Raw genomic sequence first — 56,288 nt, forward strand, 5'->3', positions numbered from 1 at the left:
TGCAGAAGGCCTGCCGGTGCGCATCCTGGCGGTGCTGGCCCCCACGCGGCTGCCCGGCACACTGGCCGCCCTGCCCACGGCACGCGAGCAGGGCATTGACCTGCAATGGACCACCGTGCGCGGCCTCTACATGGCCGCCAGCGTGCGCGATGCCGACGCCCACGCCTGGACGACCGCCCTGCAGGAAGCCCAGGCAGCGCCTGGCTACGCGGCCCTGTGCGCCCGCCATGGGCTGTACCCCTTCGCGCTGAGTGGCACGGCCCTGGACGACTATGTGCAACGCAGCCTGGCCGACTATCGCCGCCTGGCGCAGGATCTGGGGCTGCGGTCCTGGCCGCGTTGATCTGCGCTGCGCACCACCTCCTGAGCGATTGGTCCGCTGACCGTCCCTACGCGGCCAGGGCACCCACTCCTTGTAGTCCGGGCAACCCGGCAGGCCGGTCATCGGCAGGTAGCACTGCTGTGCGGCGCTCGGCCTCGGCGTCTCCCGCTGCGGGCAAGGAAGACTGCGCCACATAGGCCGTCAGGGTGTTGCGCCACTCTTCGTTCGATGCGTCCATGGCGTGTCGCATGCGCGCCAGCAGCCAGCCTGCTGCCCCAACCGTCAAGGCCAGCATAGCCAGAAGCCCATACACCAAGGACGCCGGGAAATGCCCTGCATTCAGCTGTTCCACACGGGCCAGCAATGCGAGCGTGGCCTGATGGTCTTGCTCGGCCTGCGCGCGCATGCGATCCACTTCCACCTGCAAGGCCTGAATGCGCGCGCCGGGGGATCCCGCGCCGTCCGGCGCGTTGACCTCCGCAGCCGAAGCCGCCACCGGCATCAGTGTTGCGCCGTCGGACGGAGCCCCTTCGCCCGAAGCGGGCGGCGTGACCAGCGCCGTCAACGGCTCCATCACCAGCCGGGGCTTGGAAGGTCCAGGCGCAATAGATGCCGCTGCTGGAGCCACCGAGGCGGTGGACGATGCCGACGCCTGTGCGGGGGGCGCTGCTGCGGCCTCAGGCGCCATGCTGGGCGCGGTGCTGGGTGGCTCCTGAGGCGCCGTCTGCGCAGTGCTGGTCGCGGAAGCCACTGCCGCTGTGTCAGCGGACCGGCTGCGCGCAACGGGAGCCCCGGCAGACTTTGCGGCCAGTTTCGTGCCCTTGCGGGCTACCCGGCTGGCGGCCGACGCCTTGCGCGGCCGCGAGGGGCCCATTGCGGTTGCAGAAGAGGCCTCTCCGGCAGCCACCCCGGCCGCCTGCGAGGGGGAGGCATCTGCCAACGGCACCTCCCAGGGAATCGCCACTGGCTTCAGCCCGGCCGCAACGGTGGCGGGCAGATCGGCCAGAAAGGTGTATTCGCGCGTCACCCGGCCCGTGCAATGGACAGAAACCTGGGCAGTCAGCACCGGCTCGTCGGCCAGATGGGAGGACTGCACCCGCAGCACCGGGTTGCGCTCCGGTTCGCCAGGCCGCACGCTCACCTGGACTCGGCCTGCCGGCACGGCCACATCGCCAGACACCAGCCGCGCTTGCGGGCACAAGGCGTCCACCGACATGCCGGGGTCCAGCTGGACTTCAAAGCCCAGGTCGATGGGCTGTCCCAGCCACACCTTGCCTTGCGGCGCGCCCAGGGACAGGGCTTCCGCCGCCTCGGCCAGCAGCCCCAGCAGGGCGACGATCAGGGAGTTACGCAGCATCACAACCACCTCCTGCCATTGCAATTAGTTTCTACAGGAAACTAAACACAACGAAAAGAAATGAATGCGCAGGCCTCAGTGCCAAGCCCCGCAAAGCGCGCAATCTGGTACGCAGGGCATTGATCAGGCGACCGCCCGGGCGGCTATCGCTCCAGCCACCACTGAATCATCACCTTGGCCAGGAACCCCAGAAAACCCACGCCCAGGCCCAGGAAGAGCACGAAGGTGCCAAAGCGTCCGGCCTTCGATTCCCACGCGAGCTGCCCGATGATGAACAGCATGTAGGCGATGAACGCCCCCACCCCGTAGGTGAGGAAGAAGCCCGAGATCTGCGCCTCGGTAAATCCAAAAATCACGATGTCCCTCCAGGCCGGCGCACAGGGGCCGCCGGTACAGCAGGGGCCACCAGGTCACGCTCTGGCAGGCTGGATGCATCCACCAGGTCGCGGTATGCGTGCCAGCTGGCATGCCCCAGCATGGGCATCACAGCGATCAGGCCCAGCAGCAGGGAACCCAGGCCCAGCAAGGTAAAGCCCAGGATGATCGCTGCCCAGAACGCCATCGGCAGCGGGTTGGTGATAACCGCCTGCCAGCCGGTGAGCACCGCCTGCAGCAGCGTGGCGCGGCGGTCCAGCAGCAGCGGCATGGCCACCACGCTGGACGCAAAAATGGGCGCGGCCATCAGGCTGCCCAGCGCCAGCCAGATTTCAAACAACCAGCCGTCACGCGCCATGACCACGTGGCGCAAAAAGTCGAGCGGTGTCTCGATAGGCACGGGCGCCAGCAGCGTGATGAGCGCCGCAGATGTCATGACCCAGCCCGAGGCGGCCAGCGCCAGCAGGGCCCCAAACTGCAGCATGCACCAGTAGTCGCTGCCCCATTTGTTCACGTGGCTGTTCTGCCAATTGAGCCAGGTCTTGAGCACCACGCCCAGGTTTGCGGCTTCGCCACGCTCCAGCGCGCGGCTCAGCGCATACAGACTGGTGGCCAGCACCGGCGCCACCACCAGGAAACCCGACAGAGCCCCCGCCAGCAGCCAGAAGCGGTGGTGGGCCACCGCAAAGATGGCGGCGCCAAACAGTGTGAGTGCCAGGCCATGCGCAAAACTGATCCAGCCCGCCCGTGCCATGTCGCGCCAGGCCAGCACCAGCCAGGTCATGGGCTGCATCATGCCGATGGTGCGGATGGCGGGCAACGGGGGGGGAGTACGGGGCATGGTGGGATGGGTCGCTGAGCGACGATGGAGTGTGACTTGATCGGGCAGCGGCATCAACCGCCGCGCGCCCAAACCTTGACCTGAGGCAAGAAACCGAACCCAACGGAACCGGTCAGTCCAACAGCCGGCACAGCGCGGTAAGGCTGTCCACCGTGGCATGGGGCGGGGTGTCGTCGTGCGGCCAGGGGTGGTTGGCACTGTTGATCCACACCGCCTGCATGCCCGCGTTCAGCGCGCCCTGCGCATCCAGTGTGGCGTCGTCGCCCACGTGCAGCACCTCGTGGGGCAACACATCCACAGCCGTGGCGGCCGCATGGAAGATGCGCACATCGGGTTTGGCGATGCCAAAGTCCGACGCGCTGATGCTGTGGCGAAAGTAGTGGCCGATGCCAATGCGGTGAATATCGGCATTGCCGTTGGACACCGCCACCACCGGGTAGCGCGCTGACAAGAAAGCCAGCGTGTCGTGGGCGTCGTCAAACAGCTCCACCCGCTGGCGCTCGGCAAAGAACAAATCAAACGCCGGTTCGGCCAGGGCGGGCTCGTCACCGGCCTGCGTCAGCGCCAGCCGGATGGACTCGCGCCGCAGCGCGCTCAGGTCGCCCTTCAGGTCAGGGCGCAGGGTCACCATCTGGTTGCGGATGGCGCGCAGCGCCTCGGTGTCCGAGAAGAGTGCCGCTGTGGCAGGCGCGTGGTGGGTCAGCCAGTCCAGCAGCACACTCTCAGCCCGCGTGATGGTGGGCCAGATGGGCCAGAGTGTGTCATCCAGGTCGATAGAGATAGCGCGGATGCGGGAGGTGTCCAGAGAGGGATTTGGCACAGGGCGCACCTGAAGGATGAAGGCGAAAAAAGAGGCCCCGGCGATGCGCCAGGGCGAGGGCAGCAAAGCATACCGCAGGCCCCAGGAATGCCGTGCATCCCTTGCGCAGCGCGTTCAGCCTGCGGATGCCGCGCCCGCAGCCCCCAGCGACGACCCGCGCACCACCAGCAGCCCGGGCAGCAGGCTCTCGCGCGCAGGGCCTTCCAGGCCGTTGATACGCTCCAGCAGGCACTGCGCCGCACGTTGCCCGATGGCATCGGTGGGCTGGGCTACGGCGCTCAGGCCGGGCCGGATCAGCGACGCCCATTCGGGGTCGTCAAAGCCTACGAAACCCAGCTGTTGCCCAAACGTCCACCCCAGGCGCGAGACGGACGCTGCCACCCGCAGCGTGACCACCGAATTGCCCGCCACCACCGCGCAGCGCTCGCCGGGCCGGGCCTGCCGCAGCAGATCGGTGAGTGCCTGGTCCAGCACTTCGTCACCCTGCTCGGCCGCCAGCTCCAGCACCGCGCCGCGCACCGTCGAGCCCTTGGAGGACACCAGCGCACGGAAGGCCTCCGTGCGCTCGATGCGGGAACTCACGCCCAACAAGGGCTGGGTGATGTAAAGCAGGCGCTGCCAGCCTTGCTGCTGCAGGTGGGCACAGGCTTCGCGCATGGCGCCCTGGTTGTCCAGCGAGACGAAGTCTGCCGCCAGCCCGGCGTGGCGCCGGTCCACCAGCACGGCGGGCTTGCCGTGCAAGGTGTTCACATCCGCCTGCCCCTCGCCCTGCCCCAGCGTGTTGAGGATGAAACCATCCACCTGGTAGCTGGCCAGCGCGTCGATGGCCGCGCGCTCGCGCTCGCGGTCGTTGCCCAGGTTGAACAGCATGACCAGGTAGCCTGCATCCTGGCAGGCTTTCTCGGCGCCCCGCAACACGGCCACCGAATAGGGGTTGGTGATGTCGGCCACCACCAGGCCAATGAGCCGCGAGCGGCCATGGCTCAGCGCCTGGGCCATGGGGCTGGGCACATAGGCCAGCTTGGCGATGGCCGCCTCGACCCGCGCTGCAATGTCGGGGCTGAGCAGGCGTTCACGGTGGTTGAAGTAGCGCGACACCGTGGCCTTGGACACACCGGCCTCGGCCGCTACATCGGCGATGGTGGGACGGACGCGCGGCGCGGTGGAGGGTGCGGGTGTCGGCGGGCTCATGCGGGTACTGCGTTGTACACAGCAGCGGGCCGTTCGCCCGCCAGGGCCTGCAGCAGGTTGGTGGTGGCCAGCGCGGCCATGGCATGGCGCGTGTCGTGCGTAGCCGATCCAATGTGCGGCAGCGGGGTAACGCGCGGGTGGGTGCGCAGGGGCGACGCCAGCGGCAGCGGCTCGGTGGCAAACACATCGAGCCCCGCTGCGCGCAGCGGGCCATGGTCCAGCGCGCGCAGCAGGTCTTGTTCCACCACGGTGGCACCCCGGCCGCCGTTGATGAAGATGGCGCCGGGCTTCATGGCCGCAAACAGTTCGGCGTTGACCATGCCCCTTGTGCTGTCCGACAAGGGCAGCATGGCCACCACAAAGTCCGACTGCGCCAGCAACGCAGGCAGCGGCGTGTGGATGGCCTTGCCCTGCAACTCAGGGGCCTGGGTTGCCAGGTCCACCGGGCGGCGGGCGTGGTACATCACGGGCATGCCAAACCCCAGTGCGGCGCGGCGCGCCACGGCCTGACCAATGCGGCCAAATCCGAGCAGGCCCAGCGTCTTGCCATGCACATCGCTGCCAAACAGGTCTTCTCCAATATTCTTCGTCCACCGGCCCTCGCGCACCAGCTGCGACAGCTCCACCAGCCTGCGGCTGGTGGCCATGAGGAGGGCAAACACCGAGTCTGCCACCGTTTCGTCGAGCACTCCGGGGGTGTGGCACAGCATGATGCCGCGCGCCTGCAGCACGTCCAGCGCGTAGTTGTCCACGCCCACCGAAATGCTGGACACCACCTGCAGCAGCGGCGCACGCGCCAACATGGCGGCATCGATGGGAAAGCTGGAGCCGATGAGCCCGTGCGCCTGCGCCAGCGCGGCGTCAAACCGCGCGCGCTCATCGGGCTTGCGCGGGTCGGCCACGGTCACGTCGTGCACGGCGGTCAGCCGCGCGAGCTGGTCGGGCGGCAGCTCGCGAAACACCAGCACCTGTTTGCGCGCTGGGGTTGTGGTGCTGTCTGTTGAAGATGGCGCCAGGCTCACAGACCCGCCTCCTGCAGTTGTGCGCGGGTGGGCAGCCCCTCGGTGTCGCCCAGCACCTGCACGGCACGCGCACCAATCCAGGCGCCACGGCGCACGGCGGCGGGCACGGTCAGGCCTTCCAGCAGGGCGCTGATCACGCCCACGGCAAAGCCGTCGCCCGCGCCCACGGTGTCTACCACCTGGGCCACGGGCACGCCGGGCACGCGGCCGGTGCCAGCCACGTCGCTGTCGTAGTACGCGCCCTCGGGGCCGAGCTTGACGACCACCAGCTTGGCGCCCCGCTCGCGGTAAAAGCGCGCCACACCCTCGGGGGTGGTTTCGCCGGTCAAAAACACGCCCTCTTCCATGCCCGGCAGCACCCAGTCGGCATAGGTCGCCAGGGTGTTGATCCAGTGGCGCATGGTCTCGGGCGACGACCACAGCGTGGGGCGCAGGTTGGGGTCGAACGAGATGGTGCGGCCCGCAGCGCGCATCACCTCCAGCGTGCGGATGGCCGCCTGCAGGCTGGTGTCGGAGATGGCGGCAAACACGCCCGTGGCATGCAGATGGCGCGCGGACCGCAGCCAGGGCTCGTCCACATCGGCGGGCCCCATCTGGCTGGCGGCGGAGCCCTTGCGGTGGTATTCCACCTGCGGGTCGCGGCCATCCATCACGCGCTCCTTGAACTGGAAGCCTGTGCGCTGCGTGGCATCGCACACCACGTGCGAGCAATCAATGCCTTCGCCCTGCATGGCGGCCAGCAGCGCGCGGCCCATCGAATCGGTGCCCAAGCGGCTGGCCCAGCCCACCTTCAGGCCCAGGCGCGCAAGGCCAATGGCCACATTGGTCTCGGCCCCGGCCGTGCGCTTGTGAAAGCCGGTGGCGTTCTCCAGCGGGCCAGGCTCGTTGGCCACCAGCAGCAGCATGGCCTCGCCAAACAGTGCCACGTCAAAGGCCGGGGCGGTCATGCAGCCTCCCGGGCAGCGCGGATAACCGCCACCTGCTCGCGCGTGACGGCCACCAGGTCGTCCCCCACCAGCGGGTATTCAATGGCATGCGGCACATCGGCAGGCAAAGCGCGCAACACGGCGCGCCAGGGCGCCACCGAATCGGCCAGCGGCACCGCCACCCACTTGGCGGGCAGGCGCTGCACGCCTTTGCAGTGCACATAGCGCACATAGGGTGCCAAGGCCTGCGCGGCCTGCAGCGGGCATTCGCCCTGCCAGTGCCAGTTGCCCATGTCAAAGGTCATGCCCAGGTCAAGCCCCGCCTGTGCCTGGGCCGCAAAAAAGGCCTGCATGGCGGCCAGCGTGCCGGCGGTGGCAGTCTGGTCGTTCTCGATCACCAGCTCCACCTGCGGGGCGGCCAACAGCAGGTCCTTGAGGCGGTGCAGCGAGGCATGCGACGAAGGACCAAAGCCACCAATCGACATCTTCAGTCGCGGCGCGCGCAGCACCTGCGCAGCCTGCACGCCACGCGCCAGGGCTGCTTCGTCCAGCGCGCCCTGCGGGGTCCACAGGCCTTCAGGGCTGGAGTACACCGCTGCCCGGCCCGCCAGCGCGGGCAGTTCGGTGGCTGAGTCGCGGAGCAGCTCGCCACGCACCTCCACGCCATCCGCGCCCGCTTGCTGGGCCAGGTCGGTACACCACAGCTGGCCGTGGCGACCGGTTTCGGCCGCGCCGAAGGAGGACAGGGAAATCAATACCTTCATGTGTTTCTTTCAGGCTCCGCCCACCAGGGCGAAGGCCATCAACCGCACGACCTGTCAGGTCTCGATGTGCGTGGGTCTCAATGTGCGTGGTGGGAAGTCAGGATCTGGCCCAGGAACTGCCGCGTCTTCTCGTGCTGCGGCTGTCCGAAGAACTGCTGCGGCGGCGCCTGCTCCAGGATCTTGCCGTCGGCCATGAAGATCACCCGGTCAGCCACGCTGCGGGCAAAGCCCATCTCATGCGTCACGCACAGCATGGTCATGCCGTCTTCGGCCAGGCTGATCATGGTGTCCAGCACTTCCTTGACCATCTCGGGGTCCAGCGCCGAGGTGGGTTCGTCAAACAGCATCACCTTGGGCGCCATGCACAGCGCCCGCGCAATGGCCACGCGCTGCTGCTGCCCGCCCGACAGCTGGCTGGGGTGCTTGTGCGCCTGCTCGGGGATGCGCACGCGGGTCAGGTACTTCATGGCCACTTCTTCGGCCTGGGCCTTGCTCATGCCACGTGATCGCATGGGGGCCAGCGTGCAGTTTTCCAGAATGGTCAGGTGCGGGAACAGGTTGAACTGCTGGAACACCATGCCCACTTCGGCGCGCACGGCGTCCACGTTCTTGCCACCGGCGGTCAGGTCGATGCCATCGACCTCGATACGGCCCTTTTGCACCGTCTCCAGCCGGTTGATGCAGCGAATCAGCGTGGACTTGCCCGAGCCCGATGGCCCGCAGATCACGATGCGCTCGCCGGGCCGCACCGACAGGTTGATGTCGGTGAGCACCTGGAAGCTGTCGTACCACTTGTTGACCCCTTCCATGCGGATGATCGGCGGCGTGCCGGGGGCGGTCGTGACTGCGTCGCTCATCAATGGCTCCTTATCGTTCAGACCGGCTTATTGCAGCTTGGGCAGGTCAGCGCCCAGCCACTTCTGGTACAGCTTGTTCAGCTCGCCATTGGCGGTGTTGCGGGCCACAAAGTCGTTCACTGCCTTGGTCAGCTCGTCCTGGCCGGGGCGCAGGGCAATGCCCATGGCCTGCTGCAGCAGGTTGAACTTGTTCTCGAACGTGTTGGCGGGCACGCGCTTGGCGATCTGCGCGGCCACCGTGACCGAGCAGCCAATCGCATCGACCTGGCCCGAGATCAGCGCCTGCATGGCCGATGCGTCGTCGTCAAAGCGGCGGATCTCGGTGCCCTCGGGCGCCGCCTTGGTCACGGCCACGTCTTGGGTGCTGGCACGGGCCACGCCCACGCGCACGGTCTTCAGGTCGGCAGCGCTCTTGATGTTGGCGCCGGTCTTGCCGTACAGCACGATGGTCGCGGCCGCATAGGGCTGCGAGAACTGCACCTGCTTGGAGCGCTCGGGCGTGATGGCCAGCGAGGCCACCAGCACATCAACCTTGTTGGTCAGCAAAAACGGAATGCGGTTGGGGCCGGTGACGGGCACGATGTTGGCCTTCACGCCCAGGTCCTTGGCCAGCAGCTTGGCCACGTCGGCGTCGTAGCCGTCGGGCTGGTTTTGTGCGTTGGTGGTGCCGTAGGGCGGAAAGTCCACCAGCATGCCGATAGTGATCTCACCCTTCTTCTTGATGTCGGCCACGGACTGTGCCGAGGCCAGCGGCGCAAACGCCGTGAGGGCGGCGCCCAGGCCAAAAGTGGCTATGGCAGCCAAAGCGGCGGTGGCGGTGCGGCGTTGCAAAGAAAAAGTCATCGCATGTCTCCTGGTGGTGGGTGTGAACGAGAACAGAAAGAAAAAAGAAGGTTGCGGCGCGTGGCTCAGCGCGCCAAAGCACGGGCGCGCTTGCGCTCCATGCGTGCGGCCAGCAGCGACAGCGGCCAGCAGATCACGAAGTACAGCGCGGCCACGGTGGTGAACACATGCAGCGGCTGAAACGTGGCGTTGTTGATGATCTGCCCCGCCCGCGTGATCTCGGTGAAGCCGATGATGGCGGCCAGCGACGTGCCCTTGATGATCTGCACCATGTAGCCCACCGTGGGCGGCAGCGCAATCTTGAAAGCCTGGGGCAGCACCACAAACCGCATGCGGGCCACGTACTTGAGGTTCAGCGCCTGGGCGGCTTCCCACTGGCCGCGTGGCACGGCCTCGATACACCCGCGCCAGATCTCGGCCAGAAAGGCCGCGCTGTTCAGCACCAGCGCCACGCCCGCCGCCACCCAGGGGTTGATGTCAAACCCCAGCACCGGCGCACCAAAGAAGATGAGGAACAGTTGCAGCAGCAGCGGCGTGCCTTGGAACACCTGGATGAACACGCGCGCCGCATTGCGTGCCGCAGCGTTCTCTGAGGTGCGCGACAGCGCCACCACCAGCCCCAGCAGCGCACCGCCCACGAAGGCAATGGCCGACAGCGCCAGCGTCCACTGCGCGGCCTGCACGATGAAAAGGAATTCGGAGAGTCCGAAAGTACGCATGATGGCAGTCCTGGCTCAGCGGCGGTCGGGGTAGTTCAAGGCGCGGTCGTAGATCAGCTTGAACAGCGCCGAGAAACTCAACGCCAGCGCCAGGTAGATGGCTGTCACCACGATGTAGATCTCGAAGCTGCGGAAGGTCTGCGACTGCAGGTTGGCCGCCACCGAGGTCAGGTCGTCCGCCGAGATCACCGACACCACGGCCGAGCTGAGCATCAGCAGGATGAACTGGCTGGTGAGCGCCGGGTAGATGGCCTTGAGCGCGGGCTTGAGGATGACAAACCGGAAGATCTCCCACGGCTTGAGGTTGAGCGCCTTGCCCGCCTCGATTTGCCCCTTGGGGATGGACTCGATACCCGCCCGCACGATCTCGGCCGCGTAGGCCCCCAGGTTCACCACCATGGCGGTGAGCGCTGCGGTGTAGGGCGACCAGCGCAGGCCGATGGATGGCAGCGCAAAGAAGAAGAAAAACAGCTGCACCAGAAATGGCGTGTTGCGGATGACCTCGATGTACGCGTTGATCAGAAACCGCAGCCAGCCCGGCCCGCCGGTCTTGCCCCAGGCGCAAAAGATGGCCACCACCAGCCCCAGCAAGGTGGCAGTGAGCGACAGCTGCACGGTGATCCAGGTGCCCTTGAGCAGCAAGGGCCACGCGGCAAACACGGCATCGAACTGGAACTGGTAATTCACGGTGGACAGTCGTTATTCCAAAGTGGCGCCAGTTTATGAAACCGGTTTCATAACCACATCAGGGAATACCCGATGCACCCCAAAAAGGGGCTGAAAACGCATGAAGACGCTGTATCCCGCGCTGATCTCACAGGCGGTGGTTTGCGAGGCGGCAAATAGGCTCCCAGCCCGCACTGGCTCGGCGCGTGGGTGAAAATGCCGCATGCCTTCCTTCCACCCCGAACCCCCTTTCACCCACGGCCAGGCCGACCGCACTGCCGTGCTGCTGTGCAACCTGGGCACGCCCGACGAACCCACGGCCCCGGCCGTGCGCCGGTATCTGGCGCAGTTTCTGGGTGACCACCGCGTGGTGGAGATCCCAAAGCTGCTGTGGATGCCCATCCTGCACGGCATCATCCTGCGCACCCGCCCCGCCAAGTCGGCCGCCAAATACGCCAGCATCTGGACACCCGAGGGCTCGCCCCTGGCGCACTGGACGGCCAAGCAGGCCACACTGCTGCGCGGCTGGCTGGGCGAGGCAGGCCACGCGGTGCTGGTGCGCCACGCCATGCGCTACGGCAACCCGTCCATCGCCAGCCAGCTCGATGCGCTGAAGGCCGAGGGCGCCACGCGCATCCTCATCCTGCCGCTGTACCCGCAATACTCCGCCACCACCACGGCCAGCGTGTTTGACGCCGTCTACACCTGGGCCGCCGCCACCCGCAATGTGCCCGAGCTGCGGTTTGTGAACCACTACCACGACGCCCCCGGCTACATCGACGCCCTGGCCCGCACCATCGAGACGCACTGGAAGCACCACGGCCAGCCCGACCAGCTGGTGATGAGCTTCCACGGTGTGCCCGAGCGCACCCTGCACCTGGGCGACCCCTACCACTGCGAGGCCCGCAAAACCGGCCGCCTGCTGGCCGAGCGCCTGGGCCTGCGCGAGGAGCGCTACCGCATCACCTTCCAGTCGCGCTTTGGCAAGGCCAAGTGGCTGGAGCCCTACACCCAGCCCACCATCGAGGCGCTGGGCAAGGCGGGCACGCGGCGGGTGGACGTGGTGTGCCCCGGCTTCACCAGCGACTGCCTGGAGACGCTGGAAGAAATCAACATGGAAGTGCGCGAGGCGTTCTTGCACGCGGGCGGCCAGGAGTTTCACTACATCCCCTGCTTGAACGACAACCACCACTGGATCACCGCCCTGAGCCGCGTGGCCCAGCAGCACCTGGCGGGCTGGCCCACCGAGGCCCCTACCGCCGCCGCACTGGCCGATGCGCGCAGCCACGCGCTGGCCGGTGGTGCGCCTGCCGGGGTTTGCCCGGTGGCGCACTGATACGCATGCCCATGCCATTGCGCATGCGAACGCAAAAGCGAATGGCACGGAGCGGCCTGCGCGCCCATGGTCACTCACTACATTATTGATAGCGCCCAGGGCATATTGCACTAGCGCATCTGCCCGTTTTGGCTCATATTTTGGTCGCCAGTTGCTGCACGGCTGCCTGCCACGCCCTCCGCACCGCCCTTTCCCACACCCACATCAATGCCCGCTTTTGCCCTTGCCCCCCACCAGTTGCGTCTGACCGTTGACCCCGCCACGCTCGGCTTTGCCAGCACCGCCGAGCTGCAAGACCTGCCCCTGCCCTGGATCGGGCAGGAGCGCGCCCAAGCCGCCGCGCAATTTGGTCTGGCGATGCAGCAGCCGGACTACCACCTGTTTGTGCTGGGCGAAGTGGGCAGCGGGCGGGCGTCGCTGCTGCGCCAGGCCATGCAGGCCGAAGCCGCAAAACGCGCGGTGCCCCCCGACCTGTGCTACCTGCACCACTTTGACCTGCCCGACCGCCCCCGCGCTCTGCGCCTGCCCGCAGGCGAGGGCCGCCTGCTGCGCCAGGGCCTGGCCGACATGGCACGCAGCCTGCAGGCCGACATCCCCAAACGCCTGACCAGCCCCGACTTCAAGGCAGAGGCCGAGCGCATCGAGAAGACCTGGCAAACGCAAGAGAGCGAAGCCTTTGCAACGCTGGACGCTTTTGCCGAGGCCCGCCAGTTCCGCCTGAGCCGCGAGGCCGGGCACATGGTGTTCACCCTCACCGGCCCCAAGGGGCAGCCGCTGACCGAAGGCGAAGCGCGCGCCCTGCCCCGCGAGCGCCGCACCGAGATCGACGCCGCCGAGCAGGAGCTGCGCGCCGAGATCGCCAAGTTTCTCGAAACCACCCGCCCGCTGGAGCGCACGCGCGACGACGCCCTGGCCGCCCTGCGCCGCCAGACCATCAAGCCCCTGGTGGAGCACGCGCTGCACGGCATCCGCCAGGGCCTGCGCAAGCAGATCAAGGACGCCGTCAAGCTCACGCAGTGGCTGGACCAGGTGGAACGCGCCGTGCTGGACCACATCGACCTGTTCGAGCCAGGTGACGCTGAACAAGGCCAGGACGCCGAAGACGACCGCAAGGACGCGCTGGACGACCTGCTGGCCCGCTGCCAGGTGAACGTGGTGGTGGACAACCACGGCCGCACCAGCGCCCCGGTGGTGGTGGAAGACAACCCCACAGCCCGCACCCTGTTTGGCAGCATCGAACACGGCGCAGACGCCGACACCGTGCAGGCCGACCACGCCAGCATTCACGCGGGCAGCCTGCTCAAGGCGCATGGCGGCTTCATCCTGCTGCACCTGCACGACCTGGCCGCCGAAGAAGGCCTGTGGCCGCGCCTGCGCCGCTTTCTGCGCTGCGGGCGTTTGCAGATCGAGGACGGCGGCGGTGGCGGCTCCGCCCATGCGCCAGGCGGCGCCGTGGCACTGCAGCCCGAGCCGGTGGACGTGGATGTGAAGATCGTGCTGATCGGATCGGTGGAGGAGTACTACGCCCTGCAAGAGGCCGACCCCGACGCCGCGCGCCGCTTTCGCGTCAAGGTGGACTTCTCAGACCGGTTCATCGCCACCCCCGGCACCCACCAGTCCTCGGCCATCCTGGTCGCGCATTGCTGCAAAAAACGCGGCCTGCCCCACTTTGCCGCCAACGCCGTGGCCCTGCTGCTGGAGCAATCACACCGCGAGGCCGATGACCAAGGCCGCCAAAGCGCGCGCTTTGCCCACACCGAAGCGCTCGCCATCGAAAGCGCCGCCCTGTGCCAGGCCCGCGCAGGCAGCCTGGTGCAAGCCGCCGACGTACAAGCCGCCCTGGCAGCCCGCACCCTGCGCCACAACCAGCCCGAAGAAGAACTGCACGAGTCCATCACCGAAGGTGAGCGCCTGATCACGCTGCAGGGCTCCATCACCGGCCAGATCAACGCCATGACGCAGATCGACCTGGGCGACTACCGCTTCGGCTTTCCGGTGCGCATCACCGCGCGCACCTTTGCCGGGCAAGAGGGCCTGCTCAACATCGAGCGCGAGGTCGATATGTCCGGCCCCATCCACGACAAGGGCGTGCTCATCCTGCACAGCTACCTCACCGCGCTGTTCAGCCACGTCGCGCCGCTGGCGCTCAATGCGTCCATCGTGTTCGAGCAGGAATACAGCGGCGTGGAAGGCGACTCGGCCTCGTGCGCCGAGCTGTACGCGCTGCTGTCCAGCCTGTCAGGCCTGCCCCTGCGCCAGGGCATCGCCGTGACCGGCGCACTCAACCAACACGGCGAGGTGCTGCCCGTGGGCGGCATCAACGAAAAGATCGAAGGCTGGTTCCGCGCCTGCGCGACGGCGGGGCTGGACGGCACCCACGGCGTGCTGATCCCCGCCCGCAACCAACGCCACCTGATGCTGGACCGCAGCGTGCTGGACGCCGTAGAGCGCGGGCTGTTCCATGTCTACACCATGGGGCACGTGAGCGAGGGGATTGCGTTGCTGACGGGCGAGGCGTCGGGCATGAGCCCGGCGGAGTTGCTGCAGGCGCAGGCCGATGAGCTGGCTGGAGGCGCGGCCACGGTGGAGGACACGGTGATGCAGCGGGCGGAGGTGACGCTGCGGGCGTATCGGAGGGCTTGTCAGGTGGCGGGGAGCGCGCGGAGGGGGCGAGGGGTCAGAGGGCGGTAGCTGGGCTATTGACCCACGAGATTGAATGCTCAGAGTTCTCGCTACATCGCAGTGCCAACAACCTTTGGCCCAGCAGGTCGAAGTACACGGTGTAAGGCACAAACACCCAGTAATTCCGATGGCGAGTGGTAGTCAAGCAGCTAGTCGTGCCTTTGAATAGGCATCTAAAGGCATTGCCCAAAAATCTTTAGATTTCTGATGCACCTCCAGACGCAGGAGCCAAATATCGAACCTTGCACTGCGCCAGACCACAAACCAGTCAACATTTTCAATATTTCCCAGCTAGTAAATAGAAGATACTCAGAAAATTTAATTCACCCATTAGTCAATCACAAAATCTGCAACTGACGCTTTTCCCACAATTTTTCCATCAAAATGCTCCGTCACCACTGCAGCAAACATCTTGGCCACTTCGATGGGATCAAAATCCTCTGAATGCTGAAATAAGACGGCATCGTGCATCGGAATTTTTAATTCCACGCTCGTCAAAGAGCTCATTTTTAGCAGTGCCTTCTTAAAAATCAGCGAAGCGGTTCCTTGAACCACCTGACTCACAGCAGATCGCTTCTCCTTTTCACTTAATTCACCTGAGCCGCTTCGGGAGAGATAATTTCCAAACACCGTCCCAATTCGTCCAGTAGTTTGAAATTCAGACCACACTCCTAGTTTCCATTTTTCGAACGTTGAGAACTGATTAAAAAAAGCCTTTGCCACATCTCGCCGAGCCCCAAACTCTACAGCCGCGTCAATTAGACTTTTCCTTTTCATACCGTAGGCATAAGAAAGAAATAGCCGCTTAGCCGATTTTCTCTTCGATACATCAGAAAATACCTTTTCTGCAACGATCGAATAAAGATCACCGGATGCAAAAAGATCAAGCATTTGTTGATCGCCTGAAAGCGCACCCATAATTCCGGCCTCAAACTGACCAAAGTCAACGTAAGAAAGCTTCATACCGTGATCAGGCGATATAATGTCCCGATGGCGCTTCGCGAGATTTTGAAGCGATGGATCCTTGTAATAAATTCTAGATGTTATTGAACCAAAATAGTCCACAATCGGAAATATTCTCTTCTCACTAAGTGGGATAGCATTCAAAACCATGCGACTGGCAGCTATCCTCCTCAGCTCCAAAAGACGTTCAGAAAATCCATCTGCAGTCGGAACAAATTTAAGAACATAGTCGACGCCAACGCCTGAAAAATCAAAACCCTTAGGCGTCAAATATTCAACAACCTCGTCGTCCGATGGAATTTCGAGAGGCAGACAGTATTTTGCCGAAAACTCCTTCAGCGCCATGTAGTAAGAAAAGTCTATATCTTTCTTATGTTTTTGAAGCGCGGTGCTGTTGATCGCTATGCCATTCGCAACAGAACGGATCAGATACTCACTGACTGGCCTTTCAAGAGTCGAGTAACGCTCCCATTCATTTGCTACTTTTGCCTTTTCTTCGACATCCGTAGAAAGTTGCAAGAGTGCGTTCCCCACAAGAGCAAGTGTGTTAGTGTCAAGCGCCGCATTCTTGAACACTATATTTCTATATCTCCCGATTACATCCTCTTTGAGCAAATCAAGTTCCAGCAAAACGGAGCAGGCGTCTCGAGATTCGCGATTCTCGCGATCCAGACGAAGCCCTGAAATTGAAATTCGCAACTCCTCAACATCCATCACCCTTTGCGGAAGCAATTTAGTTCTTTTAAAGAGAACAGGCGCAATTAGCCAGTAGTCATGACAAACTAGCTCCAACTCTTGCTTAACCACATCGTCAGCACCAACCTCTTTAACGGCTTCGCCCGAGACTAAGAAAAATTTCTCCTCACCACGGTCAGCAAAATCATTAACAAAAAGGAGCGCAATTCTCTTATCAGTCATACGGACTTAGCTCATCATACATTTTTGGCATCGGAGTTCGCTCACGCTCCACAAGAGGAATATTTTCAACAAAATGACTCCTGGCACGGTTGACGGTACCTTTTAACTTGATGCCGAGTTGCGCGATAACTGGCTTGAGAAATTCTCGGCTTGAATCGCTTGTCGCAAGAAGATAGTTTCGCTGATGATAATAGGGCCAATTGGATCGAAAGCTGACCGCAAATCCCTCCAAGACACTAACTTCACCCACGCAGCGGAGATAAATAAAAATAGCTGCAACTTCTGGTTTCAGAACATTATCTTGAATTCTCTGAGTTGCCAGAGCCACCAGCTTTTGTGTTTTGAATCTGACGCGCGCGAGAGTGAGCCACAGATGATAGTTTTGCCACGAATGAATTGCACGTTCGTGATCACAGAGAAATTGCTCTATTCGTCCCAGTTCAGCTGGTACCAATTCGAGAATGCTAAGCAGGCGGCAATATTGATCAGTCGATACCGCATGATCTTCCAGGGAATCAATTAGAAGCGACTTGAGCTTCTCAGCCATTTCACCCCGCACATCGAAAATTCCAGCATCTACAAGTCTGATCAGACGGTTTACAGCAAACCTAAACTGCCTCGACTGCGTTTGCTTGGAGTCGATGCACTCTTGAAGTAGTTGAAATATATATTTAGTCGATCTAATTATTACCCGTCTACTTCTTGAGCGCCACATATTATCAATAGTGATGCTGCGATCATCTGAGCCCGGAAAAAACTCATTGACGTCTGAAGTAGGGCTATCCGCCGTAAGAATTTTTGTCTTGGAGGAGTTTATGTTCATGCCCACGGTGCGCAACTGACCTATCAGTAGCGTGGCGGCATGTCGAGCAGCGCGCGGGCTATCACATATTATACGGATGTCGTCAACGTACCTGTAATAGTCAAATCCCAGTCGAACCATTTCTTGATCGACAGTATTTAGAACAACATTAGCAATAAATGATGAGGCATCCCGGTTTTGTGGAAGTCCGTGTCTTTCACTATAACCCCAATAAGTCATTAGCTCGCAAAGCGTATTTATCGAATTTCGGATCAACACCTTCTGCGGGCCTGAAGCAGTTATTTTCGGGAGCATTGCCTCGAATGCCTCTCGAATGCTTTCGGTAGTGATATTTTCGAAATAATTAATTAGATCGGTTGCAAATAATGCCTGATTGTTATGCAGCGCCGTTCGAGTTACACCTTCAAACGTCTGCCAGAGCTCGATTCGTCCCTTAAATAGATCTTTGCCCGTTCGTTGTCTCTTATCGTAGCGATGGCCTAAGACCCTATGGGAAAGTAGAGGGTCATAAAATGGAATTAAGTAAGAACAGATGGCCTGATAAATGAATCTGTCATAAAAATCTGTCTCAAGAGCATAGCGAACACCAAGCCCTTTTTTGGGGATATCGCAGACATTCCTTTTTGATGCTCCGTAGCGGCCATTTCCTTCCAGCAGAACCTCATGCAGAACTTCGCGCAAAGATGTTTTACTGGAGAATAGATCGCGATGCTGTAGTGCATCCTCAAACCAGTCATCGCGCATATCTCGATGCAAATGTTGCAGAACAACATCCACGTCGATAGGAAATGCCAGGATCTCTGTGCGCTCATCATCACTACGTGGTGGCATGGGACCTCTCTCTCCTTATCAAATGGGCAGTCGGCGGCTGTAGTTACTGGGACGCAAAGTTTGACCGCCCCAACTAGCCCAAGCTAGGCATCGGCAAGATCGCCCCCCAGGGCGCCGAAATCCAACCACTCCATCTAAAAACGCTCCCGCAACCACCCCACCACATCCCCCGTCACCTCATCCCGATTCGTCTCATTCAAGATTTCATGCCGCGCCGCCGGGTACAGCTTGACCGTGACATCGGCCACACCGGCATCCCGATACCGCTGCCCCAGTTGCTCCAACAAGACCCCGCCTGCGGCCAGCGGGTCTGCGTCGCCGGATGCGATGAGGATGGGCAGGTCGCTGCGGATGCGCGCGAGCTGCACGGGGTCGGCCAGGCGCGGCGCGGGGGCGAAGAGTGAGGGGATCACATCGGGTGGCACGTCCCAGCCGCACCACGGGTCGGCCACGTAGGCGTCTACCTCTGCAGCGTCGCGCGACAGCCATTCGTAGCCGGTGCGGTGCTCAAAACCTGCGTTGAAGGCCGCGAGCCCGGCGGGCGCATCGGCGGGGGCGTTGGCCATGGCGGCGGCGAACAGGTCGAGGGCGGTGGAGCCTGACAGGATGACACCAGACCAGGTGGATGAATGGTCGAGGATGGCCGCCTGCGCTGCGAACGAGCCCATGGAGTGGCCGAACAGGAACACGGGCAGTTGCGGCCCGTGCTGTGCGCGCAGCAGTGCGCCGAACTGGGCCACATCGGCAATGAGGCCGCTGAAGCCTGCGCTGCCAAAGTCACCCAGCTTGCCACCTGCCGTGCGCCCGTGGCCGCGATGGTCCACAGCGTGGACGATGAAGCCTGCGGCGTTGAGGGCCCGCGCAAAGCGGTCGTAGCGCTCGCCATGCTCGGCAAGGCCGTGAGAGATTTGGACGACGCCCACTGGTTGACCCGGGGTTTGGGCCCAGGTGTAGGTAGTGACCTGGGTGCCGTCTGCGTTGGACTGGAAGGAGGAGGTGGTGGTGCTCATCGGGTCATTCTGGCACGGGGTTTGGTTGCCACGCCATGATGAAATTGCCACTGGCGTGGCCGCCACCGCCTTCAGCGAAGCGCGCGGGCCGCTTGCAGTGCTGCGCGAATCGCGCTGACCACCGCCTCGGGCTTCTCCAGCGGAATGCCGTGCCCGCTGTCCACCCACACCTGGGTGGAGCCGGGGTAGAGGTGTGCGAAGTCGGCGCGCTTTTGGCGCACGTCTTCGGCCAGCGCAGATGAAGCCCCGGGGGTTTGCAGTGCGCTGAGCACAAACACGGGCAGGGTTGGGTCCACCGGCAGGCTGACGACGCGTTGCCCGGTGGCATCCAGCGCTGCCAGCTCTTGTTTGACCACGTCAGAGGTGCCCAGGCGGAAGGCCACTTTCAGCCAGGTCGGCCACAGGTCGGGGTTGCCAGCGCCTCGCATCTGCTCGGGGTGGGTGGAGTCCACCAGCACCAGTGCCGCCACCTCTGCGGGGTATTGGCGCGCGTACAGCTGCATGTACAGGCCGCCCAGCGAGTGGCCGACCAGCACATAGGGCGGCGGTAGCTGGCGGGCCCGGAGCAAGGCCCGCAGCTCTTGCACCACCTGCGCCCCATCGCGCGGCTGGGGCGACGCATCGCTGCGGCCATAGCCCGCGCGGTTGTAGGCCAGAGCGCGGGTTTCTGCCACGGTGTCGGGCCAGACCTTGGACCACCAGTCCAGCCGGGCGCCCAGGCCGTTCTCGAACACCACCACCGGGGTGCCCTGCCCTGCCTGCACGTATTCGACCGTGCGCCCGTCCACCGTGTCGGTGGTGGCGCCGGGCAAGCTGGCGCAACCGCTCAAGCAGACTGCCAGCAGCAGGCTGGCCCAGTGCCATCGGTTCATGGTCTCAAGTCCTTTGCATACAGGTTCATGGCCCGCAGGCCAAAGCTGCGCGGTGCCATTGAGAGCGGCTAACAAAACTCAGCGAAGCGGTTCTGGCCAGGCGCTGTGTCGCAGGCAGTACGAGCAGTACGACAAGACACAGCAACGACGCCAGAAGATTTTTGTGAGCCGCTCTTAGCAGCGGCCCGCCGTGCGCAGCAGAGCATTGCATTCCTTGGGCGCAGCGCGGCCCTGTGGCTGAGCGGCTGCTGCCGGTGCCTGGGCGCCACCATTGCCCGCGCCGCCCACCATGGCGGTGCAGACGGCGTCGGAATGGGGTGTCTGGCCGAAGCTCATGGCCTTCTGAAAGCCCGTTGCGCCGTACAGGTAGCACCGGTAGCTGGCGCCGTCACGGGTGTTGACGGTGTAGTTGATACGACCGCCGGTTTCCTCCTGCCGGTCGGTGATGGTGAACTGGCCTGCCGTGCGGCCAATGGCTTGCGCAGTGCGCTGCTCCAGGCCCGCCTGGTCGAGGGTGGACGCGCAGCCGGTGAGGAATGCCACGGCTGCGACAAGGCCAGCGACGGAGGTAAGGGACAGGGGGTGGTTGCGATGGTTCATGGTGTGAGGGGCAGCGATGGTGGGTTGTGGGTGAGCGAGCGAAACCGTGTGTGCAACAAGATGGGTGATGACGGCAGGGCCGCAGCAAATCGAATATCTGGGGACCCTTCTGCGGCGCATGGGATGAACGCCAGGGACCGACAGCACGTCCGTGGGCAAGGCTCCGCCCGGCAGCCTTGCAAAGTCGCCAGGCTGTGCTGAAGTGGATGCGTAAAACTCAGCCCGGTTTGCGGGCCACGATGAAGGCGCGTATGTCCTTGCCGCGCGTGCCATGCCGCTCGGTGCAGACGATTTGCAGGCCCTGCTGCACCATGGCTGAGCGGAGCCGCTGTTCGTCAAAGGACAACACCGGAGGGGCCTTGCCGATGGCGCGCATCAGGGGCACGGCCAGGTAGGGGATCAGCGGGTTCATCTCTGCGATGCAGGCGGTCTTGGAGATCAGCAGCCCACCCGGGCGCAGCACCTTCACCAGTTGCCTGAGCGCGTCGTCCAGATCGCTCATCAGGTGCAGCACGTTGAAGGCCAGCACCGCGTCGTACACCTCTGGCCCTGGGGCCATGGCCTCTGCGTCGGCCACGGCGAAGCGTAAGGCTGCTGACGGTTGCGCGGCCAGCCGCTGGTGGGCGATGGCGATCATCTGCGACGACACATCGGTGGCCAGCAGGCTGCGGGTGAATGGCGCCAGCCGCAGCGCCGTGCTGCCGGTGCCGCAGCCAATCTCCAGCACGTCATGCTGGGGCGACAGCAGGCCCTGCACGCGCTGCAAGGTGGCCTCGTACCCTGCCAGGTCGGCAATGGGGTCGGCGGCGTACTTGGGTGCAATGCGGTCCCAGAAGCGCGCTTTGGCTGACGCAGCCAGCGGGGTGGCGGCGGAGGGCAATGCGCGAGTGGCGGGGGCAATGGCAGAAGACGACATGGTGTGCAGACCGGGTGAAGTGCTGAAGCGGCGAGGTAAAGAGGCAGTTTGTGGAGGCAAGTGCAATGAGCAACACCCAGATGCTATCCATGCATTGAAGCTCAGGAAACTGCGGTAAATTGCAGTGAACATATACATTTACGCATGGATAACCTCGACTGGAACCAACTGAAGGCGTTTTTGCAAACGGCGCAGACCGGCTCGCTGTCTGCCGCCGCGCGCAAGCTGGGCCTCACCCAGCCCACCCTGAGCCGGCAGGTGGCGGCCATTGAGCAGCAGATGGGCGTGACGCTGTTCGAGCGCGTGGGCAAATCCATGGTGCTCACGCCCACCGGGCTGGACCTGCTGGAACACGCCCGTGCCATGGGCACTGCGGCAGAGGCGCTGGGCCTGGCCGCCAGCGGGCGGTCGCAGGCGGTGGGGGGCGTGGTGTCGGTGTCAGCCACCGATGTAGTGGCGACGCACTTGCTGCCCCCCATCCTGCAACGCCTGCGGGCACAGGAGCCAGGCATTGCCGTGGAAGTCATCGCCTCCAACGCGCTGAGCGACCTGCTGCGCCGCGAGGCCGACATTGCCATCCGCCACGTTCAGCCCGAGCAGCCCGAGCTGATCGCCCGCCTGGTGCGCGAGGCCAGGGCGTGCTTTTACGCGTCGGAGAGCTGGGTGCAGGCCCACGGCCACCCGCGCAGCACGGAGGACGCTGTGAATGCGGAGTTTGTGGGTTCAGACCGCAACGGCCAGTACCTGGCGTATCTGCGTCAGTACGGTTTGAGCCTGAGCGAAGACAACTTCACCTGCTATGCCGACCACACCGCAGCCCACTGGGCGCTGGTGCGCCAGGGCATGGGCATCGGCGCCATGATGGACGAGATCGCCCGCGAAACGCCGGGCATCGTCCGCGTGCTGGACGATGTGGCGCCGGTGCGTTTTCCCGTCTGGCTGGTGTCGCACCGCGAGCTGCGCACATCGCGACGGATTCGGGTGGTGTTTGAGGCGCTGGCCGAGGGGCTGTCGTTAGACCGCTGAGCGCCCGCACCAAGGGGTCGTGGAGGGCTTGCATGGCAAGGGTGAAAGGGCCACCGCAGCGCAAGGTGAAAGCAGGCGCACTACCCTCGCGCCACCACCTGAACACACTGACCATGACCACACCGCGCGCCGCCGACTTGCCAAGCACCCACCCGAGCGCGCCGCTGGACGCCGCCACCGTGGGCGAGATCATCCAGATGGCGCTGAGCGACCACGTGAGCTTTGCGCAAATCCGCGCCGTCCACGGCCTGCACCATGATCAAGTCAAGGTGCTGATGCGCACCCACCTGGCGCCGGGCAGCTACAGGGCGTGGCGCAAGCGGGTGAGGGAGTTTGGGGAGCGCCGGGAGAACTACAAGTAGGCGGTGGGCAAGCGCCGCTCAGCACCCGTTCAGCACCGGTTCAGCCTGGTACCGGCAACATGGCGGCAAGGGTCAAGGCGGCATCTGACCCCGACCCTTCTCCACCTCTAGCCGCTGCAGGAACCACCATGAACACCGACCTCAAGAACTTTGTGCTCCCCATCGCCCGGGCCGTGTCCGCCACGCTGTTTTTTGTGTTCAGCGTGGCCTTTCTCACGGTCCCGTACAGCCTGGAGCAAGACCCCAGCGATGCGCAGCAACTGACGCACCCAGTGGCCCCACGCCACATGACCTGAGCCTGGGTGCCAGCGCAACGCATCAGGGCTCAGTGAAGGCCCATCAAGCGGGCAAATCCAGGCGGGCCCAGGCGGCCATCACATCCGGCTGCTTCTTGATCCAGTCGGCAGACATCATGTTGGCGCCCCAGTGGTGGATACGCGCCACGCCCTCCCCCATGTTCCACAGGTGCCTCAATTGCACGAAGAGCGGCAGGGCGGCGAGGTCGGCATCGGTGACATGGCCGCCGCCTGCGCGGTAGCCAGCCAGGTACTGCTGCCAACGCTTCAGCAAGGCTTCGTCGGGCTCCATGGGGGCCTTGCGCGGCAGGTTCGACCACAGCCACACACACAGGTCATAAGCCAGGAACCCCGGCCCGGCGTCGTCAAAGTCGAAGAAGGCGGCCCGGCGCACTCCCTCGGCATCGGTGTACACATGGTTGTTGAAGCCATGCGTGTCGCCGTGGCACATCACGCGGGTCAAGGTGCCCTCAACATCTGCCAAATCGACCAGAAGGCGGTGGATCAGTTCGCGGTAGGCATCCAGCACGGTGGGGGCCAGCTCAGGATGGGCGGCAAGGTACTCCAGCGTGCGGCCCGCCAGATGGTGGCCGTCCAGCACGTAGAGGCTTGCGGGGCCGGTGTAGCTTTGCGCGGCGCTGTGAATCTGGGCCAGCGTGGCGCCGGTCAGGTGCAGGTCTTCGGGGGTGTCGGGCACAGCGCCTTCGCAGTGACGGAAGAGGACCAGCACACGAGGGCCCTCCGGGAACGGCAGGGTCACGCTGGTCGTGCCGTTCATAGCCAACACCGGAGAGGCCACACCCACGCCCTGCGCTTCCAGATGTGCCAGCAGCGCGACCTCAAAATCCACGTTGAACGGACCGCGCGGTCTGATGGCGCAGAGCCTTGCCACGTAGCGGCTGCCGTCCGCTGTTCGCACAGCGTAGTTGTCATTGAGGTTGCGGCGGATCAGGTAGCACTGCTGCACGGGCAGGCCGTAGTGGCGCTCTACCCACTGCGCCACAGACGCGGCTGCGGCCGTGGTGTGGGAGGCAACCAGTGTTGTGTCGGGCGATTGGGTTGAATGCATGCGGCATTCTGCATGCAAGCAATACGGCGGTCGCGCACGGACAGTGGCACATGGCGTGCCTTTGAGCAAAAGGCCCGACAGCGCTTACTGCTGGTACGCAAGCAGTATCAAAACCATAGCACCGCGCGCCACGCTTACCAGGGGAGTGGCGCGCCACTGTAGGCGTAGAAGCTGCCCGTCTCCTCGGGCGCGAGCCCATCCAGCACCCGCAGCATGTCGCCCGCCGCATCCGCCGCCGGACGGCCTATTTCTGCGCCATTGAAAGGGGCCGACAAGGCCGAGTTGACGGTGCCCGGGTGCAGCGCCACCAGCACGGCCTGCGGGTGGGTGCGGGCCACTTCGATGGACGCCGTTTTGACCAGCATGTTGAGCGCGGCCTTGCTGGCGCGGTAGCTGTACCAGCCGCCCAGGCGGTTGTCGCCAATGCTGCCCACCTTGGCCGACAGCACCGCCAGCAAGCCGCGCCCCTGCTTGGGCAGCAGCGGTGCAAAGTGGGCCAACAACAGCGCGGGGCCGAAGGTGTTGGTGCGGAAGGTGGCCTCCATCTGCGCGTAGTTCAACTGGCCCAGGCGCTTTTCAGGCATGCCGTGGGGACCGTGCAGCAGGCCTGCGGCGTGGATGATGCAGTGCCATGGTCCCTGTGCCTTGAGCTGCTGGGCTGCTGCGGCGATGGTGGCCTCGTCGTCCAAATCGACGGCCGGCTGGGTGTGGCGGCCCAGGCCCACGGCCAAGGCGCAGCGCGGATCGGCCTGCAGGTGGGCGAGTAAGGCGCTGCCGATGGCGCCGGTGGAGCCGATAACCAGGGCGCGGTAGCCATCAGGCAGCGACTGCAAAGAAGTGAACGGCGTTGCGGTGGGTTGTGCTTGAGACATGGCGCGGTCCTGTCCTGCGGTGAGGGTGTCGTTGGGTGCTTCTGCAAGCGCTTTACAGAGCGTCCAGCCGCGTGCGCAGGCTGGCCGCATGCTCGCGCAGTGCATCGAGTTGCGGGCCCTGCATCTTCTGCAACTGGCGGTACACCATGCCGAGGCGGAAGTTGTTGCCCAGCGTGCCTTCATTGCGCGCAAAAAAGTCCCAATACAGCGCGTTGTACGGGCAGGCGCGCTCACCCACTTTTTGCTTCTTGTCGTAGTGGCATCCGCTGCAGTAGTCGCTCATGCGATCGATGTAGGCAGCGCTACTCACATAGGGTTTGGTAGCGAGCAGGCCGCCGTCGGCAAACTGGCTCATGCCCACGGTGTTGGGCACTTCCACCCATTCAAAGGCGTCGATGTACACGCCCAGGTACCAGCGGTGCACGGCGGCGGGGTCGAGCCCCGCCAGCAGCGCAAAGTTGCCGATGACCATGAGGCGCTGGATGTGGTGGGCATACGCATGCTCCAGCGACTGGCCAACGGCGTGCTGCATGCAGCGCATGCGAGTCTGGCCCGTCCAGAACCATTCCGGCAGCGGCGTGCTGTGGCCCAGGGCATTGCGCTCGTCGTAGCCGGGCATGTGGGCCCAGTAGATGCCGCGCACATATTCGCGCCAGCCAAGGATCTGGCGGACAAAGCCCTCCACGGCAGGCAGGGGCGCAGTGCCTGCGTGGTAAGCGGCCTGGGCGCGTTGCACCACCTCGCGCGGGCGCAGCATTTTGGTGTTGAGGGCAAAGGACAGCAGGGAGTGAAAGAGCCTGCTGCTCTTTGTGCTCATGGCGTCTTCATACGCGCCAAAGTCCGGCAGCGTGGTGGTGATGAAGTGCTCCAGCCACGCCAATGCCTCGGCCCTGTTGAGGGGCCAGCGCAGTGCATGGGCCTGCGGGTTGCCAAAGCTTTGCACGCCTGCGGCCTGGATGGTGGCCCACAGGGCGCTGTGGTCGTGCGTGGGGCGCGCGTCGGGCGGCAATTCGGGCGTGCCGGGCCAAGGCTTGCGGTTGTCGTGGTCGTAGTTCCATTGGCCGCCTTCAGGCTCTCCGGCTTCACCGATCAGCACGCTGTGGCGCTGGCGCATGCGGCGGTAGAAGTGCTCCATGAGCCACTGTTTGCGACCTTGGAACACCTCGGCCATTTCGGTGCGGGTGGTGTAGAAGTGCTCGCTGCTGACGGCCTGCACGGCAAAGGCTTGCTTTGCGCCCCAGGTGCGCAGTTGCTCGTCCAGCCGCCATTCGTCGGGGTGCTGGTATTGCAGCGTGTGCGCACCGTAGTGGGCCATGAGGGCGGCCAGGTTGTCGGGCATCGACTGGCGGTTGCTGGCGTCGTCAATCGCCACATAGCGCACGCGGTGCCCGGCCTCGCGCAGGTGGCGGGCCAGGTCGCGCATGCCGGCAAAGATGGCGAGGATTTTTTGCGCGTGGTGCAGCACGTAGTCGGTCTCTTGCCGCACTTCCATCAGCACGTAGACCACGCCCTCGTCCGGCGTGGCAAACCACGAATGCTCGGGGTTGAGCTGGTCACCCAGCAGCAGGCGCAGGGTGTGGGTGCGCGGTTGCGGGGTACTCATGCCGTGCCCCATAGGCGGCGGTAGCTGCCGTCGGCGTCGTGGTCTTGCGCCTGCTTGATGGGGTTGAAACGCCGCCCCCCGCGCGGGTCGGTGCCGCGCCCGGCGATGTAGAGCCAGTTGGCCTGGTTGCTGTACACGTCGTAGTCCACCAGTTGCGATTCAAACCACGCCGCTCCCGCGCGCCAGTCGCCGCGCAGGTCGTAGATGAGGTAGCTGGCCACCACCTGGCGCAGGCGGTTGCTGAGGTAGCCGGTGGCAGCCAGCTCGCGCATGGCGGCATCGACCAGGGGCTGGCCCGTATCGCCCCGGCACCAGCGCTCAAACCCGCGCGGGTTGTGTGGGGCGGGCGGCAGTTCTGACAGCCCGCGCGCCCGGTACAGCGCCGCACCGTATTGCAGGTGCAGCAGCCGGAAGTAATCGCGCCACAGCAACTCAAACCACAGCCAGTAGGTGCCGTCATTGGCGCCGTGGTCGCGCTCGAAATTTTTCAGATCGGCATAGATCTGGCGCGGAGACAGCGCGCCCGTAGCCAACCAGGGAGAGAACTTGCTGGAGTAATCCAGCCCCGTGAGCCCGTTGCGCGTGTCCTTGTAGCTGTGGGGCAACTTGCGGGCCAGGTACTGCGCGAGGTGGGCCAGCGCAGCGGCCTCGCTGCCATCACAGGCAGCGGTGCCGTAGGGGAAGGATGAGCGGGCATCGCTGCCCTGCGGCGGCGCGGGTTGCAGGATGGCTGCGGTGCCCTGCTCTGCGCCCACGGCCTGCAGCACATGCGCGGGCACATCGGGTGGCGGGGGCAGTTTGGTCGGTAGCTGCAATGGTGCGGCGGGGGTAATGCCTGCGCGCTCGACCTTCTGGCGAAAGCTGGTGAACACACCCGGTAGCTGGTCCGCAAGCCAGGGCATGCGCGCCGGGGGCAGCAAGCTGCTGTGCCATACAGCGCGCACCTGCAGACCTGCTGCGCGCAGTGCGGCCACCTCGGCCTGTTCGTAGGGGGCGGCAATGTCTTCACACACCACGGTGGTGGCACCCACGGCCTGGGCCAGTTGGGGCAAGGCGGTGGCAGGCGGTGCCTGGCAGATGAGCAGTGGGTTGCCCAGAGCGCTCGTTTGTTGATGCAGCCCGCGCAGCGCAGCGGCGGTGAAGGCGCGGCGGTGCGCGCCCACGCGGGCAAAGCCCCAGGGTGTGGATTCATCAGGCGCAGGCAAGCACACCACGGGTAGCAGGTGCGTGGCACCGCTGGTGAGGGCTGAACGCAGCGCGGGTTGGTCGTGCAGGCGCAAGTCGTTACGAAACCAGAACAGCGCGGTGCTCATGCAGCGCCCTCCCCTGCGGCCTTGTCGGTGCGTTTGCGTTCGCTGCGGCAGCGGTCGGAGCAGTACTTCACCTCGTCCCAAACCTTCTCCCACTTCTTGCGCCAGGTAAAAGGCAGGCCGCAGTGCTGGCAGGTCTTTTGCGGCAGGTCGGATTTTTTGCGCATGCGCATGGTTCAAAAGTCCAGGGTTTGCTGCTGGGGGTGCTGGGCGGCGTTGCGTGCGCGAGCCCGGGCGCGTGCCTGGGGGCTGCCGCCATCGCGAAACTGCCGGGAGCCGTGCTTTTCCACAATCGCAGCCTGGGCGGCGCGCACGGCGGGCTGGGCGCGCAGGCCGTGAACGCGGGCCTTGGCGGTGCGGGTGCCGGTGTCCAGGTCTACCAGGGGCACGGCAATGTCATGGCCCACGCGCACGCCGCAGCGGGCCTGCACATCGGGCGGCATGCGCCAGGGCTCCAGCAGCCAGGCATCGGGCACGCGGCGCAAGGCGGGCAGCCACTGGCGCACAAAGTGGCCGTGGGGGTCGTGGTCTTGCGCCTGCTTGATGGGGTTGTAGACGCGGGTGGTGTTGATGCCCGTGGTGCCCGCCTGCATTTGCATCTGACTCCAGTGGATGCCGGGCTCATAGTCCAGAAACTGGCGGGCCAGCCATTCGCCCACGGGCCGCCAGTGCAGCCACAGCGGGTACGAAGCCACCGACACCAGCATGGCCCGCATGCGGAAGTTGACCCATCCCGTCTCGCGCAGCATCGCCACGCAGGCATCGACCATGGGCCAGCCGGTGCGCCCAGCCACCAGGGCCTCGAAGTGAGCGGGGTTCCATTCCGCTTCGCGCAGGCCGTTGTAGCCCCGGTGCAGGTTGTGGTGCTCCAGCGCGGGTTCCGATTCAAGCTTCTGGATGAAATGGCAATGCCAGTGCAGGCGGCTCATGAAGGCCGTCAGGCCTTTGCGCTGCCACGCAGCTCCAAAGTCGGTGCTGGCCTTGAGTTGCTGCTGGCGCCGCTGAGTGGCCTGCACCACCTCGCGCATGCCCAGGCAACCCAAGGCCAGGTAGGGCGACAGGCGCGAGCAGGCGCTGGGCGCTGTCAGCGGCGACGAAATGCCGCCCCGGTAGCCCTGGCTGCGCTCCGCCAAAAAGTCTTGCAGCACGCGCAGGCCTTCTTTGCGCCCCCCGCGCTGGCGCTGGGGTGGGTCATGCGCGGGCAGGCCCAGTTCAGCCCCGCGGGGCCAGGGCTGTGCAGGCCACGGCAACGTACGGGCCTGCAAGAGATCAGGCCCGGGGGCGAGCACCACTGGTGCGTGCATGTGGGCCTGCCAGTGTCCCTGCCAATCATCGCGTGAGCGCAGGCGGCGCACCACGCCGTGCTGCGGCCATTCGCGCCATGCCACGCCCTGCGTGCAGCACCACCGGCCCACGGCCAAGTCGCGGGAATAGGTGTGGGCGTTGCCGGTTTCTTCGTGCGCCACAAGAGTGTGGAACGGGGCCAGTGCATGCAGGCGGGCCAGCACGTCCACCACCTCGCCCACTGCCACCTGCAGCGTGGCGCCGCGCCGTTGCAGGGCCAGGGCCAGGTCGTGCAGGCTTTCTTGCAGAAAGTGATAGTGCTGCAGGGCGACATCAGGCTGCGCCCAGAGGCTGGGCTCGACGACATACAGACACAGCACCGGGCCCTGGGCGGCGGCGTGCCGCAGCGGGGCGTGGTCGTGCACACGCAAGTCGCGCTTGAACCAGACCACGGTGTAGCTCATGGCACAAGCCCTGTGCGCACAGATCAGGCGGCTGCGACCTGTCGCGCCAGCGCCAGGCCGCTGAGCCAGGCGCCCTCGACCTTGCCGCCATTCAGCCAGTCACCACACAGCCCCAGGCGGGCATTGGCGTCCCACCAGCAGCCCAGGGTCAGTGCGGGTTCGGTATCCGCATAGCGCCAACGGTGCGCCGTGGCAGCCAGGGGTGTGGGGCCGCCCAGGGCCGCAAAGGCGGCGAGCAAGGCAGCGGTGACGCTGTCTGCGCTGTCTTCGATATGCGCCTCACTCCACTCGGCACTGGCGTGCAAAAGCCACGTTTCTGGCCCTGTACGGCCGGGCTTGCTGCTATCACGCGCCACCCAGCGCAGCGGGCCGGTGTTGACGAAGGCGCCGTCCCACGGCAAGGCCACAGTCGAGGCATAACGCAACATGACGGCCCAGCTGCCCCGCATGCGGGCACTGCCTGCGACCGCAGCGCCGGCGGGGGCCACCTGGGTCAACAGCGGCGCCACCTGAGGCGCGGGCACAGCCAACAGCACAGCACGGTAGCGCGGCGCATGCAGCCCCTGCTCTGCGCTGGTGATGGCCCATCCGTCTGGGTGCCGCTCCAGCCGCTGCACGGTGGTCTGCCACTGGGTGTGGGAGCGCTCACCGGCCTGCGCCAGGCCCTGCACCAGCCAAGCAGCGGGCGATGTCATGCGCGGTGTACCCACAAAACGCTCAAGGGGCGTGTGCGGGGTGGTCCAGCCAGTGCCATCAAAACTTGCCAGGCGTGCACCCCATGTGGCTGCCACACCGGCCTGCTGCCACCGGGCAACTTCTGAGCGAAAAGCGGCGTCACGTGCGGTGAAATACTGCGCGCCGTGGTCGCACTGCCAGGGGCCGCTTTGGTCCTCCGCGCGCCGGGTGCTCATGCGGCCCGACGGCCCCCGACTCTTGTCGAAAACATGCACCGTATGTCCCGCCTGCAGCAGCGCCTGTGCACACGACAGGCCCGCCAGACCTGCACCGATGACGGCGATGGGTTGTGGCATCGTCAAAACACTCATAGCTGCGGGTCGGTGCGTTCTTGGGCTACCCAGATCAGCGCCTGGGTATCGATGCCCAATGCCTGTGCGCGGGCCAAAAGTTGCTCGCGCACAGCAGGCTGCAGCTGCTTCGTCCGTGACAGGATCCAGCAGTAGCTACGGTCCGGCCCCACCACCAGCGCCCATTGGTAATCGGCATCCAGCGCGGCCACGTGGTAGCCGCCGTAGAACGGGCCAAAGAACGAGACCTTGAGCGAGGCGGTGTGGGTGTCGCCGGTGAACTTGGCTTTGCCCTCCGCCTGGCGCCAATCGCCCTTGCCCGTATCGAAACCGCGATTGAGCACACGCACGCTGCCATCTGCCTGGCGCTGGTAGGTGGCGCTCACGTCCGTCATGCCGCGCTCGAAAGAATGGTCGAGCCGCGCCACCTCGTACCAGCGGCCTTCGTACCGGGCCAGATCAAACGGGGTGACGGGGGTGACACCGGGAGGCGGCGTGGTGGATGAGCAGCCCACCAAGGCCACAACAAAAGACGCCGCTAAAAGCAGCACCGAACGGCGGACCCAAGGAAATAGCAGAGCCATAAATTACCAATCAGTCACAAAACAAACCGAATAGTAAACCACTCCGCCGCAGCAACGGTACAAGCCTGAGGTCGGCGCGGTCTCATGACCCACTCCACGCCCCGTAAACTCGCACCATGACCCTTCAAATCACCGTGTATTCCAAGTCTGCCTGCCCGCAGTGCGAGTCGGCCAAGATGCTCCTCAAATCCCGCTCCCTGCCCTACGAAGAAATCAAGATCGATGACGAAGCCGAGCGCCTGGCGTTCTATGCCAAGTGCGGGCCATCGGTGCGGCAGATGCCACAAATTTTCATCAATGACCAGCGTGTGGGCGGACTCGCCGGGTTGCAAGCCGCGCTGGCGCAGCTGGGCGCCTGAACGCCTTTTCAGACATCAGCGGGGAGTGCAATCGGGGTGCGTGAATGCAATGGACGCCGCGCATGGGCTGATGCACATGCCACTAGTCGGGGCGCCCAGTCCCCCTTGGGGGCTCCACACCTTCCGGCAGAGCACTTGCACACACCTGGCATGACCTTGAACAGTCGTTCTACCGGTACTGCGCGGCCGTGATGAACTGGCCGAAGGTCTCACACCACACGACCACGGTGTTGAACCGTGCGGGGTCCACGCCCTGCGGCACCGGAACGATGAAGTTGTTAAACGTCTTCACATCCCCCACCCGCAGCATTTGTGGCTTGAGGCGCTGAAAGTCCGCCTCTGTCTCCACAAACGCAGGCGACAGGTACAGCTTGTAGTCGGGCCCCGGTGCCAGCTTGCCTGCCAGGCTGATGGCTTGCGGGCCAATCGACACCACGCCCTCGCCCCAGTGCAGGGCGTCGCTGTCCTTCAGATCGCGGCGAAAGGTGGCTTTCCATGCTGCGGTGGGCAGGCTTGCCTGCACCTCCTGCAGCGTAGGGGCTGCGGGTGCGATCAGGATCGGCAACCAGTACACACCTGCAGCGAACCCCACAGCCAGGGTGAGCAAATGCGAGGCGATCAACAAGAACGGTTTCATGGCGGTAGGCAACAGTTGGAGCCAATGTACCGCCAGTCGCGTCACCCCGCCCGAGCCAAAAACCCGTCTACCAGTGCGTAATGCTCGGGCACGTTCAGTGCTGGCGCATGGCCGCAACCGGGCACCTCGACCACCTGGGCCAGCCCCCGGGCACCCGGGCCGCGCGTGAGCATTTCGGCGGTGACATCGGGGAGCACAAGGTCAGACTCCGCCCCACGCAGACACAGCACCGGAATGCTGAGCGCGTCGTAGTGGTCCCAGATCAGGTAGTCATTGGCATGGTGCGTGAACTGCTGCACCATGGCGGGGTCGTAGTGCGGCGTCACACGTCCGTCGGCAAGGCGGCGCGTGCTGCTCTCGGTCAGCAGACGCCACTGCGCGTCGCTCAGCCAGCCGTAGGGCTTGTACACCTGCCTGAAGAACGCCTCCAGCTCCATCACCGTATCGAACGCGGGCGGGTGGCCCGCGTAGGCCTTGATGCGCTCCAGCGCGGCATCGGCCAGGCGCGGGGCGTTGTCGTTGAGCAGCAGGCTGGTGATGCGGCCCTTGAGCTGCGGCTCGAACAGGCCCGATGCGCACACCGTGCCAATGGCTCCACCCATCGAAGTGCCCACCCAGTGCGCTTTCTCGATCCCCAACTGGTCAAACAGGCCGGCCGCAATGCGCGCGTAGAACGACAGGCGGTACTCGTCCTGCGGCGCGCGCGCCCACTGGCTCAGGCCCCGGCCCAGGGTATCGGGGCAGATCACGCGGTAGCGCGGTGCCAGGTGCGCGGCCAGCTCGTCCATGTCGCGCCCGGTGCGCGCAAGGCCATGCCATGCAATCACCACGGGCGCGTCACGCGCACCCCACTCCATGTAGTGGATTTCATAGCCAGCACAGGTGGCGTAGTGCGAGGTGGGGGACATGATGGCGACCTTGTGGAACAGAGAAGAAAAAAGTGAAGCGTCGGCGGCTCACTTCATGAGGCGGCCGTTGCTGCCGATGACGGTAACCTCGACATAGCGCGAGCCGATGCGGTTGGTGGGCGAATAGCCCAGCGTGATGCCGCCGAGGTCATAGCTTTGCAATGACTCCAGCGCCTTCACCACCTTGGCGCGTGTGGGCGCAGGCCCGGCGCGGCGCAGGGCTTCGACCAGCACCTTGGCGCCCAAAAACTGCTCGAAGCTGGTGTAGTTGACCTCGGCCTCAGGCGCGTACTTCTTCAGCAACGTCTGGTACTCGCGCACCACGGGCAGTTGCGGGCGGTAGGGGTACGGCACCACCTGGCTGATGCCCAGGCCGTGCGCGTTCTTGAGGCCCGCGAGCTTGACCAGCTCCGTCGGGTCCACCACCGAGATGTTGTACAGCTGCGCGCCGCCGCCCTGCTCGCGGTACCGCTGGATGAAGGCCGCTGCGGGCTTGTTCACCGCGATCATGATGACCGCATGCACATCGGCGGCCTTGATGGCTTTGACGGCTTCATCGACCTTGTCGGTATTGCGCTCATAGCCTGCTGACACCACGAGCTTGAGGCCACGCTTGGCCAGTGCGGCCTCCACGCCCGCCAGGCCCGCCTTGCCGAATCCGTCGTCCTGGTACATCACGGCCACGCGGTTCATGCCCAGGGTGGTGAGCTGCTGCACCATGTGCTCGGTTTCGTCCACATAACCCGCACGCACATGAAAGATCCAGGGGTTGAACGGGCTGCGCAACGACTCGCCACCGGTGTACGGCGCCACCAGCGCGGCGCCGCCCTGCTCCAGCACGCCATCGGACAGCAGCTGGGTGATGTTGGCCGTACCTGCAAAGCCGTAGAGCGCCACCACCTCGGGCTTGGCCAGCAGCTCGCGGGTGCGGGCCACCGTGTCTGCCACCTTGTAGCCATCGTCGGCCACCGCCTGGCGAATGCTGGCGCCGTGCACGCCCCCCTGTGCATTGACCCAGTCAAAATAAATCTTGCCGCCCAGCACCATCTGCGCGCCGGTGCTGGCCAGCACGCCAGACAGCGGGGCCACCTGCCCCACCACCACATCGGCAGCCCTCGCTGGCACCGAAACGCCTGCGGCCAGTGCCACCATCAGCGCGCCACTCCACCTCAGGGCGGCCGACGCGCGGCGTGCCCAACTCTTCACAGTATTCATTGGTTCCATCCTTGTGATGACTGCGCATGGATTGGCCCGGGGACATGCACCGGCAGTGCACGAGTCCCGGGCTTCCACGTAGGTCGTTCAGCGTCCGGGTCAGTCGGGGATGGAAATGGCGCCCGCCGTGATGGCAATGGCGTTGGCGGCAGCAGGCGTGGCGGCCAGCGGCGGCACGTTGGCGGCGGTGATGGCCGGGGCGCTGCCCGGTGTGCCGCCACGTGGCACCGTGCGCACCACCTGGCTGGCGGGCAGCGCCTTGCCGTTGGCGAGGTGGTCGTACACGGCGTCGAGCGCGTGGTTCAGGTACACGTGCAGCGGCACATAACGGCTGTCATAACCCGGCAGCACGGTGGGCAAGCCGATGAAGCTGTCGAAGTGCTGGGCATTGGCCACTTCCACATAGCTGAGCTTGCTGGCGGCGCCTTCGACCTTCTTGTTCAGCGCAGCGTAGGGGCGCGAGGTGTGGCTCACGGGCAGCAGTGCATCGGCACGGCCATGCACGATCACGGCGGGCTTGCCGCGCAGGTTACCGTTGCGGCGGGTTTCGTCCACACCGGCCTGCAGCTTCTTGGCAGCAGCGTCATTGCCGGTGACGAGGTTGCGGAGGCACAGCGCACCGCTCAGGTTCCAGTCGGCCACGCCAGCGTCCGACACCGACAGGAAGTCGCGTGCCGGGCCCAGCTTGCCCAGGTTGTTGACCAGGTTGATGCCGCCCGAAGGAGGCACGCCATTGCCGGTGGCAAACATGCCAGCGAGGGCTGCAGGTGCCAGTGATGTCACCGCGCCCGTAGCCGCTGTGGCCGCGTAGCTGAAGCCGCACAGGTGGTCCTTGACACTGGCACGCGACAGGCTGTTGGCGAACGTGACGGCCACCGCCGGAGCGACTTCAAAAGCAGCCAGCGATGCATGCAGGTCGTTGGACTCCGGCTCCCAGCCGTAGGCGCGCAGCTTCTGCAGAGCCTCTTCGGCCTGCGTGGCCGTGGTGGAGGCCGTGAGCAGGCCTGCCGCCTTGAGCGAGGCACAGCGATTGGGCGCAATCGGCAGGGCCGCACTGCCGAAGCCCGCTGCAAAAGCGGCTGCGTAGGGGCTGGTGCTGACCGAGGGCGCGAGCGATGCGCAGGCCTGGTACAGATTGGCGTACGTGGTGAAATCCACCAGCGTCTTGCCGGTGACGGCCACATCGGCGCTGCCACGGCGCACCGTGATGCCGGGGTTGGCGGGCATCTCGATGGCAGGCTCGGACACGGCCACGCCGCTGATGAGGCCCTGGGTGTCCAGCTCGGCCGCAGCAATCGCGGAGCCGCCACCGTTGGAGATGCTGGACGCTATCACGATGGTGTTGGCCGGGGTCAGCGTCTTCAGGCGCTGGCCCGCTGCATCGGTGGCGCCATAGCGCTGGTTGAGCACGTAGTAGCCAAACTCCACCGCCTGCAGGGTGGTGGTGCCCCAGTCCTTCTCGGCGTTCTGGCCCGAGTGCGCGTGTTTGAAGGCAAAGCGGTTGGGTGTGGCGGTGTTGAAGGCCGCCAGCTCGGTAGCAGTGAGCCCTGCGTTGAAGGCTGCCGCCTTGCCCGCTGCCGTGGCCGTGGTGCGGGTGCCGTCCATCAGCGGCACAGTGTCGTTCTGCAGGTCATGCGGCGCACCGCCCGTGCCCTTGTCAGAGTACGCCACGGCGCAGCCCTTCTTCAGGCCCCACTCGCCGGTGGAGATGCCGCCGTACACACCGCGCGAGCCCGAGGCCGTCGCGGTGATCATGCAGGGCTTCTTGGGGTCGAAGCTGGCAGGCACCTGCACCATGAGGGTGACGTTCTTGCGGCCGGTGCCGTCGTCGGCAAACGCGATGTATTCGGTGCCCGCCACCTTGCCCTCGCCGGTGGTGACCTTGCCCTGCGCATCCACATTGGGGCCATACAGCGTGCCGTAGCCGCCCGCCGCCGTCATGTCGAGCATGGCGCGGTAGTTGGTGTGGATGGCGGTGCGGCGCAGCTCGGCCGCCGTGGGCTTGAGCGGGTCGGCGTAGGCGGGCGGCACAGCGGCCGCCAGGCCCGTGGCGCCCAGGCCAGCCGTCAGCAGGTCGTTGCTGGTGCCATCGTACATGGCCTCGCTGATCGCATCCAGGTAAGCGGGCTTGGTGTTGAGTGCGGCGCTGTCGCCATCACTGCCGCCGCAGGCGGCCAGCACGGCTGCAGCCAGCACCGCGGGAACGAAAGGACGAGAAAAGGGACGAAAACGCGGGTTCTTCATGCTCATCTTCATGTGCTTGTCTCCAGGAGTTTTTTCTTTGCGTCTTGTTGCACAGCTCATCCACACACCCAGGCCACGCCAGTCACCCGGCGCGGCCGGGCCACTCACCCCACCTTGCGCGCAGCTGCCGCGCGCAGGCGCCCCACCACACCGGTGGGGAAGTAGTAAACGGACAGAACGAACAGCACGCCCAGCCACAGCAGCCAGCGGTCGGGCGACAGCAGGGCCGACAGCCAGGGCAGGCCCGACGTGGCCTCGCTCCCCAGGCGCAGCAGATCCTGCAGGTAGCTTTGCGCCACCAGAAAGAGCACGGCGCCAATGGCCGAGCCGTAGATCGTGCCCATGCCGCCGATCACCACGATGAGCAGGCAGTCCATCATGATTTCGAAGCTCAGGGACGTATCCGGCCCGTTGTAGCGCAGCCAGAGCGCCAGCATGGCGCCCGCCATGGTGGCAAACAGCGCCGACAGCACGCTGGACGTGGTGCGATACACCACCACGCGGTAGCCAATGGCCTCGGCGCGGAACTCGTTCTCGCGGATGGCCTGCAGCACGCGGCCGAAGGGCGAGTTGACGATGCGCAGCAGCGCCAGCACCAGCGCCACGGCCGTGACGAAGAGCAGGTAGTAGCAGATCAGCCGCCCATCGATGCTCACGCCCAGGAAGGGGTCGTCAAACGGCTCGAAGCTGGGCGACAGGAACTCGGGCACCTTGAAGGTCAGGCCGTCCTCGCCGCCGGTGATGTCCGACAGTTGCGAGGCCAGCGTCTGGAACGCAGCCGCCACGGCCAGCGTGATCATCGCAAAGAAGATGGCCCGCACGCGCAGCGAGAAGAGCCCCACCGCCAGCGACAGCAGCAGCGAGAGCACCAGCGCGCCGGCCAGCCCCACCAGCAGCGCAGACCAGGTGGGCCCCATGCGCGTGGTGGCCACGGCAATGCCGTAGGCCCCGATGCCAAAGAACATGGTGTGCGCAAAGCTCACGATGCCGGTGTAGCCCAGCAGCAGGTCAAAGCTGGCGACCAGCACCACAAAGATCAGCACCTTGGCCGCCACGGACAGCGCCTTGACCCCGGGGAAGAGGAAAGGTGCAAACGCCAGGCCCACAAAGATGGCCACCAGAATCACCGCCAGCACCTTGCTGCGCGGATAGTCGCCGGAGAGAAGTCGGTTCAGCATGTCAGTCGGCTCCTCATCAGCGGTTGGCCACGGGATAGACGCCCTGCGGGCGCCACAAGAGAATGGCCACCATCAACGCGATGTTGGAGAACAGCGCCACCTTGGGCACCAGGAAGCCGGTGTAGTTGGCCATCAGCCCCACCAGCAGCGCACCGATGAGCGCGCCGCCGGTGCTGCCCAGGCCGCCGATGATGATCACGATGAAGATAAGCACGTTGACCTGCGCGCCCATCTGGGGCACCACGTTCTGCTGGTACAGGCCCCACATCACGCCGCCCAGGCCCGCCAGGGCCGAGCCCACCACGAACACGCCCACAAACAGGCGGCGGATGCGGTAGCCCAGGCTTTCGACCATCTCGCGGTCCTGCACGCCAGCGCGGATCAGCAGGCCGACCTTGGTGCGCGACAGCGTCCAGGCCAGCACGCCAAACACCAGCAGGCCCACTGCTACGGCGACGAGGCGGTATTTTTCGATGGCAGCATCCCCCACCAGCAGCGAGCCGCGCATGCCCTCAGGCAGCGGCAGCGGGATCTGCGCGGGGCCCCAGATGACCTTGATGAGCTCTTCACCAATGATCATGCCGCCCATGGTGATGAGGATCTGCTTCAGGTGCTGGCCGTACACAGGCCGCACGATGAAGCGCTCGAAGGCCAGGCCCACGGCCCCGGCCACTGCCATGGCCACCACCATGGCGGGCAGCACGGCCATCAGGTTGCGCCACAGCTCGGCACTCTGGGTGTAGTCGCCCATCGCGCCCAGCACGCTGGTGGCCACAAACGCACCCAGCGCAATGAACACGCCATGGCCAAAGTTCAGCACATCCATCAGGCCAAACACCAGCGTGAGGCCGGAGGCAATGATGAAGATGATCATGCCCATGGCCAGCCCCGCCACCGTGAGCGTGAGCCAGGTGCTGGGCGAGCCGATGAAGGGCAGCACCAGCAGCGCCAGCGCCGGCACCAGTGCCAGGGGCTTCCAGTCGAAATCGCGGGTGACGCTCATGCCCGACCTCCAGCGGCAGTCGCCGCACTACGTACATTAGCTACACATTTGATAGCTATCAGGGCAATAGATACCTGCGCTACCGCCCGAAAACATCTGAAATTGCTCACACAACTCATAGCGCCAACCCCAGCAGCGAGCGCTGCAGTTCTTCGTCTTGCGCCAGCGCGGCCATGCTGCCCGCATGCACCACCTGGCCGTTGTCCATCACGGCCACGGTGTCACCCAGCCGCTTGGCAAAGTTGATGTTCTGCTCGACGAGCAAAATGGTCACGCCGCTCTTCTTGAGCTGGTCGAACGCGTCGATCATGTTGTTGATGATGGCGGGCGCGAGGCCCTTGCTGGGCTCATCCACGATGAGTAGATCGCGCGGCTCGACGATGGCGCGGCTCACGGCCACCATCTGCTTTTGGCCGCCGCTGAGCTTGCCGGCGGGGTGGTTCCAGAACTTCTCCACAGCGGGGAAGAGCTTGAAGATCCACTGCAAGCGCGCCTCGTCCATCTGCGCGGCGTTGCGGGCACTGCGTGCGGCCAGCAGCATGTTTTCCTTCACCGTGAGGTCGGCAAAGATGCCCATGTTCTCGGGCACATAGGCGATGTTCAGGCCCGCGATGGCAGGCGTATTCATCGCGGTGATGTCTTTGCCACCAAAGTGGATGGAGCCCTGCGACGCATGCCACAGGCCCATGATGGTGCGCAGCGTGGTCGTCTTGCCTGCACCGTTGCGGCCCAGCAGCATGGTGAGCTGCCCTTTGGGCACAGCCAGGTCAACGCCGTGCAGGATGTGGTACGCCCCGATGTGCGTGTGCACACCCTTGAGTTCGAGCAGGTTGGTCGTTGGTGTCGTGCTCATGCGGCCTCCTTCTCTGCGTCCTTGGAGACGCCCAGGTAAGCCTCTTGCACCACGGGCGATGCGATCACCTCGGCTGGCGGGCCATCGGCCACCAGCGTGCCGTTGGTCAGCACGATGATGCGGTCGGCCAGCTCGCGCACCACGTCCATCTTGTGCTCCACCAGCAGGATGATCTTGGTCTTGTCCTTCTTCAGCTCGCGGATCAGGTTCAGGATCACGGGCGCCTCGTCGTGGCTCATGCCGGCCGTGGGCTCGTCGAACATGTAGACCTGCGGCTCCAGCGCCATGAGCAGCGCCACTTCGAGCTTGCGCTGGTCGCCGTGCGGCAGGCTGGCCACGGGGGTGTCGGCCCGGTCGGTCATGGCCACGGCTTGCAGGATCACGCGGGCGCGCTGGGTCAGCGCGCTGTGGTCGCTCCAGATGCTCCACAGGTTCATGCCCCGGCGGTGCTTGCCCTCTTGCGTGGCCTGCACGGCCAGGCGCACGTTCTCCAGCACGCTGAGGTTGGGGAACAGGTTGGTGAGCTGGAACGCCCGGCCCAGGCCCGCGTGGGTGCGTGCCGAAACGGACTGGCCCGTGAGGTCCTGCCCGCCCAGCGCGACGCTGCCGCTGGTGGCCTTGAGTTGCCCCGAGATCAGGTTGAAGTAGGTGGTCTTGCCCGCGCCGTTGGGGCCCACGATGGCGGTCAGCGTGCCGGGCTCGAAAGAGCAGGTCACGCCGTTGACCGCCACGTGGCCGCCAAAGCGGATGGTCAAGTCCTTGGTGGCCAAGGTGCTCATGGGTGGGGGTTCACTTTCACGGTCTGAGTCAATCGATGGAATGGGTGGGGCGCCCTGCCCTGCGGCAGCGCGCCCCGGCACTTTAGGGGCAGGTGCCGATCACGTAGTAGTTGGTGCTGGTCTGCTTCAAGGTGTTGGTGACGAACACGTTCCACAGGCCCATGCTCTGGTTGGAGCCCAGCGCATAGGTGTAGCCCCCGGCGGCGTACGCGCGCCCGGCCAGGGTGTGTGCATAGTTGCTGGCGGTGGTGCAGGTGGCCGTGCCGCCGCCCGATGCGGCCAGCGTGGTGCCCGAAGCTGCGGCCGATGTGGCGCCCTCGGCCCCGTTGGCATCGGCCGCGCGCACCGTCCAGCTGTAGGTGGTGGACGCGGCCAGGCCGGTGTCGGTGTAGCTGGTGGCAGTCACAGGCAGCGCGTTGACCTTGTTGGCGTTGCGGTACACGTTGTAGCTGGCCGCGCCCGTGACGGCGGCCCAGCCGATGGCCATGCTGCTGGCCGTGGCGCCCGACGTGCTCACGCCCGTGGGGGCTGGCAGGGCCACAGGGTCGGGGGGCGTGGTGCCACCCGTGCCGCTGGAGACGCGGTCCACCATGGCCTTGACGGCCGCCATTTGCGGGCCCGACTTCTTGGAATAGTTGGCGCTGTCATAACCCCACCAGTCCCAGCAGCTGTTGGTGGCTGCGGTGCTGGTCTGCGGGTACAGCATCACGATGTTGTTGGTGTCGGCCCAGCGGTTGTAGCCGGTGTTGCGCACGTACTGCTGCTGCACATCGCTGATGTTCTGCTTGCAGCCATGCAGCACCACATGCAGCTTGCAGGTGGCTGTGCCGCCAGCCTGGCAGGCCTGGGGCACATAGGCCCAGCCCGTGGTGGCCATGCCATGGTTGGTGATGAATTCGCTCTGGTTGAACTCGATGTAATTGCCGGTGGGCAGGGTGGCGTTGTTGCGGGCGTTCAACGTGCCGTACAGGTGCTGCAGCATGGCAGCGGCGAGGTCGAAGTTGCAGTCGCTGATGTAGGGCGCGCCCTTGGTGGAGCAGCCGTTGCCGTAGTCGTCCGTCACCATGGCGTGTTCGGCCGCGATGTCCTTCTTGTAGACCACGTTGGCGGCGGGCACGAAGCTGTTGTAGTAGGTGCGCAGCGCGTCCATTACCCCGGTCTTGACCACACTGTCGAGCGAGCCCGAGAACAGGTAGACCTTGGAGTTCTGCAGGTTGGCCACGGGGTCGATCACGCCCTGGCTGGCCCAGGTGTTGGTGGTGCTGACCAGCGTGCTGGTGGGGATGCCTGCGGGGCTGGCCATGCAGCGCCCGGTGGCGTTGACGACCGAGCCCTCCGCGCAATAGAACGGGCCGCCCGCCACCACGCCCGCGCCCTTGGCAAACGTTGCCGAATACGCCACGTGCAGCTGCACGGCCATGAAGCCGCCCGAGGACAGGCCCGATACCGTGGTCTGTGTCTTGTCGATCTTGAGTGCCGGCAGGTTGACGGCAGCGTGAACACTGCCCAAGCCACAGAGTGCCATCGCAGCCCCTGCTGCTGCCGCCCGGAGGAAATTGAAAGCCATGTTGTCTTGTCTCCAAATAATTTTTGAGAAAAACCGACCCTGCCCCCGTGTAGACCCGGGGGTTCATGCATCAATTCACTGGAAAAAGAGGGGCGGCCGCCCCTGCGGGATGGACCCCGAGGGAGCAGGACGGTGGTCCTGTCCGACGGGCCTCGCTAACTCGCTAACGGAATCGAAAGACCGGCTTATCGCTTGTTGCGAATCGGCACGTTCATTTCTTCAGGCTTGATCTCGCGCACCAGCTCGGGCACGCCCCAGGCAAAGGCCGGGTCCACCTTGATCTTGAAGTGGTACATGCTCTGCATGGCCTGGTGGTCTTCCTTGCGGAAGGTCATCTTGCCCTTGGGCGTCTCGAAGCTCATGCCCTCCATGGTCTTGATGAGCTTGTTGGTGTTGGTGTCGCCGTTCGTGGCCTTGAGAGCGGTGACCAGCGCCATGGCAGAGCTGAAACCGCCGGCCGTGAAGAAGTCTGGCGGGGTCTTGAACTCCTTGTAGTGCGCAGCCACCATGGCTTCGTTCACGGGGTTCTTGGGGATGCCGAAGTAGTAGTACGTGGCGCCTTCCATGCCGGGGAAGTTCTTGTAGGCCGCCATGGCGGGCAGGATATTGCCGCCGGTGGCGATCTCGATGCCATAGCGCTTGAGGTCCATGTCAGCGATCTTGAACGGGTTGCCTGCACCGGCCCAGATGATGAAGATGACCTTGCGGCCGGGCACGTCCTTGAGCTTGTCGATCAGACGCTGGGCACCGGCGGTGAAGTCGGTGGTGGTGGTGGGCAGGTATTCCTCGTGCACCAGCTTGGCGTTCTTGAGCGCGTCCTTGAAGGCCTTCACGCCATCGCGGCCGAAGGCATAGTCCTGTGCCAGCGTGGCCACCGTCACGCCCGCCTTGTCGATGGCCACGGCGTTGGAGATCGCGTCCTGGCTGCTGTTGCGGCCGGTGCGGAAGATGTACTTGTTCCACTTGTCGCCGGTGATGGCATCGGCCACGGCGGGCTCCACCAGCAGGATCTTCTTGTATTCCTCGGCCACGGGCAGCAGGGCCAGGGCAACGCCGCTGGAGGTGGGGCCGACGGCAATGTCGGCCTTGTCATCCGAGTAGGCCGAGGCCAGCAGGCTCTTGCCCAGGTCAGGCTTGCCCTGGTCGTCCTTCTCGATCACGACGAGCTTCTTGCCATTGACGGTCATGCTGCCGCCGGTGGCGTAGTTCAGGCCCATCATCAGGCCGGTCTGGGTCTGCTTGCCATAGGCCTCCAGCGGACCCGTCTTGCTGTACACGTGGGCAATGCGGATTTCACCGGTCTGCGCGAACGCGGGGGCAGAAAGTGCGGCGGCGGTAACGGCTGCGGAAGCGAGGGCGACCAGAGTGCGACGGTGCATGGCGATGTCTCCTGTTGTGATGCTTCTTTATTGCACAGTCTGTGCCAGCAGCCAAGTGCTTGATTTCAAAGATACTTTTACTGACACCCTGGCGACACTGCCTGATTTAAATACACATTAAATGTCTAATTTTTAGACATTTGCCTGATTTTTATTCAGGGTTTTCCAGACGTCCATAGAGCGTGGCGCGCGAGATGCCCAGCTGGCGAGCAGTGGCCAGCTTGTTGCCGCCATGGGCTTTGAGCGCAGCCGCGATGGCCTTGCGCTCCAGCTCTGCCACCTGCTCGGCCAGCGGGCGCAGGTATCGGCTTTCGTCCTCGGCATCGGGGCCGTGGCCTGGGTCCTGCACCGGGGCAGGGGCGGCGGGCTCCACGCCCGCCTCGCGCAGGATGCGTTCGAGCTGCGCGGCGTCGATGGACTGCGAGTCGCTGCGCATCACCGCCTGCTCCAGCACATTGCGCAGCTCGCGGATGTTGCCGCGCCAGGGCTGGCCCGCCAGCAGGGCCATCGCATCGGGCAGCAACTCGGGCGGCGCGGTGCCATTGCGCAGGGCCAGGTCTTCGCCCAATGCTTCGACCAAGGCAGGAATGTCGCTGCGCCGTACGCGCAGCGGCGGCACACGCACCGGCAGCACATGCAGGCGGTAGAACAAATCCTCGCGGAATTTGCCCTCGCGCACCAGCGACGCCAAATCGCGCGACGTCGCGGCCAGGATGCGCACATTGAAAGGCACGAGCTTGTTGCTGCCCAGCGGCTCGATCTCGCCCTCTTGCAGCGCCCGCAGCAGCTTGGCCTGCAGGCTTTGGGGCATGTCGCCGATTTCGTCGAGGAACAGCGTGCCGCCATCGGCCAGCTTGAACTTGCCGTCGCGGCCCTTGCGGTCGGCGCCAGTGTAGGCGCCAGGCGCCACGCCGAAGAACTCGGCCTCGAGCAGCGTGTCGGGCACGGCGGCGATGTTGACGCTAACGAACGGACCGCTGGCGCGGCTGGACGCTGCGTGGATCGCGTGGGCCAGAAGCTCCTTGCCGGTCCCCGTCTCACCCAGCAGCAGCACAGGGCTGCTCGACTGCGCTGCACGGCGCGCCTGGCGCTTGACCTCGGCCGCAGCGGGGCTGGAACCGATGAAGCTGGCAAAGGTGTACTTGGACCGCCGCTCGCCGTCGCCCGCCACCGCCAGGCTGCGGCGGCGCTGGCTGGCCAGCTCGCGCCGGGCGTCGTCCAGGTCGCGCTGCAGCAGCGCAAACTTGCTGATGAGCGGCTGCAGCGTGGTTTCGGGATGGTCGAACAGCACGATGCCAATGGCGCCGATCACGCGGTCCGCGTCGTCGCGCAGTGGAATGCGGCTGACCACAAAGGTGCCCGCCTTGTTGGTGAGCAGGTCGATCAGCACGGGCTGGCCCGTTTCGAGCACGCGGCGCATCTGTGTGTTGGGGATGACCTCTTCCACCGTGCGGCCCACGAACTGGTCCACCGACGAAAAACCCAGGTCCGGCAGAAAGCGCTGGTAGCCCTCGTTCACCCACACGATGCGCCCACTGCGATCCACCAGGAACATGCCCTGGCTGACGCTGGAGAACAGCTGGAACATGGAGCGTGCCGCCAGTTCCAGAATGCCCTGGGCATCCAGCGGCAGTGCGGGGGCGTCGTCAGCGAGCAAGGGCATCTGCGGATGGTAGCGCGCTGGCGGGTCGCAGGGGCTGCCCCCAACAAGCATAAGGCGCCCGCCGCGGAGGCAGGACGCTACAAATTAGATAGCTACCCAGGCAAATAGCACTAGCGCCATCAGCCGTTTTTATCTGAAACGGGGGCCAAAGAGGCGTACAGGGATGGACCACATGCTGCCAAAGGCTGATCCACCAGGATGCAGGGCTTGCCAGTGCGGCGGCACTGGTCCTGCACCCGCCAGTAGGCGTCGTGGCTGATGCAGCCCGTCTGGCAAATCACCAGGTCCGCAGCAGCCAGACTGGCGTCAAAGGCTGCATCTGCGTGTACGTCTGGGTGGGCCTCGACGACCACCGGCACCCGCACCTTGCGGGGTTGGGCTGGAACATCCATGGGCGCGGTGGTGGTTGCCCCAACCTGCCCCGTGTCGCCCACCGCCCTGGTGTCTGACTGTGCCGCCAGTCGCCAGCGCAGGCATTCCCGCGACAAGGCGGCCATGCGCTCGGCCAGCGCGGCAATGTGGCGTGCCATGGCCTGGCGGCGCGACAGCCCCGGCACGGCAGCCCGTATTTGCGCCAGCTCATCGTGCGCCATGGCCAGCCGCGTATCGCGCACCACCAGCGCGCCACGCAGCTGTACCAACTCGGTCTGCAGCGCCTGGATCTCGGCGGCCTGCGCAGTCAGGGCTGCGCTGCAACGCCGCTGGGCTTCGCCCAATTGGCGACAGAGCACCAGAAACTCCTGCGGAAATGAGGACATGCACCACCTTGCAAATAAGAACTATTCGCATTTTATGGTACGATTCAGCCTGAGTTCACAGCAAGCCACCTGGTGGGGAGGGCTCCGGGAGCACAGCGCCTGGGGGTCTGGCTTGCCAAGAAAATCGTCGGCACGGATCTGCCCGCGCCGTCTGGACGAAAAAAAACCGCGCCCGATGGCGCGGTTTTTTTATGGGTGGGAGCCTGGGGCCTCGCCACGGTTTCAGGCCTCTGCCAGCGCCATCTTGCGGGCAGCCCAACGGCGCAGCAGGCGCGGAACGATCAGCACGGCCAGCACGATGACGATCAGGGTCACCGAACCGGGGCGCTCCAGGAAAATCGTCCACTTGCCTTCGCCAATCGACACCGCATTGCGCATCTGTGCCTCAGCCAAGGGGCCCAGGATCATGCCCACCACCACCGGCGCGGCGGGGAAGTCAAAGCGGCGCATCACCACACCCAGCAGGCCGATCGCGTACAGCAGCACCAGGTCGAATGCGCTCTGGCGCATGCCATACACACCCAGGGTGGAGAAGACCAGAATGCCCGCGTACAGGTACGACTTCGGGATGTTCAGCAGTTTCACCCATAGGCCCACCAGGGGCAGGTTCAGGATCAGCAGCATCACGTTGCCGATGTACATCGACGCGATCAGCGCCCACACCAGCGCGCCGTTGGTGTCGAACAGCTGCGGGCCGGGCTGGATGCCATAGTTCTGGAACGCGCCCAGCAAAATGGCCGTGGTGTTCGACGTGGGGATGCCCAGCGTCAGCAGCGGGATCAGCGTGGCCGTGATGGCCGCGTTGTTGGCGGCCTCGGGGCCTGCCACACCTTCGATGGCGCCCGTGGTGCCAAACTCTTCCTTGTGCTTGCTCAGTTTCTTCTCGGCGGCATAGCTCAGGAAGGTTGGAATCTCGCTGCCACCGGCAGGCACGGTGCCAAACGGAAACCCGATGGCCGTGGCGCGCAACCACGCGGGCCAGGAGCGCTTCCACTCTTCCTTGGTCATGTGGGTGCTGGTCAGGCGGTTCTGGGTCTCGTCGGACTTGCCTTCGTACATCACGTTGTACAGCGCCTCGCCCACCGCAAACAGGCCCACGGCGATCAACACCACTTCGATGCCATCCATCAGCTCAGGCACCCCCCCGGTGTAGCGCGCCTGGCCCGTGATCTGGTCGATGCCGATCAAGCCCATGGCCAGGCCCACGAACAGCGCCACCATGCCACGCAGCGTGCTCTTGCCCAGCACCGCACTCACGGTGGTGAAGGCCAGCACCATCAGCATGAAATACTCAGGTGGGCCCAGGCGGATGGCGTATTCGGCCACCAGCGGCGCGCAGAAGGTCACCAGCACCGTGGCGATGGTGCCCGCCACAAACGAACCGATGGCGGCCGTGGCCAGGGCCGCACCGGCGCGGCCATGCTTGGCCATCTTGTTGCCCTCCATGGCCGTGACCATGGACCCGGCCTCACCCGGGGTGTTGAGCAGGATGGACGTGGTGGAACCGCCATACATAGCGCCGTAGTAGATGCCTGCAAAGAAGATCATCGAGGCCGTGGCCTCGACCTTGACGGTGATGGGCAGCAGCATGGCCACAGCCACTGCGGGGCCGATGCCTGGCAACACGCCCACGGCGGTGCCGATCATGCAGCCCACAAAGGCCCACATCAGGTTGATGGGTGTTGCCGCGGTGGCAAAACCCTGCATCAAAAGGTTTAAGGTTTCCATGGCGTGCAGGCTTTACAGCCACCCCGTGTTGGTCAGGCCGGGCAGGTTGATGGCCAGCAGTTGCGTAAACATCCAGTACACCGGGGCCGCTACCGCGATACCGATGAAGGAATCCTTGATCCAGGCCTGCAGGCGCAGGTCGAGTTCACCTTCCGAGCTCTTGAAACCCCGCACCGACAGCACGAAGCACAACGCACAGCTCAGGATGAAGCCCAGCGTGGTGATGAGCAGGGCGTTGAGCAGCAGCCCTGCCGACACCCAGATGAAGCCCTTCCAGTGGGCGCGCTCGTCGCCGGAGCCCTCTTCCAGCTCCCGAAACCCCCCGCTCAGCGCATGCGCCACGCACAGCACGCCGCAGATCAGGATGGCAATGCTGACCACCCAGGGAAAGAAGTTGGGGCCCACGCCACCGTAGCCCGCTTCTGAACTGACCGAGCTGGCTCCCCAGGCCAGACCCAGCGCGAGCACCACCAGCCCGACCCCGATCAGGGTCTGCAAGGGCTTGGAGCGCGATGAATGTTGTTGTGTCATGTTTTTTCCTTCGCACCAACCAATGCACGGTCAGGCCGCCTGCTCAGAGGCAGAAATGACGGCTGCCGCGCCTTGCTTCGGGATCAGATCATTCCGGACTTGGCCATCGTGGCGCGCATGCTGGCGAACTCGGCATCCACGAAATTGCCGAACTCGTCGCCGGCCATCCATGCGGGGGTCCAGCCGTTCTTTTCCATCGCGTCCTGCCAGGCCTTGTGCTTGAAGGTCTTGGCCAGCGCATCGATCAAGGCCTTGCGCTGTTCGGGCGTGATGCCAGGCGCGCCGTACACGCCGCGCCAATTGCCGATTTCCACGTTGATGCCCTGCTCCTTGAGCGTGGGCACGTTCACGCCCTTGAGGCGGGTGCCCGAGGTCACGCCCACTGCGCGCATCTTGCCGGCAGAGATGTACTCGGAGAACTCGCTGTAGCCGCTGCCACCCACGGTCACGTTGCCACCCAGGATGGCGGCAGTGGCTTCACCGCCCCCACGGAACGCCACATAGTTGATCTTGGCGGGGTCCACGCCCACTTCACGGGCGATCATGGCGGCGGCAATGTGCTCGGTAGAGCCGCGCGAGCCGCCACCCCACTTCACGCTGCCGGGGTCCTTCTTGAGCTGTTCCACCACATCCTTCATGGTCTTGAAAGGCGAGTTGGCGGGCAGCACAAACACGTTGTATTCGCTGGTCAGGCGCGCCAGGGGCGTAACCTTGTCCAAGCCCACCGGTGGTTTGCCGGTGATGATGCCGCCCAGCATCACAGCGCCCATCACCATCAGCGCGTTCGGATCGCCCTTGCTGGCGTTGACGAACTGGGCCAGGCCAATCGCGCCCGCTGCGCCGCCCTTGTTGTCGTAGGACACCGACGATGCGGCGCCCGCATCCTGCATCGCCTTGCCCAACGCGCGACCGGTGGAATCCCAACCGCCCCCGGGGTTGGCGGGAATCATCATCTTGAGGGCCGCTGCCGTCTGGGCCGACACGGGCAACGCACCCGCAGCGGCCAGGGCGGCCAGTGATTTCAGAAAGGTATCGCGACGCATGGTGTCTGTCTCCTGATAAGGTTTGCGAACCGCTCGATGATGCGCGCGCTGCCTGTCAAACGGCTGTCCTCAGACTCAGGGAAAACACTCATGCACCCGGCCCAATGAGACGGTGCTATGGTGCCGCGCATGCAATTGCTTCTTGTAGAAGACGACCCCACCATGCAGGCCACGCTGCACCGCGCACTGACCCGGCGTGGCATGGAAGTGACCGCAGTGGGCGACGGACGCGCAGCGCTGAGCCAATGGACCGCCCTGCAGCCCGACGCCGTCATCCTGGACCTCACCCTGCCGGGTCTGGACGGCTTGCAGGTGCTGCAGCAGGCGCGATCACGTGGCCTGCGCACCCCCGTACTGATCCTGACGGCACGTGGCACCGTGGGCGACCGCGTAGTGGGGCTGAACGCTGGCGCCGACGACTACCTGCCCAAACCGTTCGATCTGGACGAGCTGGAGGCACGCCTGCGCGCGCTGGTGCGCCGCAGCGCAGATCCCGCCGTAGCGCCGCTGGCACCCAGCACTGTGCAGATCGGAGCCATCCGCTACGACAAGGACAGCGGCGCGCTGTACCTGAACGGCGAGGTGATGGAGCTGACCCCGCGCGAGCTGGCACTGATGCACGCCCTGCTCGCGCAGCCCGGGCATGCCGTGACCAAGGAGCGACTGTATGAGCTGGTGTTTCCGGGCCAGCTCGACGTGCAGTACGAAGCCATCGAGGTCGTGGTGTACCGGCTGCGCAAGAAGCTGGCAGGCACAGGCCTGACCCTGATGACACTGCGCGGCCTGGGCTACCTGCTGCGCGCCGACGCATGAGCGAGGATGGAGTGCGCCACCACTCGCTGCGGCGGCGCCTGCTGCTGGGCATCTTGCTGCCTGTAGCCCTGTTCATCGGTTTCAACACCTGGAGCCTGTACCACCAGACGCTGGCATCGCTCAACACCGCGTATGACCGCACCCTGCTGGCATCCGCCAAAAGCATCAGCGAACAGCTCGATGTGAAAGGCTTTGACGACGCAGCGCAGCTGCGCGCCATCGTTCCTTATTCGGCCCTGGAGGCCTTTGAGGCCGACAACCAGAGCCAGATGTTCTACCGCGTTTCGACCCTCAAGGGCGAGATCGTGTCGGGCTTTGAGGACCTGCCGGTGTGGCACGGCAGCATCCCTGCCCGCCCTCCCTATGCGGCTCTGGTGGACTTTTACGATGACCGATTTCGTGACCGCGATGTGCGCGTGGCGGTGCTGCTGCAACCGGTGGCCAGCTCCGAAGGCCGGGCGATGGCCGTGATCCAGGTGGCGGAGACGCTGGAGGTGCGCGAAACCCTGGCACTGCAGATCCTGTGGAACACCCTGTTGCGACAGGCGCTGTTGATCGCCGTGGTGGCCTTTACCGTGGTGTTGGTGGTGCAGCGCGCCACCCAGCCCGTGCGGCAGCTCAGCCAGCAGCTGCAGGCCCGGCGCGAGGGCGATCTGAGCCCCATCGCGGCCCCGCTCGCCCCGCGCGAGCTGCAGCCGCTGGTGGACGCCACCAATGAGGTCATGCAGCGCCTGCGTCACCTGCTGCGGCACCAAAAGCGCTTTGTGCGCGATGCCTCCCACCAGCTGCGCACACCGCTGGCCGTGCTCAAGACCCAGGTGCAATCGGCCCTGCGCGGCGACGTGGAGCCGCAACAAGCCCTGCACGAGATCAGCGACACCGTGGACCGCGCCACCCAGCTCGCCAACCAGATGCTGGCCCTGGCCAAGGTGGAGCAGCTGCGCCAACAAAGCGCTCCACCAGCCACCCGCTTTGATGACATTCTGCGTGCCGTGGCGCTGGAGATTTCGCCACTGATTGCTCAGCGCGATCTGGACTTTGGCATCCACACCGAGCCAACCCTGGTGCAATCGCATGAATGGATGCTGCGCGAACTGAGCCGCAACCTGCTGCACAACGCCGTGCGCCACGCACCGCCCGGCAGTGAGTTGACCGTGGACTTGCGCAGCGACGGGCGGCATGCGGCGCTGACGATCAGCGACCACGGCCCTGGCATTGATGACGAGCTGGCGGCACGCCTGTTCCAGCCCTTTTCTGCAGGAGACGTGCGCACCGGCAGCGGCCTGGGCCTGGCCATTTGCCATGAGATCGTGCAGGCCCTGGAAGGCAACATCACACTGACAAACCAGGTGCAAGGCCACAAGGTGACAGGGCTGGACGCCGTGGTTCGCCTGCCACTGCCTGCGCCCTTGACCGACAGCACACCCATGGCCTAGACGGCACAATCTCGCCCATGAACACCTTGGAGACGATGCGCCTGGACAAGTGGCTCTGGTGCGCCCGCTTTTACAAGACCCGCAGCCTCGCCACCGAAGAGATCGGCAAGGGCCGGGTCACTGTCAATGGCCAGCTGGCCAAACCTGCACGCGACCTGCGCTGCGGCGACACCGTAGCGCTGCGCCAGGGCCCCGTGGCACGCACCGTGCTCGTACGGGGCCTGAGCGGTGCCCGGGGCCCCGCGCCAGTGGCCCAGCAACTGTACGAAGAAACCCCTGACAGCATCGCCGCCCGCGAAAAGGCCGCAGAACTGCGCCGCTTGGCCCCCGAGCCAGCGGCGACATTGCAAGAAGGTCGCCCAACCAAACGCGACCGCCGCGAGATCGACAAGGTGAGCAATAAGGGAAGCGATTGGGGCAGCCGGTGGAGTGCGTCCATCGACGAGTGACTGTTCGAGGAGTTCGGACAGTTCGCAGGCGGCGTCAGATATAACTAGGCGGCTGAAAAACTCAAAAGAAAAAGCCCCAAGCGCGTTGAGCGCTTGGGGCTTATCTTGGCGGAAACGGAGGGATTCGAACCCTCGATGAGGCTCTACACCCCATACTCCCTTAGCAGGGGAGCACCTTCGGCCACTCGGTCACGTTTCCAATCCCGCTATTATGCCTCATTTCAGGGGCTGTTCCGCTGGTTGCAGCAGCATAGGTGGGCTGGTCCAAAGTCCTCGTGCACGCCGGGCGCTGATAGCTGGAGTCACTTATTCGCCGATTGCCGCCCAGGTTTTGATGTCGCATATGGAGGCCATCCGAGCGCGGATGGCTTGTGTGCTGAGCCTGTTGGGCAGGGGGCAAGGACGGACTCGGGCTTTCTATTGGACGCACCGAGCTCATAGAGCTGGCAATCTTCGCGATTGGCCAGCGTGCCGGATGCGGCGGTTTACTCCCGTATTTGTGGGTGTCGTCCCGCGACGCGGGCAAAAACACACCTGAGAGCTACTGCCTGAGCCATTCCAGCGTAAGACCAGACCGCACGACAAAGCCGCTTCCTACCTTGATGCGGATGTGGTGACCCCGTGTGGTACAGGCCTGGATCTGATCCAGCAGCTCGCCCAATTGCGCGGCTCCCGGGGTGGTTTGGTGGGCATGGCGCAGCCAGTGGCGCACCACGTTGGCCTGGCGCGCGCGGGTGAGCCCCTGCAGCGCCTTGATACCAGGGGGCACGCCCACCAAGGACAGGTCCTGCTGTGCCATCTCGTTCAGCAGCTCGGCAGCCTGGGCTGCATTGGCGGCCGACCGTGCAAAGGTATCGCGAAAGGACGGGAATGCGGCATGCAGCGCAGGCAGCAGTTGCGCCCGAATGCGGTTGCGCGTGAAGCGCTCATCGGAGTTGGTGGGGTCTTCCACCCACGCCTGGCCTTGTGCCTTCAACCAATCGCGTACGTCCGCCGCAGACACCTGCAACAAGGGGCGGTTCCAGACCAGACCAGCACGCGTCCACTGGGCGGGCATGGCGGCCAGGCCGGCCACGCCCGCTCCACGCGACAGGGCGAGCAACAGGGTTTCGGCCTGATCGTCGGCGTGCTGTGCAATTGCTATGGATTGAATAGCACCCAAGGCATGATCTTCTAGCGCTACTGCCGTCAAAGCCTGGTATCTGGCTTGCCGAGCGGCATCCTCGGGGCTCTGGCCGGGCGCGGGGCGCGCGTCCAGCCGCTGCACACGCAAGGGCACGCCCAGCTTGCTACACAAGGCCACGCAATGCTGCTCAAACCCATCGGCAGCCGCCTGCAGCCCATGGTGCACATGGATGGCCAGCACCTGCCCGGGCCAGCGGCGTGCACAGCCCAACAGCAATGCGGTCGAGTCTGCGCCCCCGCTCAACGCCACGGCCATCGGCAACGCGGGCGCAAAGGCCCGCAGGGCGGCGTCCATTGATTGCGTCATCGCATCCGCCCTTCAGGCCCTGTACCTGGACCCGTCACAACCGCCGGACGTGCCCGGAGGGCGTAGAGAACAAGGGAGAAATGGCGGCGCATGGGCGCCGATTATCACGGCGCCCCGCACTCCGGCAGTAAGGTGCATGGGGGGCGCCGCCCCGCCCCTTGCAACTTAACCGCCCGGCGAGGACAGCCGTGGCGCAGCGTGGGCAGGGTCGGTGGACAGGCGGAAGGTGCCCACCACCTCCGACAGCCGCACCGACTGGTCCTTGAGGCTCTGTGCCGCGGCAGCGCTCTCCTCCACCAGCGCTGCGTTCTGCTGGGTCATCTGGTCGAGTTGGGCCACGGCCTGGCCGACCTCGTTGATGCTGGTGCTTTGCTCATTGGTGGACGCCGTGATCTCGGCCATGATGTCCGTCACACGCTGCACCGAGGTCACGATCTCGGTCATGGTAGTGCCCGCGTCGTGCACCAGCCGCGAGCCGTTTTCCACCTGCTCGACCGAGGTATTGATCAGGGTCTTGATCTCGCGTGCCGCCTCGGCGCTGCGCTGGGCGAGGCTGCGCACCTCGCCTGCCACCACCGCAAAGCCCCTGCCCTGCTCGCCCGCGCGGGCGGCTTCCACCGCAGCATTGAGCGCAAGGATGTTGGTCTGGAAGGCAATGCCGTCGATGACGCCGATGATGTCGTTGATCTTGCGCGAGGCCGCATTGATCTGGTCCATGGTGGTCACCACATTGCCCACCACCTGCCCACCATGTTGCGCCACGCTGGACGCCTGGGCTACCAGCTGGTTGGCTTGGCGTGCCGAGTCTGCGTTGTGCCGGACGGTCTCGGTCAGCTGCTGCATGGAGGCTGATGTCTGCTGCAGGCTGGATGCCGTGAGTTCGGTGCGCCCGCTCAGGTCATGGTTGCCGGTGGCAATCTCTTCGGCGGCCACGCGTACCGAGCTGCTGGCGTCACGGATCTGCGAGAGCACACCGGAGAGCTTGCCCGCAAAGCTGTTGAAGCTACCAGCGATCTGGGCCAGCTCGTCCTCACCGTGGGCGTCGATGCGGCGCGACAGGTCGCCATCACCGGCGCCGATTTCATGCATCGCGTCAGGCACCAGCGTGAGCTGGCGCAGGCGCCGCGTCAGAACCACGCCCAGCAGCCCAACGGCCACCACCAACACCAAAATGCTGGAGATCAGCGATGTGGCCAGCATGGCCCGGATCGGTGCCATGGCCTCGCTTTCATCCAGGGCCACCACCAGCATCCATGAGGTGCCCGCGATCGGCACCACGCTGAGTAACCGGCTGCGCGACGCAATGTCCGCCTGCAGCAAGCTTTTGTCCTTGGATGCAGCGAGCAGCTTGTCGGTCACGAGGTCCTTGGACAAATCGGCAATGGGCTTGAGGGTCAGCGCCTGGTCGCGGTGGGCGATGATCTTGCCGTCGGCAGATACCAGAAACCCGAAACTCTGCGGCGTGGGCTGGATGGAAGCCACATTGGCAACCACTGACTCCATGTAGACATCACCAGCCGCCACGCCTTTGAGCGCTGCGCCAGCGCCCACCGGGGTCGCAAAAGTCACCACCAGTTTCTGGTCGGACGCCGAGATGTAGGGCGGCGTGACCACAGACCCGCCCGCTTGCGCGGCCTGCTTGTACCAGGGACGTGCGGTGGGATCGTAGTCGGCGGGCAGGCTGCGAGTCTCTGAAAAAACGTACTTCTTGTCCGCGTAGCCAAAGTACGCCGTGCTGAATTTGCCCGCGTCGCGCAGCATGGCCAGAGACTTGGCAGGTTCGGGATCTTCAAAAGCGGCGACAGAGGCCGCAATGATCGTGGCCTTGGCCCGCGCCCACTCCTCGATGGTTTCTGCGTGGCTCTTGGCGGTCGCCATGCCCTCTTCGGCCAGCGAAACCTGCGCCTGTGCACGCGCCGACAGGTAGTTGACCAACGTCAACACCATCAGGGCAGCCACCATGCAGGTGGCAGAGAGGACCAGGATCTGGCCCTTGAGCGTCTTCAGAAGCGACATGAAGCCCTCCTTGAACCGCCCGCGCAGGCGGTCTGCAGGCATGTTACATCCGGTAGCAGTCCATGCGCCAGTGCGGGTTTGTGTGCCCCTGCGAGGAGTCGGCCAGAAAAACAACAACGGCCCCGAAGGGCCGTTGGAACCGCACCAAGCTGGTGCATTTGGTGCCAGCAACGACAGGCCTGAACCTGCCCTCAGCGGGCTTAGCGGGCGTCCGCCTTGGTGTCGCTGAAGCGGCCGTAGCTCTGCAGACGCTCGTAACGACGGTCCAGCAAGTCTTTGGTCTTGAGGTCTGCCACCTGGCGGAAGGCATCGCCCAAAGCGCGCTTCAAAAATGCGGCCATCTGCTTGTGGTCGCGATGGGCACCACCCACGGGCTCGCTCACGATCTTGTCCACCAGGCCCAGGGCCTTGAGGCGGTGGGCGGTGATGCCCAGGGCGTCAGCGGCCTCTTGCGCCTTGTCGCTGGTCTTCCAGAGGATGGACGCACAGCCTTCGGGGCTGATGACCGAGTAGATGGCGTATTGCAGCATCACAACCTGATCGGCCACGCTGATGGCCAAGGCGCCGCCGGAGCCGCCTTCGCCAATGATGGTGGTGATGATGGGTACTTCGAGCTGCGCCATCTCGAAGATGTTGCGGCCAATGGCCTCGGACTGGCCGCGCTCTTCGGCGTCAATGCCCGGATAGG

54 protein-coding genes and 1 tRNA gene (2 of these 55 cut by a window edge) are annotated in these 56,288 nt (G+C 64.8%); 10 read left to right on the forward strand and 45 right to left on the reverse strand.

The genetic code is table 11. From position 1 onward, the window contains the following. Nucleotides 1-343 carry the 3' portion of a tripartite tricarboxylate transporter substrate-binding protein gene (locus CLU87_RS12905; protein ID WP_369804341.1) on the forward strand. The gene continues 707 nt to the left of window position 1, outside the view, so the window shows 343 of its 1,050 coding nt (coding positions 708-1,050); its start codon lies beyond the left edge, outside the window; the stop codon is at nt 341-343. 46 nt (nt 344-389) lie between these two features. On the opposite strand, the gene CLU87_RS12910 is transcribed toward CLU87_RS12905, so the two are convergent. From CLU87_RS12910 to CLU87_RS12965, 12 genes are all read right to left on the reverse strand, one after another. After that, nucleotides 390-1,679 carry a FimV family protein gene (locus CLU87_RS12910; protein WP_099730683.1) on the reverse strand — a complete coding sequence of 430 codons (1,290 nt, stop codon included), beginning with the start codon at nt 1,677-1,679 and terminating at the stop codon, nt 390-392. Nucleotides 1,680-1,822: 143 nt separating this feature from the next. Then, entirely contained in the window at nt 1,823-2,035 is a 213-nt protein-coding gene (locus CLU87_RS12915; protein WP_099730684.1) for a DUF2788 domain-containing protein, read from the reverse strand. Next, the gene (locus CLU87_RS12920) at nt 2,032-2,895 is read right to left on the reverse strand and encodes a DUF2189 domain-containing protein (RefSeq protein ID WP_099730685.1); all 864 of its coding nucleotides are present in this window, start codon (nt 2,893-2,895) and stop codon (nt 2,032-2,034) included. The genes CLU87_RS12915 and CLU87_RS12920 overlap by 4 nt, the downstream gene beginning before the upstream one ends. Nucleotides 2,896-3,007: 112 nt before the next feature. Next, nucleotides 3,008-3,715: an HAD-IA family hydrolase gene (locus CLU87_RS12925; RefSeq protein WP_099732167.1), complete on the reverse strand. Its 708-nt coding sequence runs from the start codon at nt 3,713-3,715 to the stop codon at nt 3,008-3,010. A gap of 114 nt (nt 3,716-3,829) precedes the next feature. Further along, nucleotides 3,830-4,906, reverse strand: a complete 1,077-nt coding sequence (locus tag CLU87_RS12930; protein WP_099730686.1) for a LacI family DNA-binding transcriptional regulator — start codon at nt 4,904-4,906, stop codon at nt 3,830-3,832. After that, nucleotides 4,903-5,928, reverse strand: coding sequence for a D-glycerate dehydrogenase (locus tag CLU87_RS12935; RefSeq protein WP_099730687.1), 1,026 nt, complete (start codon nt 5,926-5,928; stop codon nt 4,903-4,905). The genes CLU87_RS12930 and CLU87_RS12935 overlap by 4 nt, the downstream gene beginning before the upstream one ends. Further along, nucleotides 5,925-6,875 (reverse strand): sugar kinase, encoded by a 951-nt coding sequence (locus CLU87_RS12940; protein ID WP_056638125.1) that lies wholly within the window; start codon nt 6,873-6,875, stop codon nt 5,925-5,927. Before CLU87_RS12940 ends, CLU87_RS12935 begins: the two co-directional genes overlap by 4 nt. Further along, complete coding sequence (locus tag CLU87_RS12945; protein WP_099730688.1) at nt 6,872-7,618, reverse strand: sugar phosphate isomerase/epimerase; 747 nt, start codon at nt 7,616-7,618, stop codon at nt 6,872-6,874. Before CLU87_RS12945 ends, CLU87_RS12940 begins: the two co-directional genes overlap by 4 nt. 77 nt (nt 7,619-7,695) lie before the next feature. Then, entirely contained in the window at nt 7,696-8,475 is a 780-nt protein-coding gene (locus CLU87_RS12950) for an amino acid ABC transporter ATP-binding protein (protein WP_099730689.1), read from the reverse strand. Between the two features lie 27 nt (nt 8,476-8,502). Next, a complete protein-coding gene (locus CLU87_RS12955) occupies nt 8,503-9,318 on the reverse strand; it encodes a transporter substrate-binding domain-containing protein (RefSeq protein ID WP_099730690.1) in 816 nt (271 codons plus the stop codon). A gap of 65 nt (nt 9,319-9,383) precedes the next feature. Beyond that, nucleotides 9,384-10,037 (reverse strand): amino acid ABC transporter permease, encoded by a 654-nt coding sequence (locus tag CLU87_RS12960; RefSeq protein ID WP_015014909.1) that lies wholly within the window; start codon nt 10,035-10,037, stop codon nt 9,384-9,386. A gap of 15 nt (nt 10,038-10,052) precedes the next feature. Further along, nucleotides 10,053-10,724, reverse strand: a complete 672-nt coding sequence (locus CLU87_RS12965) for an amino acid ABC transporter permease (RefSeq protein WP_099730691.1) — start codon at nt 10,722-10,724, stop codon at nt 10,053-10,055. A 202-nt stretch (nt 10,725-10,926) separates the two neighbouring features. On the opposite strand from CLU87_RS12965, the gene hemH reads away from it, so the two are divergent. Continuing rightward, nucleotides 10,927-12,039, forward strand: a complete 1,113-nt coding sequence (hemH, locus tag CLU87_RS12970; RefSeq protein WP_099730692.1) for a ferrochelatase — start codon at nt 10,927-10,929, stop codon at nt 12,037-12,039. 207 nt (nt 12,040-12,246) lie between these two features. Then, on the forward strand, nt 12,247-14,730 hold the full coding sequence (locus CLU87_RS12975; protein WP_099730693.1) for a Lon protease family protein: 2,484 nt from the start codon (nt 12,247-12,249) through the stop codon (nt 14,728-14,730). A gap of 321 nt (nt 14,731-15,051) precedes the next feature. Here the strand turns inward: CLU87_RS12975 and CLU87_RS12980 are convergent, their stop codons facing one another. The 6 genes from CLU87_RS12980 to CLU87_RS13005 all read right to left on the reverse strand — a co-directional run bounded on the left by CLU87_RS12980 (nt 15,052) and on the right by CLU87_RS13005 (nt 21,654). Then, nucleotides 15,052-16,602: a DNA polymerase gene (locus CLU87_RS12980; RefSeq protein ID WP_099730694.1), complete on the reverse strand. Its 1,551-nt coding sequence runs from the start codon at nt 16,600-16,602 to the stop codon at nt 15,052-15,054. Further along, nucleotides 16,595-18,256, reverse strand: a complete 1,662-nt coding sequence (locus CLU87_RS12985; protein WP_199170824.1) for an RNA-directed DNA polymerase — start codon at nt 18,254-18,256, stop codon at nt 16,595-16,597. The genes CLU87_RS12980 and CLU87_RS12985 overlap by 8 nt, the downstream gene beginning before the upstream one ends. 134 nt (nt 18,257-18,390) lie before the next feature. Beyond that, nucleotides 18,391-19,266, reverse strand: coding sequence for an alpha/beta hydrolase (locus CLU87_RS12990; protein WP_099730696.1), 876 nt, complete (start codon nt 19,264-19,266; stop codon nt 18,391-18,393). A 71-nt stretch (nt 19,267-19,337) separates the two neighbouring features. Then, nucleotides 19,338-20,138: an alpha/beta fold hydrolase gene (locus tag CLU87_RS12995; RefSeq protein ID WP_099730697.1), complete on the reverse strand. Its 801-nt coding sequence runs from the start codon at nt 20,136-20,138 to the stop codon at nt 19,338-19,340. A 174-nt stretch (nt 20,139-20,312) separates the two neighbouring features. After that, nucleotides 20,313-20,738 (reverse strand): hypothetical protein, encoded by a 426-nt coding sequence (locus tag CLU87_RS13000; protein WP_099730698.1) that lies wholly within the window; start codon nt 20,736-20,738, stop codon nt 20,313-20,315. A 217-nt stretch (nt 20,739-20,955) separates the two neighbouring features. Beyond that, nucleotides 20,956-21,654, reverse strand: a complete 699-nt coding sequence (locus CLU87_RS13005) for a class I SAM-dependent methyltransferase (protein WP_099730699.1) — start codon at nt 21,652-21,654, stop codon at nt 20,956-20,958. 144 nt (nt 21,655-21,798) lie between these two features. Here CLU87_RS13005 and CLU87_RS13010 point away from each other — a divergent pair, with 144 nt between their 5' ends. The 3 genes from CLU87_RS13010 (at nt 21,799) to CLU87_RS23260 (ending at nt 23,338) form a co-directional block, all read left to right on the forward strand. Continuing rightward, the gene (locus tag CLU87_RS13010; protein WP_099730700.1) at nt 21,799-22,680 is read left to right on the forward strand and encodes a LysR family transcriptional regulator; all 882 of its coding nucleotides are present in this window, start codon (nt 21,799-21,801) and stop codon (nt 22,678-22,680) included. A 113-nt stretch (nt 22,681-22,793) separates the two neighbouring features. Continuing rightward, on the forward strand, nt 22,794-23,042 hold the full coding sequence (locus CLU87_RS13015) for a DUF2805 domain-containing protein (RefSeq protein WP_056747101.1): 249 nt from the start codon (nt 22,794-22,796) through the stop codon (nt 23,040-23,042). 128 nt (nt 23,043-23,170) lie between these two features. After that, a complete protein-coding gene (locus CLU87_RS23260; RefSeq protein ID WP_158236079.1) occupies nt 23,171-23,338 on the forward strand; it encodes a hypothetical protein in 168 nt (55 codons plus the stop codon). Between the two features lie 43 nt (nt 23,339-23,381). On the opposite strand, the gene CLU87_RS13020 is transcribed toward CLU87_RS23260, so the two are convergent. The 8 genes from CLU87_RS13020 to CLU87_RS13055 form a co-directional block, all read right to left on the reverse strand. Then, nucleotides 23,382-24,407 carry a phosphotransferase enzyme family protein gene (locus tag CLU87_RS13020; RefSeq protein WP_099730701.1) on the reverse strand — a complete coding sequence of 342 codons (1,026 nt, stop codon included), beginning with the start codon at nt 24,405-24,407 and terminating at the stop codon, nt 23,382-23,384. 134 nt (nt 24,408-24,541) lie between these two features. Then, nucleotides 24,542-25,279: an SDR family NAD(P)-dependent oxidoreductase gene (locus tag CLU87_RS13025; protein WP_099732168.1), complete on the reverse strand. Its 738-nt coding sequence runs from the start codon at nt 25,277-25,279 to the stop codon at nt 24,542-24,544. Between the two features lie 52 nt (nt 25,280-25,331). After that, entirely contained in the window at nt 25,332-26,882 is a 1,551-nt protein-coding gene (locus CLU87_RS13030; RefSeq protein WP_099732169.1) for a cryptochrome/photolyase family protein, read from the reverse strand. After that, nucleotides 26,879-28,195, reverse strand: coding sequence for a DASH family cryptochrome (locus CLU87_RS13035; RefSeq protein ID WP_099730702.1), 1,317 nt, complete (start codon nt 28,193-28,195; stop codon nt 26,879-26,881). The genes CLU87_RS13030 and CLU87_RS13035 overlap by 4 nt, the downstream gene beginning before the upstream one ends. Then, nucleotides 28,192-28,365 carry a DUF2256 domain-containing protein gene (locus tag CLU87_RS23680; protein WP_099730703.1) on the reverse strand — a complete coding sequence of 58 codons (174 nt, stop codon included), beginning with the start codon at nt 28,363-28,365 and terminating at the stop codon, nt 28,192-28,194. The genes CLU87_RS13035 and CLU87_RS23680 overlap by 4 nt, the downstream gene beginning before the upstream one ends. A 3-nt stretch (nt 28,366-28,368) precedes the next feature. Beyond that, entirely contained in the window at nt 28,369-29,940 is a 1,572-nt protein-coding gene (locus CLU87_RS13045; protein ID WP_099730704.1) for a cryptochrome/deoxyribodipyrimidine photo-lyase family protein, read from the reverse strand. Nucleotides 29,941-29,963: 23 nt separating this feature from the next. Next, a complete protein-coding gene (locus CLU87_RS13050; RefSeq protein ID WP_099730705.1) occupies nt 29,964-30,971 on the reverse strand; it encodes an NAD(P)/FAD-dependent oxidoreductase in 1,008 nt (335 codons plus the stop codon). 11 nt (nt 30,972-30,982) lie between these two features. Next, nucleotides 30,983-31,549, reverse strand: a complete 567-nt coding sequence (locus CLU87_RS13055) for a lipocalin family protein (RefSeq protein WP_099730706.1) — start codon at nt 31,547-31,549, stop codon at nt 30,983-30,985. Nucleotides 31,550-31,665: 116 nt separating this feature from the next. Between CLU87_RS13055 and CLU87_RS13060 the strand changes: the two genes are divergently transcribed. Continuing rightward, nucleotides 31,666-31,908, forward strand: a complete 243-nt coding sequence (locus CLU87_RS13060) for a glutaredoxin (protein ID WP_056064575.1) — start codon at nt 31,666-31,668, stop codon at nt 31,906-31,908. Between the two features lie 169 nt (nt 31,909-32,077). Here the strand turns inward: CLU87_RS13060 and CLU87_RS13065 are convergent, their stop codons facing one another. The 15 genes from CLU87_RS13065 to CLU87_RS13135 form a co-directional block, all read right to left on the reverse strand. Then, nucleotides 32,078-32,545, reverse strand: coding sequence for a DM13 domain-containing protein (locus tag CLU87_RS13065; RefSeq protein ID WP_099730707.1), 468 nt, complete (start codon nt 32,543-32,545; stop codon nt 32,078-32,080). A gap of 41 nt (nt 32,546-32,586) precedes the next feature. After that, nucleotides 32,587-33,453, reverse strand: coding sequence for an alpha/beta fold hydrolase (locus CLU87_RS13070; protein ID WP_099730708.1), 867 nt, complete (start codon nt 33,451-33,453; stop codon nt 32,587-32,589). A 48-nt stretch (nt 33,454-33,501) separates the two neighbouring features. Beyond that, complete coding sequence (locus CLU87_RS13075) at nt 33,502-34,668, reverse strand: ABC transporter substrate-binding protein (RefSeq protein ID WP_099730709.1); 1,167 nt, start codon at nt 34,666-34,668, stop codon at nt 33,502-33,504. A 99-nt stretch (nt 34,669-34,767) separates the two neighbouring features. Further along, nucleotides 34,768-36,924 carry a D-(-)-3-hydroxybutyrate oligomer hydrolase gene (locus CLU87_RS13080; protein WP_099730710.1) on the reverse strand — a complete coding sequence of 719 codons (2,157 nt, stop codon included), beginning with the start codon at nt 36,922-36,924 and terminating at the stop codon, nt 34,768-34,770. A 92-nt stretch (nt 36,925-37,016) separates the two neighbouring features. Continuing rightward, nucleotides 37,017-38,090, reverse strand: coding sequence for a branched-chain amino acid ABC transporter permease (locus tag CLU87_RS13085; RefSeq protein WP_056640192.1), 1,074 nt, complete (start codon nt 38,088-38,090; stop codon nt 37,017-37,019). A gap of 16 nt (nt 38,091-38,106) precedes the next feature. Next, nucleotides 38,107-39,093, reverse strand: a complete 987-nt coding sequence (locus CLU87_RS13090; protein WP_056064590.1) for a branched-chain amino acid ABC transporter permease — start codon at nt 39,091-39,093, stop codon at nt 38,107-38,109. Nucleotides 39,094-39,208: 115 nt separating this feature from the next. Beyond that, nucleotides 39,209-39,946 (reverse strand): ABC transporter ATP-binding protein, encoded by a 738-nt coding sequence (locus CLU87_RS13095; RefSeq protein WP_099730711.1) that lies wholly within the window; start codon nt 39,944-39,946, stop codon nt 39,209-39,211. Further along, complete coding sequence (locus CLU87_RS13100; protein WP_099730712.1) at nt 39,943-40,725, reverse strand: ABC transporter ATP-binding protein; 783 nt, start codon at nt 40,723-40,725, stop codon at nt 39,943-39,945. The genes CLU87_RS13095 and CLU87_RS13100 overlap by 4 nt, the downstream gene beginning before the upstream one ends. Before the next feature lie 82 nt (nt 40,726-40,807). After that, nucleotides 40,808-42,292, reverse strand: coding sequence for a PHB depolymerase family esterase (locus tag CLU87_RS13105; protein WP_099730713.1), 1,485 nt, complete (start codon nt 42,290-42,292; stop codon nt 40,808-40,810). 185 nt (nt 42,293-42,477) lie between these two features. Then, nucleotides 42,478-43,671 (reverse strand): substrate-binding domain-containing protein, encoded by a 1,194-nt coding sequence (locus CLU87_RS13110; protein ID WP_056064604.1) that lies wholly within the window; start codon nt 43,669-43,671, stop codon nt 42,478-42,480. A 151-nt stretch (nt 43,672-43,822) separates the two neighbouring features. Continuing rightward, nucleotides 43,823-45,334, reverse strand: coding sequence for a sigma-54-dependent Fis family transcriptional regulator (locus CLU87_RS13115; RefSeq protein ID WP_099730714.1), 1,512 nt, complete (start codon nt 45,332-45,334; stop codon nt 43,823-43,825). 119 nt (nt 45,335-45,453) lie between these two features. Next, nucleotides 45,454-46,092 (reverse strand): DUF2325 domain-containing protein, encoded by a 639-nt coding sequence (locus CLU87_RS13120; protein ID WP_099730715.1) that lies wholly within the window; start codon nt 46,090-46,092, stop codon nt 45,454-45,456. A gap of 222 nt (nt 46,093-46,314) precedes the next feature. Further along, nucleotides 46,315-47,820: a tripartite tricarboxylate transporter permease gene (locus CLU87_RS13125; protein ID WP_056064614.1), complete on the reverse strand. Its 1,506-nt coding sequence runs from the start codon at nt 47,818-47,820 to the stop codon at nt 46,315-46,317. A 12-nt stretch (nt 47,821-47,832) separates the two neighbouring features. Continuing rightward, nucleotides 47,833-48,351, reverse strand: coding sequence for a tripartite tricarboxylate transporter TctB family protein (locus tag CLU87_RS13130; protein ID WP_056064616.1), 519 nt, complete (start codon nt 48,349-48,351; stop codon nt 47,833-47,835). An 83-nt stretch (nt 48,352-48,434) separates the two neighbouring features. Continuing rightward, complete coding sequence (locus CLU87_RS13135) at nt 48,435-49,394, reverse strand: tripartite tricarboxylate transporter substrate binding protein (RefSeq protein WP_056064618.1); 960 nt, start codon at nt 49,392-49,394, stop codon at nt 48,435-48,437. Between the two features lie 129 nt (nt 49,395-49,523). On the opposite strand from CLU87_RS13135, the gene CLU87_RS13140 reads away from it, so the two are divergent. Genes CLU87_RS13140 through CLU87_RS13150 form a run of 3 tightly spaced genes read left to right on the forward strand, consistent with a single transcriptional unit; the run spans nt 49,524 to nt 52,092 of the window. Continuing rightward, nucleotides 49,524-50,207, forward strand: coding sequence for a response regulator transcription factor (locus CLU87_RS13140; RefSeq protein WP_056065161.1), 684 nt, complete (start codon nt 49,524-49,526; stop codon nt 50,205-50,207). Next, nucleotides 50,204-51,643, forward strand: a complete 1,440-nt coding sequence (locus CLU87_RS13145; RefSeq protein ID WP_099730716.1) for a sensor histidine kinase — start codon at nt 50,204-50,206, stop codon at nt 51,641-51,643. The genes CLU87_RS13140 and CLU87_RS13145 overlap by 4 nt, the downstream gene beginning before the upstream one ends. 17 nt (nt 51,644-51,660) lie before the next feature. Beyond that, entirely contained in the window at nt 51,661-52,092 is a 432-nt protein-coding gene (locus CLU87_RS13150; RefSeq protein ID WP_056064624.1) for an RNA-binding S4 domain-containing protein, read from the forward strand. A gap of 106 nt (nt 52,093-52,198) precedes the next feature. Here CLU87_RS13150 and CLU87_RS13155 read toward each other — a convergent pair. The 4 genes from CLU87_RS13155 to CLU87_RS13170 form a co-directional block, all read right to left on the reverse strand. After that, nucleotides 52,199-52,291: transfer RNA gene (locus CLU87_RS13155), tRNA-Ser, on the reverse strand. A gap of 342 nt (nt 52,292-52,633) precedes the next feature. Further along, nucleotides 52,634-53,584, reverse strand: a complete 951-nt coding sequence (tilS, locus tag CLU87_RS13160) for a tRNA lysidine(34) synthetase TilS (RefSeq protein ID WP_099730717.1) — start codon at nt 53,582-53,584, stop codon at nt 52,634-52,636. Between the two features lie 165 nt (nt 53,585-53,749). Then, on the reverse strand, nt 53,750-55,600 hold the full coding sequence (locus CLU87_RS13165; RefSeq protein WP_099732170.1) for a methyl-accepting chemotaxis protein: 1,851 nt from the start codon (nt 55,598-55,600) through the stop codon (nt 53,750-53,752). Nucleotides 55,601-55,800: 200 nt separating this feature from the next. After that, nucleotides 55,801-56,288: the 3' end of an acetyl-CoA carboxylase carboxyltransferase subunit alpha gene (locus CLU87_RS13170; protein ID WP_056747083.1), read on the reverse strand. The gene runs 490 nt beyond the window's last position; the window shows 488 of its 978 coding nt (coding positions 491-978); the start codon falls outside the window, past its right edge; the stop codon is at nt 55,801-55,803.

It is taken from the genome of Acidovorax sp. 59 (assembly GCF_002754175.1).
Classification (GTDB): domain Bacteria; phylum Pseudomonadota; class Gammaproteobacteria; order Burkholderiales; family Burkholderiaceae_C; genus Acidovorax; species Acidovorax delafieldii.

Bases quoted from the DNA above. Each gene is read 5' to 3' on its own strand.
- CLU87_RS13025 (WP_099732168.1), bottom strand. From the start codon at position 25,279: ATGTCTCAAGCACAACCCACCGCAACGCCGTTCACTTCTTTGCAGTCG.
- CLU87_RS12940 (WP_056638125.1), bottom strand. From the start codon at position 6,875: ATGACCGCCCCGGCCTTTGACGTGGCACTGTTTGGCGAGGCCATGCTG.
- CLU87_RS12980 (WP_099730694.1), bottom strand. From the start codon at position 16,602: ATGACTGATAAGAGAATTGCGCTCCTTTTTGTTAATGATTTTGCTGAC.
- CLU87_RS13125 (WP_056064614.1), bottom strand. From the start codon at position 47,820: ATGGAAACCTTAAACCTTTTGATGCAGGGTTTTGCCACCGCGGCAACA.
- CLU87_RS13030 (WP_099732169.1), bottom strand. From the start codon at position 26,882: ATGAGTACCCCGCAACCGCGCACCCACACCCTGCGCCTGCTGCTGGGT.
- CLU87_RS13095 (WP_099730711.1), bottom strand. From the start codon at position 39,946: ATGAGCACGACACCAACGACCAACCTGCTCGAACTCAAGGGTGTGCAC.
- CLU87_RS13005 (WP_099730699.1), bottom strand. From the start codon at position 21,654: ATGTCGTCTTCTGCCATTGCCCCCGCCACTCGCGCATTGCCCTCCGCC.
- CLU87_RS13080 (WP_099730710.1), bottom strand. From the start codon at position 36,924: ATGAAGATGAGCATGAAGAACCCGCGTTTTCGTCCCTTTTCTCGTCCT.
- hemH (WP_099730692.1), top strand. From the start codon at position 10,927: ATGCCTTCCTTCCACCCCGAACCCCCTTTCACCCACGGCCAGGCCGAC.
- CLU87_RS13120 (WP_099730715.1), bottom strand. From the start codon at position 46,092: ATGTCCTCATTTCCGCAGGAGTTTCTGGTGCTCTGTCGCCAATTGGGC.
- CLU87_RS13150 (WP_056064624.1), top strand. From the start codon at position 51,661: ATGAACACCTTGGAGACGATGCGCCTGGACAAGTGGCTCTGGTGCGCC.
- CLU87_RS13035 (WP_099730702.1), bottom strand. From the start codon at position 28,195: ATGAGCACCGCGCTGTTCTGGTTTCGTAACGACTTGCGCCTGCACGAC.
- CLU87_RS13130 (WP_056064616.1), bottom strand. From the start codon at position 48,351: ATGACACAACAACATTCATCGCGCTCCAAGCCCTTGCAGACCCTGATC.
- CLU87_RS13090 (WP_056064590.1), bottom strand. From the start codon at position 39,093: ATGAGCGTCACCCGCGATTTCGACTGGAAGCCCCTGGCACTGGTGCCG.
- CLU87_RS13100 (WP_099730712.1), bottom strand. From the start codon at position 40,725: ATGAGCACCTTGGCCACCAAGGACTTGACCATCCGCTTTGGCGGCCAC.
- tilS (WP_099730717.1), bottom strand. From the start codon at position 53,584: ATGACGCAATCAATGGACGCCGCCCTGCGGGCCTTTGCGCCCGCGTTG.
- CLU87_RS13165 (WP_099732170.1), bottom strand. From the start codon at position 55,600: ATGTCGCTTCTGAAGACGCTCAAGGGCCAGATCCTGGTCCTCTCTGCC.
- CLU87_RS13065 (WP_099730707.1), bottom strand. From the start codon at position 32,545: ATGAAACCGTTCTTGTTGATCGCCTCGCATTTGCTCACCCTGGCTGTG.
- CLU87_RS13110 (WP_056064604.1), bottom strand. From the start codon at position 43,671: ATGCACCGTCGCACTCTGGTCGCCCTCGCTTCCGCAGCCGTTACCGCC.
- CLU87_RS13070 (WP_099730708.1), bottom strand. From the start codon at position 33,453: ATGTCCCCCACCTCGCACTACGCCACCTGTGCTGGCTATGAAATCCAC.
- CLU87_RS13140 (WP_056065161.1), top strand. From the start codon at position 49,524: ATGCAATTGCTTCTTGTAGAAGACGACCCCACCATGCAGGCCACGCTG.
- CLU87_RS12975 (WP_099730693.1), top strand. From the start codon at position 12,247: ATGCCCGCTTTTGCCCTTGCCCCCCACCAGTTGCGTCTGACCGTTGAC.
- CLU87_RS23680 (WP_099730703.1), bottom strand. From the start codon at position 28,365: ATGCGCATGCGCAAAAAATCCGACCTGCCGCAAAAGACCTGCCAGCAC.
- CLU87_RS12930 (WP_099730686.1), bottom strand. From the start codon at position 4,906: ATGAGCCCGCCGACACCCGCACCCTCCACCGCGCCGCGCGTCCGTCCC.
- CLU87_RS13085 (WP_056640192.1), bottom strand. From the start codon at position 38,090: ATGCTGAACCGACTTCTCTCCGGCGACTATCCGCGCAGCAAGGTGCTG.
- CLU87_RS13010 (WP_099730700.1), top strand. From the start codon at position 21,799: ATGGATAACCTCGACTGGAACCAACTGAAGGCGTTTTTGCAAACGGCG.
- CLU87_RS12950 (WP_099730689.1), bottom strand. From the start codon at position 8,475: ATGAGCGACGCAGTCACGACCGCCCCCGGCACGCCGCCGATCATCCGC.
- CLU87_RS13015 (WP_056747101.1), top strand. From the start codon at position 22,794: ATGACCACACCGCGCGCCGCCGACTTGCCAAGCACCCACCCGAGCGCG.
- CLU87_RS12990 (WP_099730696.1), bottom strand. From the start codon at position 19,266: ATGAGCACCACCACCTCCTCCTTCCAGTCCAACGCAGACGGCACCCAG.
- CLU87_RS13045 (WP_099730704.1), bottom strand. From the start codon at position 29,940: ATGAGCTACACCGTGGTCTGGTTCAAGCGCGACTTGCGTGTGCACGAC.
- CLU87_RS12955 (WP_099730690.1), bottom strand. From the start codon at position 9,318: ATGACTTTTTCTTTGCAACGCCGCACCGCCACCGCCGCTTTGGCTGCC.
- CLU87_RS13075 (WP_099730709.1), bottom strand. From the start codon at position 34,668: ATGAATACTGTGAAGAGTTGGGCACGCCGCGCGTCGGCCGCCCTGAGG.
- CLU87_RS13020 (WP_099730701.1), bottom strand. From the start codon at position 24,407: ATGCATTCAACCCAATCGCCCGACACAACACTGGTTGCCTCCCACACC.
- CLU87_RS13105 (WP_099730713.1), bottom strand. From the start codon at position 42,292: ATGGCTTTCAATTTCCTCCGGGCGGCAGCAGCAGGGGCTGCGATGGCA.
- CLU87_RS12920 (WP_099730685.1), bottom strand. From the start codon at position 2,895: ATGCCCCGTACTCCCCCCCCGTTGCCCGCCATCCGCACCATCGGCATG.
- CLU87_RS12960 (WP_015014909.1), bottom strand. From the start codon at position 10,037: ATGCGTACTTTCGGACTCTCCGAATTCCTTTTCATCGTGCAGGCCGCG.
- CLU87_RS12910 (WP_099730683.1), bottom strand. From the start codon at position 1,679: ATGCTGCGTAACTCCCTGATCGTCGCCCTGCTGGGGCTGCTGGCCGAG.
- CLU87_RS13055 (WP_099730706.1), bottom strand. From the start codon at position 31,549: ATGGCTCTGCTATTTCCTTGGGTCCGCCGTTCGGTGCTGCTTTTAGCG.
- CLU87_RS13060 (WP_056064575.1), top strand. From the start codon at position 31,666: ATGACCCTTCAAATCACCGTGTATTCCAAGTCTGCCTGCCCGCAGTGC.
- CLU87_RS13115 (WP_099730714.1), bottom strand. From the start codon at position 45,334: ATGCCCTTGCTCGCTGACGACGCCCCCGCACTGCCGCTGGATGCCCAG.
- CLU87_RS13145 (WP_099730716.1), top strand. From the start codon at position 50,204: ATGAGCGAGGATGGAGTGCGCCACCACTCGCTGCGGCGGCGCCTGCTG.
- CLU87_RS23260 (WP_158236079.1), top strand. From the start codon at position 23,171: ATGAACACCGACCTCAAGAACTTTGTGCTCCCCATCGCCCGGGCCGTG.
- CLU87_RS13135 (WP_056064618.1), bottom strand. From the start codon at position 49,394: ATGCGTCGCGATACCTTTCTGAAATCACTGGCCGCCCTGGCCGCTGCG.
- CLU87_RS12985 (WP_199170824.1), bottom strand. From the start codon at position 18,256: ATGCCACCACGTAGTGATGATGAGCGCACAGAGATCCTGGCATTTCCT.
- CLU87_RS13050 (WP_099730705.1), bottom strand. From the start codon at position 30,971: ATGCCACAACCCATCGCCGTCATCGGTGCAGGTCTGGCGGGCCTGTCG.
- CLU87_RS12995 (WP_099730697.1), bottom strand. From the start codon at position 20,138: ATGAACCGATGGCACTGGGCCAGCCTGCTGCTGGCAGTCTGCTTGAGC.
- CLU87_RS12945 (WP_099730688.1), bottom strand. From the start codon at position 7,618: ATGAAGGTATTGATTTCCCTGTCCTCCTTCGGCGCGGCCGAAACCGGT.
- CLU87_RS13000 (WP_099730698.1), bottom strand. From the start codon at position 20,738: ATGAACCATCGCAACCACCCCCTGTCCCTTACCTCCGTCGCTGGCCTT.